58 protein-coding genes and 2 pseudogenes (1 of these 60 running past the window's edge) are annotated in these 57,671 nt (G+C 44.7%); 42 read left to right on the forward strand and 18 right to left on the reverse strand.

The window, feature by feature from the left end:
- Positions 1-313: 313 nt before the first annotated feature.
- Both FFM75_RS08880 and FFM75_RS08885 read right to left on the reverse strand, forming a co-directional pair.
- Positions 314-2,752 (reverse strand): glycyl radical protein, encoded by a 2,439-nt coding sequence (locus FFM75_RS08880; RefSeq protein WP_137628818.1) that lies wholly within the window; start codon positions 2,750-2,752, stop codon positions 314-316.
- 252 nt (positions 2,753-3,004) lie between these two features.
- Positions 3,005-3,763 carry a DeoR/GlpR family DNA-binding transcription regulator gene (locus tag FFM75_RS08885; RefSeq protein WP_137628819.1) on the reverse strand — a complete coding sequence of 253 codons (759 nt, stop codon included), beginning with the start codon at positions 3,761-3,763 and terminating at the stop codon, positions 3,005-3,007.
- A gap of 145 nt (positions 3,764-3,908) precedes the next feature.
- Here FFM75_RS08885 and FFM75_RS08890 point away from each other — a divergent pair, with 145 nt between their 5' ends.
- The 6 genes from FFM75_RS08890 to FFM75_RS08915 all read left to right on the forward strand — a co-directional run bounded on the left by FFM75_RS08890 (position 3,909) and on the right by FFM75_RS08915 (position 9,387).
- Entirely contained in the window at positions 3,909-4,715 is an 807-nt protein-coding gene (locus FFM75_RS08890) for a glycyl-radical enzyme activating protein (RefSeq protein WP_137628820.1), read from the forward strand.
- 17 nt (positions 4,716-4,732) lie between these two features.
- Complete coding sequence (locus FFM75_RS08895) at positions 4,733-5,458, forward strand: VIT1/CCC1 transporter family protein (RefSeq protein ID WP_137628821.1); 726 nt, start codon at positions 4,733-4,735, stop codon at positions 5,456-5,458.
- 68 nt (positions 5,459-5,526) lie between these two features.
- A complete protein-coding gene (locus FFM75_RS08900) occupies positions 5,527-6,069 on the forward strand; it encodes a GNAT family N-acetyltransferase (protein WP_223876645.1) in 543 nt (180 codons plus the stop codon).
- A 161-nt stretch (positions 6,070-6,230) separates the two neighbouring features.
- On the forward strand, positions 6,231-7,739 hold the full coding sequence (locus FFM75_RS08905; protein ID WP_137628822.1) for an MFS transporter: 1,509 nt from the start codon (positions 6,231-6,233) through the stop codon (positions 7,737-7,739).
- 75 nt (positions 7,740-7,814) lie between these two features.
- On the forward strand, positions 7,815-8,357 hold the full coding sequence (locus FFM75_RS08910; protein ID WP_137628823.1) for a GNAT family N-acetyltransferase: 543 nt from the start codon (positions 7,815-7,817) through the stop codon (positions 8,355-8,357).
- A gap of 88 nt (positions 8,358-8,445) precedes the next feature.
- Complete coding sequence (locus FFM75_RS08915) at positions 8,446-9,387, forward strand: DNA/RNA non-specific endonuclease (protein WP_171001468.1); 942 nt, start codon at positions 8,446-8,448, stop codon at positions 9,385-9,387.
- 58 nt (positions 9,388-9,445) lie between these two features.
- Here the strand turns inward: FFM75_RS08915 and FFM75_RS08920 are convergent, their stop codons facing one another.
- A complete protein-coding gene (locus tag FFM75_RS08920; RefSeq protein ID WP_137628824.1) occupies positions 9,446-9,910 on the reverse strand; it encodes a VOC family protein in 465 nt (154 codons plus the stop codon).
- A gap of 498 nt (positions 9,911-10,408) precedes the next feature.
- Positions 10,409-10,672 (reverse strand): hypothetical protein, encoded by a 264-nt coding sequence (locus FFM75_RS08925; protein WP_137628825.1) that lies wholly within the window; start codon positions 10,670-10,672, stop codon positions 10,409-10,411.
- Positions 10,673-10,849: 177 nt separating this feature from the next.
- On the opposite strand from FFM75_RS08925, the gene FFM75_RS08930 reads away from it, so the two are divergent.
- From FFM75_RS08930 to FFM75_RS08970, 10 genes are all read left to right on the forward strand, one after another.
- Positions 10,850-11,179 carry an ArsR/SmtB family transcription factor gene (locus FFM75_RS08930; RefSeq protein ID WP_137628826.1) on the forward strand — a complete coding sequence of 110 codons (330 nt, stop codon included), beginning with the start codon at positions 10,850-10,852 and terminating at the stop codon, positions 11,177-11,179.
- A 160-nt stretch (positions 11,180-11,339) separates the two neighbouring features.
- Positions 11,340-11,825 (forward strand): TetR/AcrR family transcriptional regulator, encoded by a 486-nt coding sequence (locus FFM75_RS08935; protein ID WP_223876646.1) that lies wholly within the window; start codon positions 11,340-11,342, stop codon positions 11,823-11,825.
- A gap of 36 nt (positions 11,826-11,861) precedes the next feature.
- Entirely contained in the window at positions 11,862-15,050 is a 3,189-nt protein-coding gene (locus tag FFM75_RS08940; RefSeq protein WP_137628905.1) for a YhgE/Pip domain-containing protein, read from the forward strand.
- A gap of 144 nt (positions 15,051-15,194) precedes the next feature.
- Positions 15,195-16,946 carry an ABC transporter ATP-binding protein gene (locus FFM75_RS08945; protein ID WP_137628827.1) on the forward strand — a complete coding sequence of 584 codons (1,752 nt, stop codon included), beginning with the start codon at positions 15,195-15,197 and terminating at the stop codon, positions 16,944-16,946.
- Positions 16,946-18,736, forward strand: a complete 1,791-nt coding sequence (locus FFM75_RS08950) for an ABC transporter ATP-binding protein (RefSeq protein ID WP_137628828.1) — start codon at positions 16,946-16,948, stop codon at positions 18,734-18,736. Before FFM75_RS08945 ends, FFM75_RS08950 begins: the two co-directional genes overlap by 1 nt.
- A 39-nt stretch (positions 18,737-18,775) precedes the next feature.
- Positions 18,776-18,913, forward strand: coding sequence for a hypothetical protein (locus FFM75_RS13960; protein WP_171001469.1), 138 nt, complete (start codon positions 18,776-18,778; stop codon positions 18,911-18,913).
- 170 nt (positions 18,914-19,083) lie between these two features.
- Positions 19,084-19,950 (forward strand): DUF3737 family protein, encoded by an 867-nt coding sequence (locus tag FFM75_RS08955; RefSeq protein WP_137628829.1) that lies wholly within the window; start codon positions 19,084-19,086, stop codon positions 19,948-19,950.
- A complete protein-coding gene (locus FFM75_RS08960; RefSeq protein WP_137628830.1) occupies positions 19,940-21,106 on the forward strand; it encodes a MalY/PatB family protein in 1,167 nt (388 codons plus the stop codon). The genes FFM75_RS08955 and FFM75_RS08960 overlap by 11 nt, the downstream gene beginning before the upstream one ends.
- A 392-nt stretch (positions 21,107-21,498) precedes the next feature.
- A complete protein-coding gene (locus tag FFM75_RS08965) occupies positions 21,499-22,092 on the forward strand; it encodes an NADPH-dependent F420 reductase (protein ID WP_137628831.1) in 594 nt (197 codons plus the stop codon).
- A 13-nt stretch (positions 22,093-22,105) separates the two neighbouring features.
- Positions 22,106-23,107 (forward strand): zinc-binding dehydrogenase, encoded by a 1,002-nt coding sequence (locus FFM75_RS08970; RefSeq protein WP_137628832.1) that lies wholly within the window; start codon positions 22,106-22,108, stop codon positions 23,105-23,107.
- Positions 23,108-23,188: 81 nt separating this feature from the next.
- Here the strand turns inward: FFM75_RS08970 and FFM75_RS08975 are convergent, their stop codons facing one another.
- Positions 23,189-24,049 carry an alpha/beta hydrolase gene (locus tag FFM75_RS08975; protein ID WP_137628833.1) on the reverse strand — a complete coding sequence of 287 codons (861 nt, stop codon included), beginning with the start codon at positions 24,047-24,049 and terminating at the stop codon, positions 23,189-23,191.
- 86 nt (positions 24,050-24,135) lie between these two features.
- Here FFM75_RS08975 and FFM75_RS08980 point away from each other — a divergent pair, with 86 nt between their 5' ends.
- From FFM75_RS08980 to FFM75_RS09015, 8 genes are all read left to right on the forward strand, one after another.
- The gene (locus FFM75_RS08980) at positions 24,136-24,717 is read left to right on the forward strand and encodes a sugar O-acetyltransferase (RefSeq protein WP_137628834.1); all 582 of its coding nucleotides are present in this window, start codon (positions 24,136-24,138) and stop codon (positions 24,715-24,717) included.
- Between the two features lie 65 nt (positions 24,718-24,782).
- The gene (locus FFM75_RS08985) at positions 24,783-25,226 is read left to right on the forward strand and encodes a universal stress protein (RefSeq protein ID WP_137628835.1); all 444 of its coding nucleotides are present in this window, start codon (positions 24,783-24,785) and stop codon (positions 25,224-25,226) included.
- 104 nt (positions 25,227-25,330) lie between these two features.
- Positions 25,331-25,963: a histidine phosphatase family protein gene (locus FFM75_RS08990; protein WP_137628836.1), complete on the forward strand. Its 633-nt coding sequence runs from the start codon at positions 25,331-25,333 to the stop codon at positions 25,961-25,963.
- A 79-nt stretch (positions 25,964-26,042) separates the two neighbouring features.
- Positions 26,043-27,158: a family 20 glycosylhydrolase gene (locus tag FFM75_RS08995; protein ID WP_137628837.1), complete on the forward strand. Its 1,116-nt coding sequence runs from the start codon at positions 26,043-26,045 to the stop codon at positions 27,156-27,158.
- Between the two features lie 114 nt (positions 27,159-27,272).
- Positions 27,273-27,578, forward strand: a complete 306-nt coding sequence (locus tag FFM75_RS09000) for a hypothetical protein (RefSeq protein WP_137628838.1) — start codon at positions 27,273-27,275, stop codon at positions 27,576-27,578.
- A 21-nt stretch (positions 27,579-27,599) separates the two neighbouring features.
- Positions 27,600-27,857, forward strand: coding sequence for a hypothetical protein (locus FFM75_RS09005; RefSeq protein ID WP_137628839.1), 258 nt, complete (start codon positions 27,600-27,602; stop codon positions 27,855-27,857).
- A 65-nt stretch (positions 27,858-27,922) separates the two neighbouring features.
- Positions 27,923-28,396: a hypothetical protein gene (locus FFM75_RS09010; RefSeq protein WP_137628840.1), complete on the forward strand. Its 474-nt coding sequence runs from the start codon at positions 27,923-27,925 to the stop codon at positions 28,394-28,396.
- Positions 28,383-28,583: a hypothetical protein gene (locus FFM75_RS09015; protein WP_137628841.1), complete on the forward strand. Its 201-nt coding sequence runs from the start codon at positions 28,383-28,385 to the stop codon at positions 28,581-28,583. The genes FFM75_RS09010 and FFM75_RS09015 overlap by 14 nt, the downstream gene beginning before the upstream one ends.
- Before the next feature lie 66 nt (positions 28,584-28,649).
- On the opposite strand, the pseudogene FFM75_RS09020 reads toward FFM75_RS09015, so the two are convergent.
- From FFM75_RS09020 to lepB, 3 genes and pseudogenes are all read right to left on the reverse strand, one after another.
- Positions 28,650-28,751: pseudogene (locus tag FFM75_RS09020) on the reverse strand (helix-turn-helix domain-containing protein); the annotation flags it as partial.
- Between the two features lie 6 nt (positions 28,752-28,757).
- Positions 28,758-28,853 (reverse strand): annotated as a pseudogene (locus tag FFM75_RS14065) (type II toxin-antitoxin system RelE/ParE family toxin); the annotation flags it as partial.
- Positions 28,854-28,902: 49 nt separating this feature from the next.
- Entirely contained in the window at positions 28,903-29,520 is a 618-nt protein-coding gene (gene lepB / locus FFM75_RS09025) for a signal peptidase I (RefSeq protein ID WP_137628842.1), read from the reverse strand.
- Between the two features lie 233 nt (positions 29,521-29,753).
- Between lepB and FFM75_RS09030 the strand changes: the two genes are divergently transcribed.
- From FFM75_RS09030 to FFM75_RS09045, 4 genes are all read left to right on the forward strand, one after another.
- Entirely contained in the window at positions 29,754-30,374 is a 621-nt protein-coding gene (locus FFM75_RS09030; protein WP_137628843.1) for a sugar O-acetyltransferase, read from the forward strand.
- Positions 30,375-30,514: 140 nt separating this feature from the next.
- Positions 30,515-31,216, forward strand: a complete 702-nt coding sequence (locus tag FFM75_RS09035) for an ABC transporter ATP-binding protein (protein WP_137628844.1) — start codon at positions 30,515-30,517, stop codon at positions 31,214-31,216.
- Positions 31,210-33,801, forward strand: coding sequence for an ABC transporter permease (locus tag FFM75_RS09040; protein ID WP_137628845.1), 2,592 nt, complete (start codon positions 31,210-31,212; stop codon positions 33,799-33,801). The genes FFM75_RS09035 and FFM75_RS09040 overlap by 7 nt, the downstream gene beginning before the upstream one ends.
- A 101-nt stretch (positions 33,802-33,902) precedes the next feature.
- Positions 33,903-35,138, forward strand: a complete 1,236-nt coding sequence (locus tag FFM75_RS09045) for an ArgE/DapE family deacylase (protein WP_171001470.1) — start codon at positions 33,903-33,905, stop codon at positions 35,136-35,138.
- A 98-nt stretch (positions 35,139-35,236) separates the two neighbouring features.
- On the opposite strand, the gene FFM75_RS09050 is transcribed toward FFM75_RS09045, so the two are convergent.
- Entirely contained in the window at positions 35,237-35,671 is a 435-nt protein-coding gene (locus tag FFM75_RS09050; protein ID WP_137628846.1) for a MerR family transcriptional regulator, read from the reverse strand.
- A 155-nt stretch (positions 35,672-35,826) separates the two neighbouring features.
- Between FFM75_RS09050 and FFM75_RS09055 the strand changes: the two genes are divergently transcribed.
- The 3 genes from FFM75_RS09055 to FFM75_RS09065 are packed head-to-tail and all read left to right on the forward strand — an operon-like array spanning position 35,827 to position 37,335.
- Positions 35,827-36,231 (forward strand): cupin domain-containing protein, encoded by a 405-nt coding sequence (locus tag FFM75_RS09055; protein ID WP_137628847.1) that lies wholly within the window; start codon positions 35,827-35,829, stop codon positions 36,229-36,231.
- A gap of 12 nt (positions 36,232-36,243) precedes the next feature.
- Positions 36,244-36,573 carry a carboxymuconolactone decarboxylase family protein gene (locus tag FFM75_RS09060; protein WP_137628848.1) on the forward strand — a complete coding sequence of 110 codons (330 nt, stop codon included), beginning with the start codon at positions 36,244-36,246 and terminating at the stop codon, positions 36,571-36,573.
- 18 nt (positions 36,574-36,591) lie between these two features.
- Positions 36,592-37,335 carry an SDR family oxidoreductase gene (locus tag FFM75_RS09065; RefSeq protein ID WP_137628849.1) on the forward strand — a complete coding sequence of 248 codons (744 nt, stop codon included), beginning with the start codon at positions 36,592-36,594 and terminating at the stop codon, positions 37,333-37,335.
- A 288-nt stretch (positions 37,336-37,623) separates the two neighbouring features.
- Here the strand turns inward: FFM75_RS09065 and FFM75_RS09070 are convergent, their stop codons facing one another.
- On the reverse strand, positions 37,624-39,021 hold the full coding sequence (locus FFM75_RS09070; protein WP_137628850.1) for an MDR family MFS transporter: 1,398 nt from the start codon (positions 39,019-39,021) through the stop codon (positions 37,624-37,626).
- Between the two features lie 108 nt (positions 39,022-39,129).
- Between FFM75_RS09070 and FFM75_RS09075 the strand changes: the two genes are divergently transcribed.
- Positions 39,130-39,777 carry a TetR/AcrR family transcriptional regulator gene (locus tag FFM75_RS09075; protein ID WP_137628851.1) on the forward strand — a complete coding sequence of 216 codons (648 nt, stop codon included), beginning with the start codon at positions 39,130-39,132 and terminating at the stop codon, positions 39,775-39,777.
- Positions 39,778-39,849: 72 nt separating this feature from the next.
- A complete protein-coding gene (locus tag FFM75_RS14140) occupies positions 39,850-39,975 on the forward strand; it encodes a hypothetical protein (RefSeq protein WP_263390552.1) in 126 nt (41 codons plus the stop codon).
- Between the two features lie 98 nt (positions 39,976-40,073).
- Here FFM75_RS14140 and FFM75_RS09080 read toward each other — a convergent pair whose 3' ends face one another.
- The 3 genes from FFM75_RS09080 to FFM75_RS09090 form a co-directional block, all read right to left on the reverse strand.
- A complete protein-coding gene (locus FFM75_RS09080) occupies positions 40,074-41,294 on the reverse strand; it encodes an ABC transporter permease (RefSeq protein WP_137628852.1) in 1,221 nt (406 codons plus the stop codon).
- Entirely contained in the window at positions 41,287-42,186 is a 900-nt protein-coding gene (locus FFM75_RS09085) for an ABC transporter ATP-binding protein (protein WP_137628853.1), read from the reverse strand. The genes FFM75_RS09080 and FFM75_RS09085 overlap by 8 nt, the downstream gene beginning before the upstream one ends.
- Before the next feature lie 62 nt (positions 42,187-42,248).
- Positions 42,249-42,749 carry a methylated-DNA--[protein]-cysteine S-methyltransferase gene (locus tag FFM75_RS09090; RefSeq protein ID WP_137628854.1) on the reverse strand — a complete coding sequence of 167 codons (501 nt, stop codon included), beginning with the start codon at positions 42,747-42,749 and terminating at the stop codon, positions 42,249-42,251.
- A gap of 140 nt (positions 42,750-42,889) precedes the next feature.
- Between FFM75_RS09090 and FFM75_RS09095 the strand changes: the two genes are divergently transcribed.
- A complete protein-coding gene (locus FFM75_RS09095) occupies positions 42,890-43,444 on the forward strand; it encodes a bifunctional transcriptional activator/DNA repair enzyme AdaA (RefSeq protein ID WP_137628855.1) in 555 nt (184 codons plus the stop codon).
- Positions 43,445-43,846: 402 nt separating this feature from the next.
- Here FFM75_RS09095 and apf read toward each other — a convergent pair whose 3' ends face one another.
- Positions 43,847-44,476 carry an aggregation-promoting factor gene (apf, locus tag FFM75_RS09100; protein WP_137628856.1) on the reverse strand — a complete coding sequence of 210 codons (630 nt, stop codon included), beginning with the start codon at positions 44,474-44,476 and terminating at the stop codon, positions 43,847-43,849.
- A gap of 324 nt (positions 44,477-44,800) precedes the next feature.
- Between apf and asp1 (FFM75_RS09105) the strand changes: the two genes are divergently transcribed.
- From asp1 (FFM75_RS09105) to FFM75_RS09115, 3 genes are all read left to right on the forward strand, one after another.
- Complete coding sequence (asp1, locus tag FFM75_RS09105) at positions 44,801-46,384, forward strand: accessory Sec system glycosyltransferase Asp1 (RefSeq protein ID WP_223876649.1); 1,584 nt, start codon at positions 44,801-44,803, stop codon at positions 46,382-46,384.
- A gap of 5 nt (positions 46,385-46,389) precedes the next feature.
- Positions 46,390-47,904, forward strand: coding sequence for an accessory Sec system glycosyltransferase Asp1 (gene asp1, locus FFM75_RS09110; protein WP_137628858.1), 1,515 nt, complete (start codon positions 46,390-46,392; stop codon positions 47,902-47,904).
- Positions 47,905-48,192: 288 nt separating this feature from the next.
- Positions 48,193-48,750: an aggregation-promoting factor C-terminal-like domain-containing protein gene (locus FFM75_RS09115; protein WP_137628859.1), complete on the forward strand. Its 558-nt coding sequence runs from the start codon at positions 48,193-48,195 to the stop codon at positions 48,748-48,750.
- Between the two features lie 338 nt (positions 48,751-49,088).
- Here FFM75_RS09115 and FFM75_RS09120 read toward each other — a convergent pair whose 3' ends face one another.
- Positions 49,089-49,913: a LysR family transcriptional regulator gene (locus FFM75_RS09120; RefSeq protein WP_137628860.1), complete on the reverse strand. Its 825-nt coding sequence runs from the start codon at positions 49,911-49,913 to the stop codon at positions 49,089-49,091.
- 124 nt (positions 49,914-50,037) lie between these two features.
- On the opposite strand from FFM75_RS09120, the gene FFM75_RS09125 reads away from it, so the two are divergent.
- Both FFM75_RS09125 and FFM75_RS09130 read left to right on the forward strand, forming a co-directional pair.
- Positions 50,038-51,042 carry a YeiH family protein gene (locus FFM75_RS09125; protein ID WP_379831702.1) on the forward strand — a complete coding sequence of 335 codons (1,005 nt, stop codon included), beginning with the start codon at positions 50,038-50,040 and terminating at the stop codon, positions 51,040-51,042.
- A 376-nt stretch (positions 51,043-51,418) separates the two neighbouring features.
- Positions 51,419-52,771 carry a hypothetical protein gene (locus tag FFM75_RS09130; RefSeq protein WP_137628862.1) on the forward strand — a complete coding sequence of 451 codons (1,353 nt, stop codon included), beginning with the start codon at positions 51,419-51,421 and terminating at the stop codon, positions 52,769-52,771.
- A gap of 258 nt (positions 52,772-53,029) precedes the next feature.
- On the opposite strand, the gene FFM75_RS09135 is transcribed toward FFM75_RS09130, so the two are convergent.
- Both FFM75_RS09135 and FFM75_RS09140 read right to left on the reverse strand, forming a co-directional pair.
- The gene (locus tag FFM75_RS09135; protein WP_137628863.1) at positions 53,030-53,539 is read right to left on the reverse strand and encodes a DUF4811 domain-containing protein; all 510 of its coding nucleotides are present in this window, start codon (positions 53,537-53,539) and stop codon (positions 53,030-53,032) included.
- Positions 53,536-55,017 carry an MDR family MFS transporter gene (locus FFM75_RS09140; protein ID WP_137628864.1) on the reverse strand — a complete coding sequence of 494 codons (1,482 nt, stop codon included), beginning with the start codon at positions 55,015-55,017 and terminating at the stop codon, positions 53,536-53,538. The genes FFM75_RS09135 and FFM75_RS09140 overlap by 4 nt, the downstream gene beginning before the upstream one ends.
- A gap of 155 nt (positions 55,018-55,172) precedes the next feature.
- Here FFM75_RS09140 and FFM75_RS09145 point away from each other — a divergent pair, with 155 nt between their 5' ends.
- The 3 genes from FFM75_RS09145 (at position 55,173) to FFM75_RS09155 (ending at position 57,467) form a co-directional block, all read left to right on the forward strand.
- Positions 55,173-55,832, forward strand: a complete 660-nt coding sequence (locus tag FFM75_RS09145; RefSeq protein ID WP_137628865.1) for an HAD family hydrolase — start codon at positions 55,173-55,175, stop codon at positions 55,830-55,832.
- Between the two features lie 120 nt (positions 55,833-55,952).
- Positions 55,953-57,146 carry an MFS transporter gene (locus FFM75_RS09150; RefSeq protein WP_137628908.1) on the forward strand — a complete coding sequence of 398 codons (1,194 nt, stop codon included), beginning with the start codon at positions 55,953-55,955 and terminating at the stop codon, positions 57,144-57,146.
- 90 nt (positions 57,147-57,236) lie between these two features.
- A complete protein-coding gene (locus tag FFM75_RS09155; RefSeq protein ID WP_137628866.1) occupies positions 57,237-57,467 on the forward strand; it encodes a hypothetical protein in 231 nt (76 codons plus the stop codon).
- A gap of 44 nt (positions 57,468-57,511) precedes the next feature.
- On the opposite strand, the gene FFM75_RS09160 is transcribed toward FFM75_RS09155, so the two are convergent.
- A protein-coding gene (locus FFM75_RS09160; protein WP_137628867.1) for an AEC family transporter crosses the window boundary here: on the reverse strand, positions 57,512-57,671 show its end. Its footprint extends 767 nt past the window's final position; the window shows 160 of its 927 coding nt (coding positions 768-927); its start codon lies off the right edge, out of view; the stop codon is at positions 57,512-57,514.

Consider the following 57,671-nt stretch of genomic DNA (forward strand, 5'->3'; position numbering starts at 1 on the left):
AGGTGTTGTCATCGGAATGCCTCGATTCGTTTTTCCTCAGATTATACCTGAATTTTTAGTTTTCAGACAGTCCCTAGTTGTAATTTTTTTAATCCATTTTTGATTGATTGCGATTTGAATGCCTTTCTGCTCGATTAATGAGATTCGAGCTAATAATTTAGCAGCATTTTTGTCCGGTAGCGCATTAAGAAATTTGAAGAAAGTTCGTTGATCGAAAAAATCCATTAGAACGCATTGAAATTTTTACATTCTTATGGTCACAAGTTAAAAACCGCCCTGAAATTTGCCAGGGCGGTTTTTATGCAGTCTCATGTTAAAGTGATTGTTCAGTTCGTTCAATAATATCGTCTTGAGTTTCTTTAGATAAGCCGACAAAGAATGCTGAGTAACCAGCAACCCGGACGATTAAGTCGCGGTGTTTGTCGGGATGATTTTGAGCATCGACTAAGGTATCACGTGACACGATGTTGTATTGGACGTGATAGCCATGGAGTCGATTGAAGAAGGTCCGTAAGAGTGCGACTAATTTCATACAACTTTCATCACTCCGTAAGATCTGCGGTGACATTTTTTGATTCAAAAGGACGCCACCAGTGATATCTTCGGTGTGTAACTTCGACACAGACTTGAAGACGGCCGTTGGACCATCAGCATCCATGGCATGTTCTGGAGAACAGCCTTCAGCTAATGGAGTCCGGGCATGGCGGCCATCAGGGGTGGCTAACGTACTATGTCCTTGCCCAACGTTGGCAGAAATTGACGATGTGCCGGCATACCGTAAGCCACCGATTGGGCCGCGACCATAACGGGTATTTTTGTATTTAGCGATTTCGTCAATGTATGGTTGGTAAGCCTCAACAATCAAATCATCGACGTAATCATCATCATTGCCGTATTTAGGGGCATCGTCCACAAGCATCTGGCGAATGGCTTCACCATCTTCACCCGCAAAGTCCGATTGGAGCGCATCCCAAAGTTGTTGGGTGGTGAGCTTCTTTTCTTCAAAGACTAACTTCTTAACGGCGGCTAAGGAGTCCGCTAAGTTAGCAATTCCAACTTGTAGCCCACTAATAAAGTCGTAAACGGCACCACCTTCTTTGATCGTCTTACCACGGCCGATACAGTCATCAGTTAAGACGGAGCATAAGATGTCAGGGTAATTCTGTTCCAAAGCCAGGTCGCAACTGTTTTCGATAATGACACTTTGGCGCGTCATTTCACGTAAGGCTTTGTCCCAAGCGGCCATCAATTGATCATAAGATGTCATGTCGGTGAACTTACCGTAATCGGGTAATAACCGTTTGCCCGATTCAGGATCAATCCCGCCGTTCATCACGATAAGTAAGACCCGTGGGAAGTTGATAAAGCTCATCCCAGTACACCGGTAGCCCCATTTGCCAGGAATGGCTGTTTCTACACAGCCAATCGCACTGTAATTGTAGGCGTCTTCTTTTTTGACACCGCGTCGGATGAAGGATGGAATGATAACTTCGTCGTTGTTAAAGGCGGGCATCCCTAAGCCTTGTTTAATGACTTCGACACATTCACGCATGAATTTGTCGCTTAAGCCTTTGTGATACCGCACCGTTAAGTTTGGTTGTGGTAAGTGCGCTTGGGCAATCGCCCGTAAAATCAAATATGACATTGGATTGACGGCATCTCGACCATCAGGCGTTTGCCCACCAATCGTAATGTTTTGGTAAAGTGGACTCCCAGCTGAGAATTCCGTATGTTGCCATGAGCGCACTTTATTGATGGTCAACGTCTTGAGGCAAAGGTTGGTCAACAATTCAGTCGCTTGGTCAGCATCGATTTCACCAGTCGTTAAGTCACGTTCATAAAATGGGTCCAGGTATTGGTCTAAACGGCCATAAGAAACGGAATGCCCGTTAGATTCAATTTGCAAGGTCAAATGGACTAACCAGACGGCTTGGATTGCTTCATAGAAGGTATCCGCTGGTTCGTAAGGTACCTTGTTTAAAATGTGGGCCATTTTTTCTAACTGCGCTTTACGGGTTGGATTCGTCGCACTAGCCGCTTGCTTGGCCGCTAAATCCGCATAGCGTTGGGCAAAGTGATGAATCGCATCAATAACAATTAAACCAGCTTTATAGAAGTAGTATTTCTTTTGACTTGAGAAGTCGGTCAAATCAAGGTCAGCTAAGGCGGCTTTGATGCGATCTTCGTACCATTTCAACCCTTTATTGACCACGTTTTTGTAGTCAACCGCGATATGACCGTCACCAGAGGTGATATTGCCATCAGCACCGATTACGCCTAAGTCATAAAAGATTCGACTAGCTTCGGGGAATGACTTGTAACCACGGTCTTCCAACGTATTATGTTGCCAGAAGGGGGCAATATCACGGAGTTCTTTTTTAGATTCTTCAGTAATATAGAAGACATCGCCAGGGCGCTTTTCAAAGGTATCGAGTTCATCAATGACCCAGTTCATCGAATATTCAGGGAAGACTGGTGCCCAACGGTTTTGTCGTGCTTGGTTCCCGGCTAAGAGGGTATCGTCTTCAATGAAGATACTCATCTTGGCGAGGACGTTTTCGAGCATTTTAGCTCGTAAAATATCGACTTGTTCATCTTGATGGGCTTGGTATGTTTCAGTGGTTAAGATGGCCCGTTCGGGGTCAACATAAGGCTTCGCATCAATAATACTATCCCGAAAACGATCCATCATCGGCGTTAACTTGCCAAAGTGGTTTTCGGTGGTTTTATTTTGAGTAAGTGTTGCTGTCATAATTACGTTCCTCCTGTTGTTCGAAACCAATTTATCTTTCTTACGTAATTATCATAACATGCTACCTGGTTTGGTCAAGCGTTTTTAAGAGGGAAGTTAGTTGAATCATAAAGTAAAGTCAAAATGCACGAATGTGCAATCCAACTGTAATTGTCGTTGACAGGGAAGTTTTTGAACTGCTGGGCATTAGCGTTAGTTAGAGATCATATTAAACCCAAAATAGCGTCAAAAAAAGCTTAGAACCAATCGGCTCTAAGCATCGGTGTGAACTAGTTCTAAGTGCACTTGTTCTTGGCGTAACAACTCGCGAACGTTAGCCGCGACTTGGTCGTCGGTAATAACGGTGTCAACTTGATTAAAGGCTAACTGCCGCACGGTACTCTTGGCGTTGAATTTACGAGAATCCGTTAAGATAATTGTATTTTCGGCGTTTGCGACCATTGCTTGCACGGTATCGGCCCGCATGATGTCGTTACTATAAAAGCCAAATTGGGCATCAAAACCATCAGTGCCTAGGAATAACTTGTTCGTATGAAAGTTTGCGAGCATCGCTTTAGTTAATGGCCCCACCGCAACTTGGGAATCGGCTTGGTATTCACCGCCTAAAACGTTGACGTTGATATTGGGGTAGTTGCGAATGTAATTGGCAATAAAAAAAGAAATCGTAATGATCGTAACGTGTTTATCAGCTTGTGCCAGCTCTTCGGCCATCAAAGCACAAGTCGAACCAGATTCAATCATAATCGTTTCATTGTCTTGCACTTTTGCTGCGGCGACTTTAGCAATTTGTCGCTTAGTATCGTAGTTCTGCGCTAAGCGGAACTTGAGGTCGTTAGGATTATTAATGATGGCAAACCCGTGTTGACGTTGTAATAAGCCCCGGTCTTCAAGTTGGGTTAAATCTTTACGAATGGTTACTTTCGAAACTTGCAGTAAGTCAGCTAGTTCATTCACTTCGATTTTTTTGCGTTGATTTACGATTTGGAGGAGTTGTTCATTTCGTTTGTTCATTACGGTCACCGTCCTGTCTGCATTATTATAGCACGCCGCTGGGTTTAATCGATAGATAGCAGCTTTCTTTCGAAAGAAAAAGCATTTACGTTTGATATTAAATGCGTTAGGATATAGGCAAAAGCAAACAAAGGAGTGACTCAGCATGGCTGCAGCAACTGCGACGACGGCACCGCTAAAGGGGCTGGTCTTCAATATTCAAAAGTTCAGTATCAATGATGGTCCCGGCATTCGGACCGTGGTTTTCTTTAAAGGTTGTCCGCTTCGATGCAAGTGGTGTTCAAATCCGGAATCACAATCCGGGATCCAAGAGTCGATGTACGATGAACAAACCGCGAAGGAAACCATCGTTGGCGATTATATGACGGTTGATGAGATTATGAAAGTGGTGTTGCAAGACCGCGACTTTTATGAAGAATCTGGTGGCGGGGTCACCTTTTCTGGTGGCGAAGTGTTATTTCAAGCCCCATTTGCCATTGAATTAGCCAAGGCAATTAAAGCGGAAGGGATTCACTTGGCTTGTGAGACCACGGGGTACACGACGCCTAAATTATTCAAGCAATTCATGACTTATATGGACTTTATGTACTATGACTGTAAGCAATGGGATCGCAATCAACACCGAGTTGGCACCGGTGCTGACAACACCGTGATTTTAAAAAATCTTGAAGCCGCCGTGCAAGCGCATAAGACAATGATGGTTCGGATCCCAGTGATCCCTGGCTTTAATTACACCTTAGATGATGCCGATCATTTTGGCGACCTCTTCGTGAAATTAGGGGTGCCAGAAGTTGAATTATTGCCGTTCCATCAGTTTGGGTTGAAGAAGTATCAAGATTTGGGCCGGGAATATGAATTAAAAGACGTGAAACAACTACAAGCAGATGATTTAGTAGACTATAAAAAGATGATTGAAAAGCACGGTGTCAAAGTGCGGATCAATGGTTGGTAGACTGGGAGCGAACAAAGATGGATTTTTCATTAAGAACGGCGTTTAAACATACGATTTTAGCCGATCGGTTAAACATTATTCGGGCGGGAATCCTGGGTGCTAATGATGGAATCATTTCAGTTTCGGGCATCGTATTAGGCGCCATGGGGGCCAGCTTTTCAAGTTCCTATTTGCTCGTTTCTGGGGTTGCTGGGATGTTAGCCGGGGCTTGTTCCATGGCGGGCGGTGAATACATCTCCGTTAGCGCCCAACATGATATTCAACGCAATACCGTCAAAAAAGTCTTGCACGAGACTGAAACGACCCCGACAATGTCACGGCAACATTTGATCAACAGTTACCAAAAACGGGGGTTGAGTGTTAAAACGGCAACCATCGTGGCTGATGAACTGATGGCTAATGTCAAAGTTGAGGCGCAAGTTGATGAAGAAGTTGCCAACACGTATCAAATCAAAGTCGGGCATTATTTAAACCCATGGCATGCGGCGGCAACGTCATTTCTATCATTTATCACCGGCGCCTTGATTCCACTAATGGCAATGACACTGGTCCCTAATCCATATAAAGTATTGGGCACTTTGATTGCGATGATTATTGCCTTGGGCATGAATGGCGTCGTCAGCTCCCACTCACAAACGATGTCGACGAAGCGGACGATTATTCGGAATATTGCGGTGGGATTGTTAACGACGGTGATAACGTTTGCACTTGGTGAGTTGTTTCATACGACGATTGGTGGTTAGAACTAAATCATTGAAAAGTTACTGAAAATCACTATACTGGTGAAATTAACAGTAATTTGGAGATGACCATGTTGCAACTAATTAAGACTGACCGGCTCATTATCCGGCCATTTCAGATGACCGATCACGATGCCTTACAAGCGATGCTTTTAGACCCACAAGTCGTGGCTTATTTGCGGTATCGGGCGTTAAAGACGCCCACTGAATTTGATGACAGTTTTAAAACCCACTTTTTAGCGGATACGACGACAACCTTTGCTCTGGAAAACCGTGCGACTCATGCGTTAGTCGGTTTTTATGAATTTCATCCGGAACAAACGACTGGTATTTTGACGTATGCGTTAACTCCCGCGGCTTGGGGGCATGGTTACATTGCCGAAGCGGGGGCAGCCTTGATGGCGTACGGCTTTGAGACGTTAGGGTTTGAAGAGATTCAAGCGCATTATGCCGATGCTAATCCTAATTCGGGCCGCGTGATGGCTAAGATGGGGATGCATGACATGGGTGAGCTTGAAACCTTTACGCTAGATAATGGCACCACGATTCGGGTGATGGCCTACAACTTAATGAAAAACGACTGGCAAGCGGCTCAACCGTCGCAAGCCATGTAAGCTGTAACTGCTTTAGGTCATGTTGACTGAAGCAGTTTTTTTGTGCGCAGTTCTTTCTGAAACCCCTCGCGCTCTTTCTGAAATTAGTGTAATCTTAAAGGTATAGTTAAATGCTTATTTTGCAATTATTTTTATGAAGTGTGTTTGAGAGGGGTTTCGGTGTGTCGAAAAAAGTTGTCATGATTGTGACGATTGCGTTGTTATTATCAAATGCCATGAATGGCTTGGATAGTACGATTATTAGTACGGCTTTACCCGCAATTATTAGTGACTTACATGGGTTACAACTCATGGGTTGGATTGTGGCGGTGTTCTTATTAGGTGGGGCAGTAACGACCCCTTTGTGGAGTAAGTTAGGTGAGCGAATCGGCAATAAGCAAGCTTATCAGATTTCGACCAGTATCTTTGTGGTCGGCGCGTTGCTAGAAGGATTAGCGCCTAACATTATCTTTTTGATCGTTGCCCGGACGATCATGGGGATTGGGAGTGGCGGGATGACCGCGATTCCGTATATTATTTATGCGGAAATTTATCAAGACCCCGTTAAGCGTGGGAAGATCTTTGGTTATGTGACCGCAAGTTTTAGTACGGCGGCAATCATCGGGCCTTTGGTCGGTGGTTTTATTGTGGATAACTTCGGTTGGCATTGGGTCTTTTACATCAATGTCCCGATTGGGTTAGCGTCCATCTTGATTATTCAAGCGTTATATCAGGCGCCTAAACTGACTACGACTAAAACGGCGACCGATTACTTAGGGGCCTTGTTACTTTCCAGTGGTTTAGTCAGTCTATTAGTCGGCATTGAAATGATTGGTAAGTTACCAATCATTGGGGTGGTAGCGATCTTAGGGCTATCAGTCGCCCTGTTAGGCGGCTTAATGGTGGCTGAACAACGGGCAGTTGATCCAATTATTCCGAGTCGGCTGTTTAAGAATCGGTATTTATTAGCGTCATTTATCATGTTTTTCTTGATCTACGGGTTCTTTGTTGGCTTTAATGTCTATGTCCCAATGTGGGCACAAGGCTTATTAGGGACAACGGCCGTTATTGGTGGGGTGACCCAGATTCCGGGGTCAATCACGAACTTCTTAGGGGCACAATGGAGTTCAAATTTAGAACGCAAATGGTCAACGCGGACGGTGGTCATGATTGGCTTTGCGGGCATGTTGATTGCTTGTGGCTTGTTGGCGATTGCTGGGTTGAAGACCAGTTACTGGTTCTTACTGTTAGCTGGGGCCTTTCAAGGTTGTGGGATTGGGATTTGTTTTACGGTCTTACAAGTGAGTGTCCAACAACAAGCTGATCATCGTGATGTGCCGATTGCGACGTCGTTTAGTTTGCTAGTGCGGATGCTTGGTCAGACGTTCATGTCGTCGATTTACAGTGTGGTGTTGAACCAGTCGCTAACGACCGGGGTGGCGCAATCACATGGTAAGATCACGATGAATATGTTAAATGAACTGAGTGATGCGACGAGTGCCCAGCAGTTACCAGCAAGTTTGGTGCCCGCAATGCGGTCGATTTTACATGCCGGCTTGCACCATATTATGGGACTAGCGCTAGTCTTATTAGTGATTGGGATCGCAGTCAATATTTTGATGTTCCGGAAGCCCCGGGTACATCATCATTTGCGTCTGAAGTCAGTCAAAATGACTCAACATTTAAGTTAATGATTTAAGGCGGTTTTAGTTGTTGCTAAGACCGCCTTTTACTATACTAAAACAGATAGTTTGGAGGGGTTGCGTATGGCAACGATTAAGATTCGACCGGTAACGGCCGCAGAATTACCACAAGTATGGCAAATTGGGTTTAGTCATCCAGATGCCGAATGGCTCAAATGGAATGGCCCGTATTTTCATGATGACTTACCTAGTGAAGCGGTGTTTACCCATTTAGTGGGGCCACATGACTGGCTGATTGAACCGCGAAACTGGGTGATTACGGCGGATGACCAAATCGTGGGCAGTGTGAATTATCATTTTGTCGATGATGACTTAAAGCGTTGGTTAGAAGTGGGCATCTTGATTTTTGATGATCACCATTGGGGGCAACATATTGGCCAACAAGCCTTGCCATTGTGGTTAGATCATTTATTCAGTGAGGTCACGGATTTGCCCCATATTGGGTTAACGACGTGGTCAGGCAATCAACGAATGATGCGTTTGGCGACCAAAATTGGGTTGCAACTAGAAGGTCGGATTCCGCAAGTCCGTTATTGGCAAGATCACTACTATGATTCAGTTAAATACGGAATTTTGCGGGATGACTGGTTAGCCAAACGCCAATAAAGATTGGCTCAAAAAACATTTGTTCCCCTGGCGAAAGTACGGTATGATAAGTATTGTAAACTTTATACAGATGGGGCGGAGTAAATTGATGAGACGATGGCGTTTAGGCACCGTATTAAGTATTTTAGGGTTGGCTGTGTTACTGGGTGGTTGTAGTAGTCTGGATTCGCTAACGGATTCTGCTAGTTCAACCGATAATGCTTCAAGTAGCACTGCGACGAGTGACAATGTTAAGGGCACGTATGCGACATTAGCCAAACAGACGTACCAGTCTGGTGGGGCTGCTGCGATTAAAGTGAATAATGGGAAAAGCACGTTAAAGGCAAGTCTATGGAAACATGCCAAGATTGACTATGGTAATTTGGATAGCTTGAATCGGACGACAACGGATACAGCTTATTTGAGCAAAGCCAATTTGGGCCGTTCTGAAGGGCGCACGGCCCAGACTTGGAGTCCGACGGGGTGGCATAATCAACCAATCAAGGTCAATGGCAAGCGCGTTTATCCCCAAAATCGGGGGCATTTGATTGCGTATACCTTATCTTTTAACTTGACGAATACTGGGACTTACAAGGCTGGTGAAGCTGGTTCTTTGGATAACCCAAAGAACTTAGCGACTCAGACCGCTTATTCAAACCAAAAGACCATGCAGATTTATGAAAATCAAGTGCGGACTGCCTTGGAACAAGGCAAGAAAGTCATTTACCGGGTGACGACTGTCTTTCGGGGCAATGAATTGATGCCACGTGGTTACTGGTCACAAGCCGTTTCAACCGATGGTAGTGTTAATTTCAACGTGTATATTTGGAATGTTGAACCTGGGGTGAGTTTTGACTATGCCACGGGTCGTGGTAAAGCCGATGCCAGTATGCAAGTTGCCGGTGCGGACAAGGTGACGAGCAGTAACAGTACGGGCACTAGCACCAGTAGTTATTCACGCAAGCCAACGACAAGTAAACAAGTTGAAAAAGAACTATATAAATATGGCTATAAGTACGCCAAGAAAGCCTACAACAAGGCGACTAAATAAGTATTACAACGCAAAAAACGTTGGTCATCGTCAAGATGGCCAACGTTTTTTTGTAGGGCTATTTTTGATGGTCAGCGGCGATTGACCAAGGTGAGGTATGTAGCATCCAAGTGATGCCAAACTTGTCAATGAATTGGCCCATCTTGCCGCCCCAGAATTGTTCAGCAAACGGCATGGTGATCTTAACGTCATCGCTAGTGACTAAGTGTTGGTAGAATGCTTCGGCTGCTTGGGCGCTATCAGCATCTTCGCTATTGAGATCAAGCATCAACGAAATCTGGTCGGATGGTTGCGGGGTACCACGAAACGCGTCCGAACATTCGATTTTCGTGCCTAAAATGGTGAAGCCACCGTGCATCGTCATATTGTTGAGGTCCGCGTCAGCTGGTAACCCGAATTGCTGCGCTTGTTCCGGTTGTGGGCTTAACCGATAAACGTCAGTTGCGCCAAAGACCCGTTGGTAATAGTCGATGGCTGTCTTGGCATTTTCAAAGGCTAAATATGGGTATAGTTGTGATTGCATATCTGTCACTCCTTAATGAGTCATTTAGTTGTCAAAAGTATAGCATTAAGCGATTACATTGCCACTTAATCGGACTTATTGTTTAATTGCGAGACAATCCTTGAAAACTGTCGGATTTCACGACAAATTGGTCTAATCATCGCTGGCTTTTCTAATAACGGTGCTTATACTATTAGGTGTAGCGTTACTTAACCGCCGTTGATAGCAATTTTTTTCTCTTATTATATTGACAAGTAGCGCTACCCAAACCGTGCGACCTGAATTACGGGCAATCCTTCCCAGAAAGTCCTGTGATTTTTCCATAACGATGGTCTAGTTCCCAGCTAGGGCATTGCGACAAGTCGTTGGATTGCAATTACCCTTTGAGTACCTAACTATTCTGCAAGTTAGGTGCTTTTTTGTTGGCAAAAATGGGGTAGACAAAAAATGAGATCACCGGATTTCGGTAATCTCATGCAACTTAAAATGTGACGTGACTTATGACTGAATGTGTAGCGGTTAAATAAATAGTAGCATCGCTGCTGCGACTAGTGTTAATAAGTCAACAAGAATAAAACTGGCAGCTTTGGTGTGCCGACTAACGCGGTAAGTATCATAACCGGTCACAGCTAAAATCAGCCCTAACAGGGCAACACTTGAGTAGGTTAAGACGAGGTCATTTTGATGAACGGTATAAGGCAATAGTAAGAGTTGAATGATTAGCCAACAACTTGTGATGAGTAATAACCGAATTAAAATGGCATGTTGATTGAGTGGTTTCATGGCGGTCGCCTCCCTGTATTAATGCAATTGTAAACGGTTTCTTTAACGAGCAGAAGGCCAGTTCTAGTGAAGTGTAGCAAAATCCGACAGTTTTAAATAAGTGTTGCAATCAATGATGAAAAGGATTACCATTGATTCATTCCAATATTAGAATATAAGAATGAAGGAGGCTATGCAATGAATCGCAACGAAGCTGCGTTACAAGAATTCCGGGAAACGATTCCGATTTTTGAAGTTCTTGCCGATGAACGGCGGCAACAAATTATGATTGAGTTAACGCAACATACGGATGGGTTAACCGTTGGGGAGTTAACCAGGATTATGCAGATTTCTCAACCAGCTGTCTCGCATCAATTGAAGACACTAAAGGATCATCATTTTGTGACGGTCGAACGCCAAGGAACCCGTAATTTTTATCATGTTACGTTTGATGGACCACTAACGAAAGTTGAACATTTGATTCATACGTTACGTGAAGATTTGAAGCAAAAACCATATTTACATTAGGGGACTAAAAGCGTTGCTACGGGAGCAGCGTTGTTTTAGGTCTAATTCATTCTAATATTCGAATGTAAGAATCATTAGATTAAAAGGGGTGGTTACAATTTCAATTCGCACGGAGCTGGATCTACAGCGCGCCATGTACCAGCTATTGGAAGGGCGTTCGATGTCACAAATCACGGTTGAACAGATTTGTACACGAGCACTCATTCATCGCAGTAGTTTTTATCGGTATTATACGGATAAATTCGACTTACTCGCGCAAATGGTGATGCGCGCAATTGAAGACTTATTGGCGGCGGAACAAGCGAATGCTGCTGGCTCAGGTGTGATGGCACGCTTTATCGGAACGCACACGCAGATTTTACGTCACTTGCTGGTGACCAATACTGAGGGTGACAATAATCGCTCACAGCAAGTCATTAATGAGTGTTTTTTAACGATTGCCCAGACCGGTGCAACCGATCGGGTCTTTGTGATGATGCGCAAGTCGGTCCAACCGGACTTAACGGCATATCTGGTAAGTGGGGCCATTGCAAGTATCGTGCAGTGGTTAAGTAGTGAGAATTTAGACGGGGCCGCGTTAGCAACGCAAAAGGCGATTCAGTCAACGTTGGCCAGTTTTTTCTCACTTGAGCAGCATTCAGTTTGATTTTATTTTGGTGAAGGAAGGTTCCATGTTTTGAAGATGATTAGCGGGGAATGGCGATCAATTCGTCATAATAAAATTCTTTGGATTTCAGTGTCAGTTATGATTCTGATTCCATTTCTATACAGTGTCTTCTTCCTGACTTCGGTCTGGGATCCGTACGGGGATACAAAAAATTTACCGGTAGCAGTCGTAAATAATGACAAGCCGGTCAACTACCAAGGCAAGCGGTTTGCCGTTGGGGAAGAACTAGTTAAAAACTTAAAGAAAAACGACCAGTTAGGTTGGCGCTTTGTTTCAGCGGATAAAGCCGAACAGGGTATGGCCAATCATAAGTATTACACGGTCGTCACGATTCCAAGCAATTTTTCTAAGCACGCCACCACGGTGACGAGCAAGCATCCACAACGGATGAAATTACATTATTCAACAAATGCGTCGTTAAACTACATCGCTAAAGTGATTAGTGACGCTGGGGCGACTCAGTTGAACCAAAATATTCGTGCATCCGTGACCAAAGCGTATGCGCTAGCGATGTTTAAGCAAGTTAAAACTGCCGGTAAGGGCTTTGATAAAGCAGCTAAAGGGGCCCGGCAGTTGAAAGACGGGACCGTCGTACTGCAATCCGGGTTGAAGACGTACACGACCGGGGTACACACGTTGAAAAACGGGACGACAGAATTAAATACCAAGGTTAAGGCGATGCCAGCTGGGATTAATAAGTTGGCTGACGGAACCAGTGCGTTGAAGACTGGTTTAGATACCTTAAATGGCAGTACTGGCGAATTAGCTAGTGGTGTTAGCAAGTTGGTTGATGGTTCTGGTCAAGTGACTAGTGGACTAGGGACACTTAATAGTAAAACTGGTGAACTTGCCAGTGGGGTTGTTAAGTTAGCTGATGGTTCAAAGGCCGTTAAAGTCGGCGTGGTTACTTACACCAATGGTGTTTATACGCTATCTAGTGGTTTGCGGACCTTGAATAGTAAGACCGGGGCGTTATCAAGTGGTGTCACTGCTTTAACAACTGGGTCTAAAACGTTAACGAGTGGCTTATCCACATATACTGCTGGTGTCGATGAAGTTAATAGCAACTTAAAAACATTGAGTAGTGGTGCTCAACAAGTTAACAGTGGTTTGACTGAATTACAAAGTAAAAGTGGTGCCTTAACTAATGGCGCCAATGACCTAGTTACCGGGACAACTGCGTTAACGAGTTACTTTGGTCAACTTGAACAAGGTAGTAGTGAATTATCAACACAATTAGGTAATTTACACAGTACGATGACTAGCGAAGAAAACCAGGCCAAAATGACACAATTAACGGCTGGTATGGCAGCAATGGCCAAGCAGTTAGAAGCAATTCAAACAAAGCTAGCAGCAGCCGGTCAAACAAGTAGTAGTACTGCCAAGGTAAACCAAATTGTCGCTGATATGCAAACGCATGCGGATCAATTAGCTAATGGTACAGCCACTAGTACGACAACTAATAATAGCAGTGATGTGACTAGTGAAATTAATGCTAAAATCGATGCCGTTGCTAAGAGTAGTGATTTAAGTGCGGCACAAGTTTCAGCATTAAAGGCGTCATTAGCTAGTGTTGGCAAGAGTAGTAATACAACAACTAAGTCAACTAATCAAGTTGATACAACTGCGGCTACCGCTTTGAAGTCAGATGCAGCTAATTTGAAAGCTGCTGTAGCTGCCGCTCAACCAGCCACAACAACTACTGGTAGTTTGACCGATAGTTTTGCACAACTTCAAACTGGTGTTAATGAATTAGTTGGTCAAGTGAGTGAAATGGCAACTGCCGTTCAAGCTTTACAAGCTGGTTCAAATAAACTGACTGGTTCAATGACGGATATTCAAAACAAAATCATAACGCCTTTGGCTGCTGGAACCAATAGTTTACAAAGTCAGGTACCAGCATTGGTTACAGGTGTTGGGGCATTGGTTGATGGTAGCAGTCAAGTTGCAAGTGGGAGTACTCAATTGGCTGCTGGAACGAGTAAATTATCCGCTAATTCAAGTGCTTTGAACAGCGGTGCAAGCCAATTATCAACTGGATTGACCACGTTGAATAGTCAGGTGCCAGCGTTAACAAAAGGTATTAGTGCCTTGAGTAATGGTGGTAAACAGTTAACAAATAATTCTGCTAAATTAGTTGATGGTGCCTCACAAGTTGCTGCAGGCAATGCACAATTGAATCAACAAGTACCAACTTTAGTTTCAGGTGTTTCACAGTTGTTTAACGGTTCACAACAAGTCACTGGTGGGTTACAAACGTTAAATGGGAAAGTGCCCGCTTTGACTACTGGTGTCCAACAACTAGACACTGGTGCAACACAGTTAAACACTGGGATGCAAACCTTAAAAGGTAGCACTGGTCAATTAGTCTCAGGTGTCCAACAACTTTCAGATGGTGCTGACAAGCTCGATGCCAACTCACCGAAGTTATTAAGTGGGACTAAGAAGCTTAAAAATGGGAATGGTACGTTAGCGAAATCACTGCAAAGTGGTGCGGATACGGTTAATGCCACCCCATTGAAGAATGCCAATGCACAGATGTTTGCTACCCCATCTAAATTGACGCATTCTAACTACAGTTATGTACCAAACTACGGCCATGCGTTAGCGCCATATGTCTTGTCGTTAGCCTTGTATGTTGGGGCGATCGTCTTTAACTTTGCTTATCCAATCCGTCGTATCTCTGATGATGATGGGACTGCCACGGAATGGTTCTTAAGCAAGTTAGCGGTTGGTTTACCAGTCGCAGTCTTGATGGCGATTATTGAATGTATCGCATTATTGATCGTTGGCTTGAAACCAATCAGTATGGCTGGTTACTTTACGACTGCCATTATTATGGCGATTGCGTCGATGCTGATAGTCATGTTCTTGTCGATGTTATTTGATAATCCTGGTCGGTTCGTGGCAATGGTTATCTTGATGTTACAACTTGGTGGTTCTGGTGGGACCTTCCCAATGGAAATTACCAATCACTTCTTTAACGTCATCCATCCATACTTGCCGTTAACTTACTCGATCTTAGCTTTCCGGGAATCATTGACCGGTGGCTGGGGAACTGGGACATTCGTCTCGTCAATTATGGTCTTGATCTTGTTTGCCGTTGTCTCCTTAGTCCTCTTATGGGCTTCAATGGTTTACTTGAAGAAGAAGAACTTACAAGAACCATCAGATGCACCGATTCAAATGAAAGCCGGTAAATAGGGCTTAATTTAAAGCACGTCGTTGACTTAATTGTCAGCGGCGTGTTTTTTGTGTTCAGACAAAATAACGAATTTAGCTGATTAACTGTGGTAATATTAATGTTTGTTTCATTAAAATTTAATTAAAATTTTGGAGGTGTCACTGGTGGGGATTTTCTTAAAACTTGGCTGGTATTTTCGGCGTGAATGGAAATTGTATTCAGCGGGGGTCATCGGACTGATTCTGACGGCGCTGATTGGCATTGTACCGCCACGAATTATTGGGGATGTCGTCGATGGCATTAACCAGCATACGTTGACTGCCAAAACCTTGACCGTTTATTTGGTCATTGTGGCGGCCGCGGCAGTCGGCCAATATTTGACTCGGTATATTTGGCGTAACGCGATTTGGGGTGGCGCCGCTGGGTTAGAGCGGACCTTACGCGAACGCCTCTTTTGGCACTTTATGCAAATGGATGCGACTTTTTATCAAACGTATCGGACGGGTGACTTAATGGCGCATGCGACCAATGATTTGACTGCCGTAGAGCGGGTGGCTGGTGGCGGGATTTTGCAATTTGCTGATTCCATTATTACCGGTGGGACAACGTTAATTGCCATGATGATGTTGATTGATTGGCGTTTGACCTTGATTGCCGTTGTCCCATTTCCATTGTTGGCCGTGGTGTCTTGGTATTTAGGCCAGAAAATTCATGTGGCCTTTCGGGCGTCACAAGCCGCTTTTTCGCGGTTGAACAATAAGGCTCAAGAAAGTATCAGTGGGATTAAAGTGATTAAAGCGTTAGGCCAAGAAAAAGCCGATGTCGCCGATTTTAACGCCCAAATCGACCAAACGATTAAAATCAACCGGCGGGTCAACCGATTGGACTCATTATTTGACCCAGCGATAACATTAATTATTGCGATTTCATATGCGGCGACGATTGTCTTAGGCGGGTTATATGTCACGCATCATGTGATTACGATCGGTAATTTAGTGTCGTTTATCACGTATCTCGGCATGATGGTCTGGCCGATGTTTGCGGTCGGGATGCTGTTTAACACGATGGAACGGGGCAATGCCTCTTATGACCGCGTGATGGATTTATTGACGCAAAAGAGTGCCATTATTGATCAGCGGCATGGCTTAGCCCAGCGGCCGACTGGTGATATTCAGTATCAAATCACGCAGTTTAATTACCCTAACGATGCTGGGACGAGTTTGAAAAATGTCACCTTTGACTTAAAAGCTGGTCAAACACTTGGCATCGTTGGTCGAGTTGGTGCCGGTAAATCAACGATCATGCGGTTGATTTTACGTGAATTCGATCAGTACGATGGCCATATTTTATATGGGGGTCATGATATTAAGCAATATGCGCTGGATAGTTATTTGCCAGCGATTGGATATGTGCCCCAAGAGAGCTTCTTGTTTTCAAACACGATTCGCGACAATATTCGCTTTGCGGACCCCCATGCCAGTCAAGCAACCGTTGAAGCAGTCGCAGCCAAAAGTGATTTGAGTGGTCAAATTGCAACGATGCCGGCCGGTTATGACACCCAAGTTGGGGAACAAGGGATTTCATTATCAGGTGGTCAGCGGCAACGGTTGGCGATTGCCCGGGCTTTGTTGATCAATCCAGAATTATTGATTTTAGATGATGCCTTATCAGCGGTCGATGCTGAAACTGAAGCCGAAATTTTAGCAAATCTAAAAGCGGAACGGGCCGATAAAACCACCATTATCGCCGCGCATCGCTTGAGTTCGGTGATGAATGCGGATGAAATCATTGTTATGGATGGTGGAAAAATCGTTGAACGTGGCACGCATGCCGAATTGATGCAGCAACATGGTTGGTATCAACGAATGTTTGAACGCCAGCGACTCGAAACTAAAGTGGAAGGGGCGGTGCAATAATGGCAGCACGACAATCAGTTTGGGCGCGGTCGATGCCGGTTAAAGAACAACTAACCGTGTTACGCCGCTTGTTGCCCTATGCGAAGCCTTTTAAATGGTTTTTTGTGGCGACGATTTTATTATCTGGTTTGATTAGTTTAGTGAACATTTATTTACCACGGATCTTACAAACCTTTATTGATCATTATTTGAAAACGGGGCACGCAACGGTGCCAATGATGTGGTATTTTGCCGGGCTATATTTCTTTGGCATGATTGTGCGCGCCATCATGCAGTTTGGGCAAAATTACACGAGTACGATGGGCGCTGAATATATGTTAGAAAATGTTCGTCGGCAGATGTTTGCCAAATTACATCGCATGGGCATGCGGTACTTTGACCAAGTTCCAGGCGGCTCGATCCTATCGCGGTTGACCAATGATACGATGTCATTTGCCAATTTCTGGGCGCTATTCAATACGTTGTTTACGGCCTTTTTTGCGGTGATTTCTTCATTTATTGCCATGTACTTGACCGATGCGACGATCGCCTTGTGGTTGTTAGTCTTTATGCCGTTTCTTAGTGTCGCGATTTGGTATTACCAACGCTATAGTTCTCGGGTGTATCGGCGGATGCGTGAGCGATTAAGCGATTTAAATACCAAGCTTAGTGAAGCGATTACGGGAATTAGTGTGATTCAACAATTCCGGCAAGAACATCGTATCAACACTGAATTTGATCAGACGAATGACGCGTATTTTAAGACGCGTCAAGCGATGATTCGAACCAATGCACTATTATTAAGTCCCATCATTAATTTGTTTTATGCGTTAGGCACAGTGATGGTCTTAGGCATCTTTGGGGTGCGTGGGTTGAATGGGTATGTCGCTGCGGGGGTCGTCTATGCGTTTATCACGTATCTGGACAATTTCTATAACCCAATGACGCAAATGATGGATAATTTATCAGACTTTCAAGACGGGGTCGTAGCTGGTTCGCGGGTGCTACGGGTCATGGATGATCCGACCGTAGCCCCAGTGCAACACGCTGATCCAACCGCTAAAATCACGCGTGGTAAGATTGAATTTCGACACGTGACGTTTGCTTATGATGGGCAGCACCCAGTATTAAACGACGTGTCATTTGTCGCTGAACCAGGCCAGACGGTGGCGTTAGTCGGTCAGACTGGGAGTGGTAAAACATCGACGATCAATGTGTTAATGCGGTTTTACGACTTTCAATCGGGGGATGTGTTGATCGATGATCGAGATATTCGGGCGTATCCAGCCGCGGAATTGCGGCAAAAGTTGGGTTTAGTCCTGCAAGAGCCATTCATGTTTTATGGGGATATCAACTCTAATATTCGGATGTTTAACGATCAGATTTCAGATGAACAAGTGCAAGCTGCGGCTAAATTTGTTAAAGCCGATGAGTTTATCAATGACTTACCACAAAACTATCAATCCCGCGTCATTGAACGTGGGGCGAGTTATTCAGCGGGGCAACGGCAATTGATTTCGTTTGCTCGTACGATCGTCACTGATCCTAAAATTTTGATCTTAGATGAAGCAACCGCCAATGTGGATACTGAAACTGAAACGATGATCCAAACAGGGCTGAATCGGATTCAGGCTAACCGGACGACGATTGCGATTGCTCACCGGTTATCCACGATTCAAAATGCAGATTTAATCTTAGTTTTAAACCAAGGTCGCATCGTCGAACGTGGGACGAATGCTGAATTGATGCAACAACGTGGCTATTATTACGATATGATTCAGTTGCAAAATGCCGCCCATCCAGATGTTTAATGTGGTAAGCTAGAGCTAAATTAAGTCGAGGTGATTGTCATGCGGTCAAAGCATTTTGCGTTACCATTCATGTTATTATCAGTCATCACTCATGTCCTCGGTTTTATCCTCTGGCGCCATCAACGCCAAACGGTTAAAGTCCCAGATAAGTTGAAAATCAAAGTGAAATTAAAGTAAGGGTTATTGATCAGTTACCAGTGATGGTGACTGATTTTTTTGTGGGCATCATCATGCGGTTAAATTTAAGAAAAAAAGTTTGATGGATGACTTGCCTTCGACCAACTCGAAGGGATTATGCTAATCGCAGATACCTAATCCGTATCGATTGGAAAGAAGGACATTTAATCTTGAAAACAATTAATCAACAAGTTTTAACTGGCGAACGGGCACTATTCAAAGCCCACGACCTGCAACTTAATAATACGACCTTTACGGATGGCGAATCGCCATTAAAGGAAAGTCACGACTTAGTTTTAGATCAACCCATCTTTAAGTGGAAATACCCACTTTGGTACAGCAAACACATTACGGTGAACCACGGGTTGTTTGAAACGATGTCGCGTTCTGGTATTTGGTATACCCACGATATCACCATCAATAACAGTACGTTACAAGCACCCAAGTTATTTCGGCGGGCGAGTCAAATTAAGCTGAACCACGTGCATTTTGCTGATGCCGAAGAAACGTTATGGCAATGCCAAGATATTGAACTAAACGATGTCCAAGCAGCGGGTGATTATTTTGGGATGAACAGTGAAAATATTAAGATCCAAGAGTTTAATCTGGTCGGTAATTATGCATTTGATGGGGCCAAGAATGTTGAAATCCATCATGCGACTTTGATGACCAAAGATGCCTTGTGGAATTGCGAAAACGTCACGGTTTATGATTCACAAATTATTGGCGAATACTTAGGCTGGAACTCGAAAAATATTCGTTTTGTCAACTGTACGATTGAAAGTGACCAAGGGCTCTGCTATATGGACAATGTGACTTTGGAAAATTGTACGTTGCTTAATACTGATTTAGCCTTTGAATATTGTCGGCATATCGATGCAGACATCACATCAACGGTCGATAGCATTAAGAACCCAATTAGTGGTAAGATTCATGCAGCCGGGGTCGGTCAAGTGATCTTTGATGATCCCGCAATTGATCGCCAACAAACAGTGATCAAAATCGATCATGAAAATGAGGTGCGTCATGCCGTATGATTTTGAAACGGTTTTAAACCGCCGTCACACGAATTCAGTTAAGTGGGATGTGCAAGCTAATGAATTGCCAATGTGGGTCGCAGATATGGACTTTCAAACGGCCCCAGCCATTACCGCTGCACTGAAACAGCGCGCGGCTTTTGGGGTGTTTGGCTATGAAGAAGTCCCCACGGCTTATTATGAAGCGGTGGCAAATTGGTGGGCAACGCAACACCACTTTCGACCACAACTTGACTGGTTATTATTTTGCACAGGGGTTGTGCCGGCAATTTCGTCGCTGGTCCGTAAATTAACATCGCCTGGGGATAACGTTTTAGTTCAAGCCCCAGTTTATAACATGTTTTATCATTCGATTGAAAACAATGGTCGGCATACGCTAAGTAGTGACTTAGTTGATCATGAAGGACATTATCAAATCGATTTTGATGACTTAGCTGCTAAGATGGCTGAGCCATTAACGACCGCGATGATTTTATGCAATCCGCAAAATCCGATTGGCATTGTCTGGTCACGTGATGAGTTGCAGCGGATTGGTGAACTGGCGTTACAACATCATGTCGTCGTGATTGCCGATGAGATCCACTGTGATTTAACCTTGAATGGCCACGACTATACGCCGTTTGCATCGTTAACCCCAGCCGTCGCGGCCAATAGTGTGAGCTGTGTTTCTCCAAGTAAAACCTTTAATGTCGCTGCGTTACATGCAGCCACACTGATTATCCCGGATGCTAACTTGCGGGCTTTGGTTAGTCGCGCCATCAATAATGATGAATTAGCTGAACCTAATTCGTTCGCGATTCCTGGGAGTCTGGCGGCTTATCAACAAGGTGCCGATTGGGTCCAAGCCTTACGGGAAAAGATTGCGGCTAATCAGCGCCAGGTGCAGGCCTTTATTCAGCGAGAACTGCCACAAGTTCACGTGATCGAAGCCCAGGCGACTTATCTGATCTGGCTGGATGTGAGTCAAGTGACGACGGATTCGGCGGCTTTGGCACAATTTATTCGAACGAAAACCGGCTTGTTTTTATCAGCTGGGGATGTCTATCGGGGTGATGGTGCACAATACTTGCGCTTAAATATTGCTTGTCCAACCAGCACGTTGACCGATGGGCTAGCGCGCTTAAAAACAGGTATCTTAGCGGCACAAGTGCAATAAGATAACTGACTTAGATAAATGAATGAAGCGCACGGAAATTATCGCTTTCGGTCAGGAGTCATTCCAGTCGCTGTGACGACCGATCCGAGCCGGAAGAGCGGTCTCGAACTTCACTTTTAAGTTCGGCCTAAACCGCCGAACTAACGTCACTTTCACGGCGACTTACATGACTGCTGACCTACTGCTAAAATTGATGTCCGATTCAAATTAAAAGCGGTCGCCGAAAAGGTGGCCGTTTTTTGTTTCAGATTCAGGTGCACATGATTAATAGAAGCGTGTATTAATCTGAAATCATCGCTTTGTTGGTTTTAACACCAAGCTTAGAATTTCCAATTCAAAATCACTTCTATTAGAATAAACATAACAACTATATTTTGAAGGTGGTGTTGACAATGGTAATTGGCATTGTTGGTGCAGGGACTGTTGGCACTGTTTTGGCCCAAACCTTTGCCCGTGGTGGGCATCAAGTTTTGCTTAGTCGGCATGCGGGGGCCGCGAGTTTAGCAACACGCCGGCAAGAATTTGACCCAAATGTGCGCTTTGTTGAAGTCAGTGAGGCGTTGCAGCAAGCGATAGTCGTGATTGCTGTGCCGTTTGAACAGGCGCCGCAAGTCTTAAAGCAAGTTGATGATTATCAACAACGCGTCGTAATCGATGTGACGAATCAATTTACTGCTGACTTTAAGAAGATTAAGACGGCACCGTTAACGGGGAGTGAAGTGATTGCTGCTGCCGCGACTAACGCCCGGGTGATCAAGGCGTTCAACACCTTGCCACCAGAATTTATGGATGGTCATGTGATGGGGCCGGGGCGGCGCGTCTTATTCTATGCTGGTGATGACGTTGCTGCCAAAAAGGACTTTGCAGCCTTAGTGCGGCCGTTGAACTTTCGGCCAGTTAATCTGGGCAAACTCCGACATGGTGGCAGTGTCATGCAAGTTGGTGGTGGTTTAGGCAATACCCATTTTGTACAGTTAGACGAATAGTGGAGGGATTAGTGTGCGTGCATGGATCGTACCCAATTCAATGCAACTTGGATTGGCAAATTTACAGTTAGTGGATGTGGCAATGCCATATCCTAATGACGACGAATTACAAGTGAAAGTTCACGCGGTCGGTTTGAATCCGGTGGACTATAAAGTGATTGCGAGTGGCGTTGCTGATTGGCAAACGCCCCATGTCATTGGTATTGATGTGGCTGGTGAAGTTACCCGACTCGGTAAAGCCATTACTGATTTCAAAGTTGGCGACCGCGTCTTTTATCATGGTGATTTAAGACGCAATGGTGGTTTAGCTGAATATACCACGACGCTGGCGGCGAGTGTCGCGCATTTACCACGTGCTTTAAGTTATGAACAGGGGGCGGCCATTTTATGCGCCAACTTAACGGCTTATCAAGCATTGTATCGTAAGGTCAATTTGACCAATGTACACAGTATTTTAATTCATGCCGGTGGCGGTGCGGTCGGTTTAGCGGCGTTACAGCTAGCTAAGCAATTGGGACTGCAGACAATTACCACGGTATCGGCTCGCAAACGTGACTTAGTGACTGCGATTGGGGCCGATACGATAATTGATTATCAACATGAAGATGTGACCGCTGCGGTATTAGATGCCACCGATGGTCGTGGCGTCGATGTTAGTCTGAATACGATTGGCGGTGCGGAATTAGCGGCCGATACGGATCGGATGGCTTACAATGGCCAGATTGTGGCCATTGGCGATGGTTATCCTGACCACGTTGAGCTTGATGAACGCGCACTGAGCTTAATTCGTTCTGGCTTAGGTGGTGTTTATCGTTCCAATGACCACTATCAAATTCATGATTTAGCCGTGATGGCAACTGCTATGGCACAACTAGTCATTGACGGCGACGTCGAGCCGATGATTGGCATGGTCCAGCCGTTTGAAGATGCGCAAGTGGCCCTAAAAGCCTTACAAGCTGGGACTAGTCGCGGTAAGACAGTCATTCGAGTTGTGGGTAAACAACATACAGCTTAACGTTAATCGTATAAAAACAAACCCGTATCACGGCTCAAAAGCGACGTGATACGGGTTTGTTCTAGTTATGATTTAAGGCCATTAAAGTTGTTGAATGGCACGGACCATATCCAAAAATGAAGCCTGATACTCACCAGTCAATGAAACGGTAAACCCGTGCACTGAATTCAAATAGCGATGCATGGTCACAGGAGTCTGAGCCGCAATTAAATGCTGACCGAAACGTTCAGCTTCAGCGGCCAACGTGTCGTGGTCCGCCGTATGGATTACGGTCGGTGGAAAGCCAACTAAGGCATCAGTATCGGCTAAAACCGGTGACACGTAGGGATTCCCTAGCGGTACCTTTGCCCGGTAAAATTGATTAAATAACTTGGCCTGTGCCGGTGAAATTACGGCGCCGGTTGGATAAGTATTATCATCGGGGTCGGTATCCAAATCCAAGGCCGGGTAATCAAGAATCGCCAGATTGGCAACCGCTTGTTGCCGCGCTAGCGCCCGCATTTGCGTGCCGATGACCAAGTTACCACCAGCACTGTGCCCGATTAAGACTAACCGTTGTGTTGGCGCCTGACTATAGTCGCGGTAGTGGGCTTGGACGTGTTGGACCAATTGATCACAGGCATCTAAAGCTGCTGGAAATGGGTGCTCCGGCGCTAACGGATAGTCGAAATCTAAAACGGTATAGTGGGTGGCGTTACTAATGCGTTTGCAAAAGTAAGTATCATGGTCGTTATGTAAGTGGACAAAGCCACTGCCGTGAAAGTCGATAATAATCCCTGCTGAGGGGACGAAGTTAGGTTCGTGGATATAAAGTTTGGCGGTCAAATCATCGGCCACCGTTAGTTCTTCAGTACGAGTTTGTTCCGACGCCCATTGCGCCGCGTCGATTGGCGTTTCGCGGGCGCGTTGAGCTTGACGTTCTTCAGTTGCAGTTTTTGTCATTGGATAAGACCTCCTTGCCGATCATCATACAGCAACTTTGGTCAGTGTGGTATGCTTAATATATCTTATAACAAAGGAAGTTCAGCATGGAAATCGATAATGACCCAGCGTATCAACAAATGATCAACGGCGAACTCTACATGGAATCGCCAATCTTACAAGAACGGCGCCGTTATGTTCGGCGTGAGATTATGAAGTACAATCAGATTGCAGACAATGACGAACGGAATAACGGCATGAAAAGTTTACTACGTTCTGTCGGCGATCGCTTCTTCGTCGAACCAACGTTTGAATTTAGCTATGGCGTCAATATCACGATTGGTAATCACTTTTATGCCAATCATGGGGTGACGATTTGTGATGAAGGCGTTGTTAAGATTGGTAATGATTGTAAGTTCGGTCCAAAGGTTGGCTTATATACCCCAGTCCATCCGTTAGATCCAACCGTTCGGCGGACGGAAGCAGAACGGACGGCGCCAATCACGATTGGTAACGACGTTTGGATCGGTGGTAGCGCGATGATTTTACCAGGAGTGACGTTAGGTAATAATGTCGTCGTTGGTGCTGGGTCAGTTGTAACGCATTCATTTCCGGATAATGTGGTGGTGGTTGGGAATCCAGCCCGGGTCTTAAAGACCAATGAACCAAGTGCACCGGTTGACAAATAAACCGATTTCATTGAGAATTAAGGGGTAGCGAGTTCAAAATATGCACAATGAGGAGCGCAAAGTTTATGTCAGAAATGAGTCCCAAGGAATTTAAACATATCTTGGTGGGGGTCGATGACTCAGAAGACGCCCAGTTAGCCTTCCGTTACGCCATTAATCGGGCGAAAACAGATGGGGCGAAGTTAACAATTGTGTCGATTCTTGAACAAGATAATATGAACGTTTACGAAGCCATGAGCAAAGATTTTGTGCATGGACAACGTGCCGACTTGGAACAACACGTGCAACAATATGCCAAGTTAGCAAAACAATTCGGAATTACCGACGTAGCGACGGTGGTCGATGAAGGTGATCCTGGTGAAACCATTGTGAAAGACATTATCCCAGCAATCAAACCAGACCTGTTAGTCATTGGGTCGATTTCTAAGCATGGGGTTCGGCGTTACTTTGGGTCACAAGCGGCTTACATGGCCAAACACGCACCAATTTCAGTTTTAGTCATTCGTTAGTTAATGAAAGTCATATAAAAGCGGGTATTCCAGCGGGGATGCCCGCTTTTATGCTATAGTGGAAAGACTAATTAGAAAATGACAGTTAAAGAAGGTTAAAACTCATGAAAACACTCACACTATATTTGGTGGTTACGGGCGCAACTTATTTTGATCAGTTGGATCGGTTTCAAGGTTGGAGTGGCACGCCGTTGACCCCAGCAGGATTAGAAGCAAGTCAAGCGGTTGGTCAACAGCTGGCCGCCGTAAAATTTGATACGGCTTTTGCCAGTGATACGAGTCGCGGCGCACAAACGGGCCGGGCGATTTTGGCTAACCAAGCGTCTACGACTGAATTACAATTAAAGCCAGCTTTACGGGGGCCATTCTTTGGTGGCTTTGAAGGCTTAGAACAATCGGCCGTTTGGTCGGGGTTTGCGACTAAGCTTGGTTATCCCACGGTCAAAGACTTTGAGGCGGACCAGACCCCAGCCGAACTGCAGAGTTTGTTACACGATCATGATATCGACGGGTTAGCTGAAAGCGGTGCTGAATTTTGGCAACGCTATACGGCTGGCTTAGCCCAAATTACAGCGACGACACCAGACCAAGGTAAAGCGTTAGTCGTTATTGATGCAACTGCACTGCGGGCGTTGATTTATGACTTAACCGGCGAACCCGCAACGCAACAACAATTGGCTGCTAGTACGATTACAATCGTGGACCAAGTCGATGGTCAACGGACGTTGCGCGTTTAATTCGCAAACACTTTACTTGGCAAGTTCGGGAAACTGGTGGACAATTAACTTCTAAAAGCAGGTTAAGGGGAGCGTACTTATGAAGCGAATTGGTCGGTGGTTGTTAATGGGGAGTTTGTTGCTTGGATTAGTCTTGGGGGTGTCGACCGCCCAAGCCGCAACGGCGCCTAAAGTTAAAGGGTTAATCTTAGATAATGCCCGGCAATATTATTCAGTGGCGTCTATCAAGCAGTTTATTGATGAAGTCCATGCTGGTGGTGGGACGTTTTTACAGTTACATCTAACGGATGATACCCGATTTGGGGTTGAAAGTGCCAAGCTGGGGCAAACGGTCAAGAAAGCCAAAAAGGTCGGAAACACGTACTATAACCGGCAAACAAAACTGGCATTTTTGAGTAAAAAGCAACTACGGTCGTTGATCGTTTATGGGCATCAGCGACAAGTTGAAGTGATTCCAGAGATTGATACCCCTGGTCACAGCACGGCCCTAATCAAGTTACTAAAGACGTCGAGTGCAGCGAACAAAAAGTTAGCCAAGCAGATTGCCGTCGAAAATGATGAATTGAATTTAAATAGTGCCAAGACCAAAACTTTTGTCAAATCATTATTAAGTGAATACGTCGGCTTACAATACGCAGGTAAGCATATTGCCATTGGCGGCGATGAGTATAGTTCATCAACGGCCGTTAGTCAGCCGAACACGGTGAGTTATACCAATTACTTAAATCGCTACCTAATTCAAAAGGGGCGGAAGACCGCGATGTGGAATGATGGGTTATTAAAAGCGGATTTGCCAAAACTTGATCATAATATTTTAGTCATGTACTGGAGTTATGATGGTCAAAATACGGATCCAACCATTATTGCGCAACATCGACAGATTCGAGCAACGTTGCCCGAGTTGAATACGGCGGGGTTCCAGACGATTAATGCCAACAGTTACTATCTTTACGTGGTCACGCGTGCCAAGACGTTTACAGCAAACAATGTGGCTTTTTGGCAACAAGACTTGTTGAAGAATTGGACTAGCAATGTTTGGGATGTCACGAATCACCAAGATTTGGCAACCAGCGATCTAAATATTGGGTCGGCGATTTCCATTTGGGGTGATGGCCTGAAAAGTTATTCACAGGCTAGTGTGATCAAACGGACCCAACCATTTTTAAAAACTTATTTTAGTGCACAAGTGCAATAGCAGTGGATAACTAGGCCGATGCTTCCAGCGGCCTAGTTTTTAGTCGGTTGCACTGGCGTTAAAAAATGCGATAATAACAATATAGTTAAATTTATAATTAGGAGTTTTTTGAATATGCAAGTTAATGTTGTAACGAGTGTTGTTGCGGGCCAAGAAACGGTCGCAACTAAGGATATCCAAGCGTTTATCGATGCCATTAGTGAACAAGTCGGCGACGACTATACGTTTACGTTAGATGCCGATTATGGGGCTAGCTTAGCTAACACCGATGATGCGGTTTACTTGGTTTATTTTGGGTCACAAGCCAACTTAACGGCGGCGCAAAAAGCGAAGATGATTATCTTTTATTCCGATGAAGATGTGCATAACTTGCAAATCGGTCGGTTTGTGGATATGTTGAAACAACTCAACAAGAAATAGTTATGAACAGGGGGTTAAGTGATGACGTTATTAACCTTGGGGATAATTGCCATTATCCTATTTGTTTTAGAAGAATTTGTCTTTTCAGCTAGTCGCTACTTTTGGATCGGTGGGATTGCACCCGTGTTGTGGACCGTCTTCTTAGCGTATTTGGTGATTATGCATGCCGCTACTTTGACGGTGACCGATTATACGTTAGCGATTATTGCCGTTATCGTGCCATATGTTTGTTGGGGCAATGGGTTTCAACGACGGGCAGCTAAACGGCAATCCCACTAGTTAGCATGACTTGTGGATAACTGGCGCTGTGGATAAGTCAGCTCATAATGAAAGGATGAATCAACGTGTGGCAAGCAAAAAACTTAATTAGTAGCTGGTTTTTTGGCGCAATTGCGGTCTTTATCATTATGTTCGGGACAGCGCGCCAAGAAGTGAACCGAATCGTGCTCGAATTTAATCCATTAGTTATTTATAGTATTATTTGTGCCCTGATTTTATTTCCAATTGTGCATTACCGCTGGCATCGGGTCTTTAAAGTGTGGCATACGAAGGCGAAAGAGACTCCTAGTGCACTACGACCGGATGATGATCAAATCATTCAAGATTCTGGTCGGCCATGGTCAGTAGCGGCTAAGCGTACCAAGCCGAAACCAACGCCAACCGTCTTGACACCACAAGTTGAACAAAAAGACAGTATGATGGATGATGTGATTAATTTCTTTAAAAACATTGTTGTGTCACTGTTCTTAGTGGCGTTTAGCCCATTGATTTGTTTATACTTTTGGTGGCACGACCGAAACGCGGGTGATCAAGATTAAGCAGCAACGGCAAGTCAGTGCGATTTTAGTGCCTGTCCTGATTGTGATTGCGGTGATGTTGATGGCATTGTTTCGTGGGAATCAAGCTGGGCAATTTGTGATTTTAGTTGTGGCTTTAATTCTAGTTGACCAAGCGCGGCCAGGGCGGTTGATCAATCACTGGTTAGTAAAGAAATTAAAAAAATAAGTTATCCACTGTGGATAAAAAATAGCTCGTTTCAAAGTTGATTTGACTTTGAAACGGGCTATTTGATTATACAATCGTAATCGTGAGGTGTTTTCCTAACGCATGAGCGATTTTGCTAAGGGTTATGATACTGGTGTTATCGCCGCGTTCAATACGTGCAATGATTGAATATCATTTTAAGCGGTCTTTTCGAGGTAACGTGTTGATAAAATCTAAAAATTCATTATGTCCGTTGGGACGTGTGTAGGTTTCAAAAACAGGCTTTTCCAAACAATAGCTCGAAAAAAATGCCTACCATTAAATGGTAGACATCCTGTAACTATGGTTGATAACTGTTGATATATTGATGCCGGTTTTGCCAAGGCCAAGCTTTGACGACCCCAATCATCTTGCTCTTTGGTACGAAGCCCCAGTAACGCCCATCGTTTGAGACGCTACGGTGGTCACCTAAGACAAAGTAATACCCCTTAGGGACTTTGTTGTTCGTTGGTTTGACCTTCCAACCTTGGTCATGGGCCAAGCTGGTCAAGGTCCAACCAGTGACTTTACTATGACTGTTAGCCATGTAAGACCCCGTGGTTTGTTGGAACGTATTCTTCAAATAAGTTTGCTTGATGAGTTTACCGTTGACGTATAACTTACCGGAATTGGTGTATTTAACGGTGTCCCCAGGCATCCCAATGACCCGCTTAACGTAGACCGCATCTTTAGACGTTTGATCAGGATCGACGCCAAAGGCATTGAAGACGACCACGGAACCTGCTTTAGGCTTGCTAGTTTTGAACGCAACGACGCGTTCGTTGTTTTGCAAGTTTGGTTGCATCGACGTCCCGTCGACCCGGACCATTGTAAACCAGAATTGACGAATAAGCAGCGCCAACCCTAACCCAATCACGATTGGTAAGACCCAACTCATGATATTTTTAAATGTTTTCACTTTAATTGACTCCCTTAATCTGTGTGTATAAACCTTATTATATACGAATGAACGCAATTGTAGGAGTTAAATCACCTAAAAATTACTGGTTTTACCGGATACTTAAAGAAAACCATTGTGTTTACTGGAACGGTCCAATTTTTAAATTAAGCTTAAAAGTGCTTGAAATCGCTACCACAGTGTGGTTAACTGTATCAGTGATGATTTTTTAAGTGAGTCGGAGGAACCAATTTATGAAAACCGAAAAAGAACGGATGTTAGCGGGCGATTTGTACATTGCTAATGACCGCCAATTGGCACAAGAAATGCGCCATGGTCGTCGGTTAACGCGTATCTTTAACCAAACGACGGAAATCGATAATGATTTTCGTTCTGAAATTTTAAAACAACTCTTTAAACAAGTGGGGCCGAACCATTATATTGAACCCCCATTCCATATTGATTATGGGACGAATACGACGATTGGGAAGAACTTTTATGCCAATTATGATGCGATCTTTGTGGATTGCGCTGAAATCAAGATTGGTGATAATGTCTTCATGGGTCCTCGCGTTGGCTTGTATACCGCCGGCCATCCGATCGATGCCGTCATTCGCAGTGAACAACTCGAATATGCAAAGCCGATTACTATCGGAAATGACGTCTGGCTTGGCGGTAATGTGGTCGTCAATCCAGGAGTCACGATTGGAAACAATGTTGTCATTGGTTCTGGCTCAGTCGTGACTAAGGATATTCCTGATAATGTGGTGGCAGTTGGCAATCCATGTCATGTACTACGGCCAATTACTGAAGCAGACCATATCTTGTGGCAACGACAAAAAGAAGCTTACTTTGCCGATCAAGGTGAAGCTTAAGCAATGAATGGTTAGTCAATTTTTATTGGCTGACCATTTTTTTAATTCAAAAATTAAATCGGTTTCATTAACACGTGCTTTTTAGCCGCATTAACTGCTAAACTAAGGTTATTAGGGAATTCGAATCGGAGGGGTTTAGGATGGCATACATTGAGGTCATTAAGGAAACACGGGAGTTTCAAAACGGTAGTCAAACAACGGTGGCTAATCGCGCCTTATCATTTGAGGTTGCCCAAGGTGCGGTCGTGACGATTCTAGGGCCGAGTGGGGCTGGTAAATCAACGTTACTGAATATTTTAGGTGGTATGGATTCACCAACGAGTGGTCAAATCTTAATTGATGGGCATGATATTGCCCAATATTCGGCGAAACAGTTGACGACGTATCGGCGTCAAGATGTCGGTTTTGTGTTTCAGTTTTATAACTTAGTGCCGAATTTAACAGCGCGCGAAAATGTTGAATTAGCGTCTCAAATTACCCAAGATGCTCGCGATGTGGATGAAACGTTGCAATTAGTCGGTCTAACCGACCGAGCGGCGAATTTTCCCGCGCAACTTTCCGGTGGTGAACAGCAACGGGTTGCCATTGCACGGGCAGTTGCCAAGAATCCTAAATTATTATTATGTGATGAACCGACTGGCGCATTGGACTATCGGACTGGCAAGCAAGTCTTACAAGTGATTCAAGATGCGGCCAAGCAGACCCAAACGACAGTCATCATTGTGACCCATAACAGTGCGATTGCGAAAATGGGTGATCAAGTCATTCGCATCAATGACGCGCAAGTGCAGTCAGTCGAATACAATGATCACCCGACGCCGTTAGCCGAGATTGAATGGTAGGTGGCACGATGACAAAAGCATATTTTAAAGCAATCATGCGTGAGATATGGCGTTCTAAGGCGCGATTTTTTTCAATCTTATTGATCATCTTTTTAGGCGTGGCTTTTTACACCGGGATTCGGGCGACGGGGCCAGATATGTTACAGGCAGCCGATGCCTATTTCGCCAAACAAAAGTTAGCGACCAATAGTGTGCAATCAACGCTGGGGTTGACTAAAAGTGATACGGCGGTTTTAAAGCGGCATCGTTCCCAAGTCACTTATCAAGCGGTCAAGTATTTAGATGTCAATCAGTTGAACAATAATCGGGTGGTGCGTGTCGCAGAATTACCGTCCAAGCAACAATTGAATCAGCTGCGTGTCGTCAAAGGGCGCTTACCCCAAAAAGCCGATGAGATTGTCTTGGACATGCAAGCCCAACGCTTGCAACCGAGTTTGAAGCTTGGCTCGACTTATCGCATTGTTAGTTCGAAAAGTTTAAATCAAAAGTTTCACCGGCGCACGTTTAAGGTCGTGGGTTTTGTCAATTCACCACGATATGTGGAGAATGTCAGCCGTGGGGTGACAACGGTTGGTAAAGGGACACTGGATTATCTGGCGTATGTCCGACCCAAAACGCTGACCTTGAAGGTGGCCACTCGACTAGACGTCCGGTTTAAAAATTTAGCCCATGTGACACCGTATTCGGCGAAGTATAAGCGGTTGAATAAACAGAATACGGCACAACTGAAACACTGGTTAAAGCCCCAAGCTAAAAGACGCCAACAAAGCTTGCAGCGTCAGGCTCGAGCACAGTTACAGCCATTAAGCCAACAAGTGACGGCCCTAAAGGCGCAAGTACCGGCGACAACGCCTGCTTTAGTGAAGCTGGAAGCCCAATTAAAGGCGGCGACCGTTAAAGTTAATGCGATTCAGAAGCCAACTTATTTGTATACGGATCGTTCAGATAACCCGGGTTATACCGAATATCATGAAAATACCCAACGCGTTGTGGCGTTATCCACGGTCTTTCCACTATTCTTTATTGCGATTGCGGCCTTGATTTGTTTAACCACGATGACGCGGATGGTCGAAGAATTACGGTTGCAAATGGGGACGCTCAAAGCGCTAGGGTATTCGAACACGGCTGTTGGTAGTGAGTTTATGATTTATGGTGGTTTAGCGGCTTTGATTGGGACCGGGTTAGGTGTTCTATTCGGCGTCAATTTCTTCCCCCAATTCATCGCCCAAGCCTATGGCAGTATGTATAATTTACCGGCAATCAGTGTCCAATATTTGTGGACGGATATTTTAGTCGCGTTGGTCATTGCACTAGTCTGCACATTAGGCACGGCATTGGTCGTGTTACGGGTGGATTTGCGTAGTTTGCCAACCCAATTACTCCAACCGAAAGCCCCCAAGGCCGGTCAAACGCTGTTACTAGAGCGTTGGCAGCACTTATGGCGGCGATTGAGTTTTAATCATAAGATCACCTTACGCAATTTGTTCCGTTACAAACAACGGCTGTTGATGACGGTGCTCGGAATCGCCGGTTGTATGGCGATGATGATTACCGGATTTGGGTTGAAGGATTCAATTGGTGATATTAGTAGTAAGCAATTCAATGAACTATGGCACTATGATGCAATCGTCACGCGGAGTGGCAATGAAACTAAGGCTGAGCAACGCACCATCAGCCAACCGAAGCTTTATCGACGTAGTCTCAGTTTGAAATCTAGCCAAGTCACTGTGAAAAAAGTTGGCGTGGCGGAACAAACCGTTACCTTGGGCGTGCCACAAAACCCAAAACGCTTAACCAAATTTGTGGTCTTGCGTCACCGGCAAACCCATGCCGCGTATCACTTAACAACGACTGGGGCGATTATCGATGAGAAGTTGGCTAAGTTATACGATGTGAAAGTTGGCGATATGCTGCCTATCAAGGTTACTGGGCAAACGACGAAACACGTTAAGGTCGCGGCGATTGCTGAAAATTATGTGAACCACTTTATTTATATGAGTCCAGCGTACTACCAGCAAGTCTTTGGCAAGCAGCCGATTTATAATGCCAACTTGGTGCAATTTACGAAAACGAATGAAAAACAAGAAAATGCCTATGCCAATACGTTGCTCAAACAAACCGGTATTTTGAATGTGACCTTGATGAGTACGGAAAAAAAGACTAACTTTAAGATGTTCGATAGTATGAATCTAGTCGTGCTGATTTTCGTGATTTCAGCCGGTGCCTTAGCGTTAGTGGTGCTCTATAACTTAACGAATATCAATGTGTCGGAACGAATTCGTGAGTTATCGACGATTAAAGTGCTTGGTTTTTATGATGGTGAGGTCACGATGTATATCTTCCGTGAAAACTTGATTTTGACCGGTTTGGGTATTATCTTAGGGTGTTTCTTAGGCAAGTGGCTACATGCCTATATCTTACAAACCGCGGAGACCAATGCATTGATGTTTTCACCAGGTATTCATCTGATGAGTTATGTCTATTCGGCCTTGCTAACGGTGGCATTTAGTTTAATCGTGATGGCGATGATGCACTGGAAACTGAAACGGGTCAACATGCTGGATGCGTTAAAGTCAGTTGACTAAAGCGTGTGAACTTGCACTTCGTGACTAAAAGTGCTGTAATCAAATTAGAAATAAATTGTGCTAGTCAGTTTAGCACGAGTGAAATCGATGGGGTGGAAAAAATGGAAGCAGCAGTTCAAGCATTAAGTGATATCGTTAAAATGAATACCGCTAATGACCATGAAGGGTTGGTCGCGGATTATTTAGCAAACTTATTAAAACAACACGGCATTGATGCCAAGCTCGTTGAATACGCACCAGGGCGCGTGAACTTGATTGCCGAAATCGGTGATGGCAATGGGCCAGTCGTCGCTTTTGATGGTCATAGTGATACGGTGGCCTTAGGTGACGAAAGTAAGTGGGCCGGCAGTGCGTTAAGCGCGGCAATTAAGGATAACCGTTTATTTGGGCGTGGCGTGACCGATATGAAAGCCGGGTTGATGGCTGGGGTATTTGCCTTCATTAACTTAAAAGAACAACAAGTGCCATTGCACGGGACCTTGCGTTTATTTGCAACGGTTGGTGAAGAAGATGGTCATCTAGGCGCCGAACAACTAACCGAATTAGGTTATGCTGATGGGATTCAAACGTTAATTGCCGGTGAACCTAGTGGTGCGGACAAGCGTTTATTGGGTCAACCACAAATTCAAGCGATGTTGGGCGTTGACGCGGATACCGCGGCTAAAATGGCGGCGGCTAATCCAACGACAGAACAACATTTTATTGAATTGGCACATAAAGGGTCATTGACTTATACTGTGCATTCAAAAGGGGTGGCGGCGCATAGTTCAATGCCAACAATTGGGAAGAACGCCATTGATGCCTTGATGACGTATTACCAACGGCAAGCGGCCTATTTTGCTAGTTTCAAAAATGTGACCAATCCAGTCTTAGGCCCAACGATTCCAGTGGTGACGTTGATCAGTGGTGGTGAACAAATCAACACGGTGCCAGCCAGTGCCGAATTATCAGCGAAGATTCGGACCATTCCAGAAATGCGTAATGACCGTATTATTGCCGGTTTACAGACGATTATTGATGAATGTAACGCTGACGGGGCTGACTTGACGTTAGATATTCAAGACAGCTTCTTCCCAGTGCATACCGCTGAAGATAGCAATTTAGTGCAATTGGCTAAGCGGGTCGGTGAAAAGGTCTTGAACCAACACTTACCATACTTTGGGGCACCTGGTGGTACCGATGCATCATCTTATATCGTGAAGAACCCTGATATGGAAGTCATCGTCTTTGGCCCCGGAAACATCACGGCACATCAAGTGAACGAATACGTTGATTTGGATATGTACCAACGCTTTATTACGATTTATGAAGAAATGTTTACTGAATTGTTGAAGTAATCGTTTAATTATTTTCGATTAGCTAGTTTAACCACAAAACACCCGCTACAGCGCATCGTCATTGATGCGTTGTAGCGAGTGTTTTATTGTCTTCTGGGTTATTCATGATGGCCAAAACGGTCTAAATAAGCCCTAAAACTCTCATGGTCAGTCGTGACGCCAGCTTCTTTTTCTTCGTACCAGTTGATCTTGTCATTTAGGATTTGTAAATGATGTTGTACTTCATTGAATTGGACTAAGAAGTCACGTTTGACTTGTTGCAGTAGTGCTAAACGTTCCGGAATCGTGGCATCACCTTGGGCGCGCCATTGCACATATTGTTTTAATTCACTAATACTCATACCGGTGCCCTTTAAATGTAGTAAGAACTTCACCCAGTTAATGTCGGCTTCTTCGTAGTATCGGCGGCCATTGTCATGGCGATGTGGTTCGATGAGTCCTTCATTTTCATAATAGCGTAGCGTGGGTGCGCTTAGACCGACGGCGTTGGCAAAGTCACCAATCGTATATTGTTTTTCGGTGGCAGTTGGCATAATCGTCATCCTTTCTTCAAGTTACTTTAAGATTGATAATACCACGAAAACTTATTTTAACAAGTTTAAACTTTATGGTTGACTTAAAGTGCACTTGAAGTTATATGATGAATCCATCGTTAAGTTAAGCAAGAAAATTAGGAGGATCTTTTAATATGACAAATGAAAATAAAAGCGGCATTTTTGGTTTAGGTGAAAAGAACGTGGCCTATCAACAATACTTTATCGGTCAAAGCTACTTACAAGGATTATCAGAACCTGGTGATGAAATCGATGTGAACGTCGCAAACGTGACTTTTGAACCAGGTTGCCGGAATAACTGGCACATTCATCATGATGGCTTTCAAATCTTATTAGTCACGAGTGGCGAAGGTTGGTACCAAGAAGCTGGCAAGCCCGCTCAGTTGTTACATGCTGGCGATCGTGTCACGATCCATGAAGGGGTTAAGCATTGGCATGGAGCGACTAAAGATAGTTGGTTCTCACATGTTGCGATTACCAAAGGTTCAAGCGAATGGCTCGAACCAGTTGATGATGCCGCATACGCAAAATTAGGCTAGGAGGAAATAGACATGGTTAAAAAACAAACCGCCGGTCGGGATAATTTAGGGGACTTTGCCCCTAAATTCGCGGCATTAAATGATGATGTCTTATTTGGTGAAGTTTGGTCACGCGAAGACAAGTTGAGCTTACATGATCGCAGTATGATCACGATTGCCAGCTTGATGACGAGTGGCAGTTTTCCACAATTAAAGGCCCATTTACAAATGGGTAAGCAAAATGGCTTAACTAAAGATGAAGTGGTTGAAGAAATTGCCCACTTGGCCTTTTATGCTGGTTGGGCTAAGGCCTGGTCTGCAATGGGCTTAGCGAAAGAAGTTTTCGGCGACGATGCCGACTAAATTAAGGAGAAAATTTAAATGACAGTTAAAAATAAAGTTATTGTGATTACTGGCGCGTCTTCTGGGATTGGCGAAGCGTCGGCGAAATTATTAGCTGAAAATGGCGCTAAAGTGGTATTAGGTGCCCGGCGAGCAGAACGATTAGCCGCAATCGTCAACGACATTGAAGCCGCCGGCGGTCAAGCCACGTATCAAGTGACTGATGTGACAAAACAAGCCGATGTTGACAGCTTAGTGCAATTGGCACAATCGACATTTGGTGGCTTAGACGTGATCTTCAATAATGCAGGCATTATGCCATCATCCCCAATCAGTGCGTTGCATACCGATGAATGGGATGCGATGATCGACATCAACTTAAAAGGGGTCTTGCATGGTGTGGCCGCAGTGATGCCAATCTTCACCGCTCAAAAGCATGGTCAAATTATTACGACGTCTTCGGTTGCTGGGATTAAAAGTTTCGCCGGCGCTGGGGTCTATGGGGCCACTAAGTTTGCGGTGCGGAATTTAATGGAAGTCATTCGTATGGAAAGCGCCCAAGAAGGGACGAATATTCGGACCGCTAGCTTATATCCAGCGGCTATTAACACTGAATTATTGCATACGATTACGGATGAAAAGACCAAGCAAGGCATGGATGCATTCTATCAACAAGTCGGCATTAGTCCCCAAGCGGTTGCCAATGTAGTCAACTTTGCGGTTGATCAGCCGGAAGATGTTAATGTGAATGAATTTACGATTTATCCTACGAAGCAAGTCTAGAGTGTGAGGTAAGCCGGGTTGGGGGTGAGCATTGCCTAGCTAAGATAATTACTCGGTGGGGTTCCGAGTAGTTATCTTAGCGTAGCAAGCGGAACCCCCAGGCTTGCCGAACACGTTTCGGCTCGCAAGGGTAGAACGGCCAGTGGTCTTCTGGGACGGTTGGCTAGCGTAGCTAAGCGGAGGAAACTGCCCGACTGAACACGTTTCGGCTCTCAAAGTAGAAAACCAAGCATCACCCAAAACAACCACGTTGAACTTAACCAAGTTCAACGTGGTTGTTTTTATTTCTCAAGCGGCTGGTTTATGGCTTAAGAACCAAGCCGGAATAATAGCGGCAATTGTCACGATAACGGTAACCACAAATGCGCCTTGATAAGCATTATTTAAGTGGGTGGCAGTCATGGTGACCCCATTTAATTGGGTTTGAATCCAAGTCGCTAGTAAGGCGGTCCCAAAGGCCCCACCAATATTTTGTAGCATCCGCGAAGCAGTCGTGGCTTCTGCAATCAATTCTGGTGGTACGCCGGTATATGAATCACTCATGATTGGAATCGTTAACCCACCTTGAGCGATGCCACGAATGAAGAGGACAACTAAAATTAACCAAGTTGGGGTTGTGGCGTCAAAGTAAGCAAATGGCAAGGTACCGATAATCGCAACAGCAATCGCAGCTAACACGACCCAACGAGCTCCGATTTTATCCGTCCATTTGCCAACTTGGCTACGCGTAATAAGTAATCCTAAGCCCTGGGCAATCAAGTAGATGCCAGACCAGATAACGCTTAGGCCCCGGATGTTTTGCAGATACAGTGGTAATAAGAACATGGCGCCATTGACGATTAAGCCGGAAAGTAACAACAAGACACTAGCCGCCGAAAAGCTAGGAAACTTAAAGAGTTTTAAGCTAACTAGGGCACGGTTAGGGCAACGCCAAGCATAAAGACAATAAGCAATGAGCAAACCTAAACCGAGCAATAGTGGCAGATATACGTTACTGGTCGTAAACTTACCGCTGGTACTTAATTTGGTAATACCTAAAATAAATGCGGTAAATAGGCCCCCTAATAAGCCAACACTTAACCAATCTAACGGCTTCTTGGATGGTGCTGGTTTAAAGGCTGGCATGAGCCACCATAATAAAATTAACGACAGGACACCAATTGGTACATTGATGTAAAAAATCCAGTGCCAGTTAAGTGTCTTGATAATGACACCGCCGATCGTCGGTCCCAGGATTGGTGCTAAAACGGCTGGTAAGCTGACGACTGACATTAAGCTGCCGAGGTTTTGCCCACCGGCGGCCTTAACGATCAAGGTTGTAATTAAAGAAATAATCACCCCAGCGGCGGCGCCTTGAATGATCCGACCAACGATCAATAAGTCGATGGTCGTGGCAACACCTGACACACAAGATCCCAAGACAAAGACGATAATGGCGCCGAGATAGAGACTTTTGCCGCTGAAACGTTCGGCTGCCCAACCGGCGATTGGCACGACGATACCAAGTGCTAAAATATAACTAGTGGTGACCCATTGGACTAGGTCGACGGTACTGCTTAAATCGTGCATAATAGTGTTGATAGCCACGTTGGTCATGGTGGTATCTAACATTGGTGCGAGGGCACCGATAACTAAGACGAGTGCAACTTTGACGAAGTTGGTCTTAGTGGTTGATTGACTTTCCATAATGAAACACCTCTTTAGATTTTGAAATAAGATACTAGGGTTTCTTATTCGATGAAACATACAATACACCGTTGACTTTAAATTTGCAAGGATGAAAGGGTGATTTTTTTGGTAGAACATCGTCATTCAGCGGCTAGCCAAGGTATTCAGCGAGATAAAACTCATGCCAAGGCAACCCGACGCCGAGGGCAAGCTTTGGAAGCCACTGTCCTAAAAGCAGCATGGGAAATCTTGAATGAAGTCGGTTATGAACAGTTAACAATGGCGGGGGTCGCCAAACGGGCCCAAGCGACGAAACCCGTGTTATATCGGCGTTGGCCGGATAAAGCGAGTCTAGTGACACAAGCTTTTATAACTTATGGGCCAAAGTTAAATCCAGATTTAACTGTTCCCGATACTGGGTCATTACGGGATGACTTGGTTGGCTTTTTTGACCAATTATTAGTGGTGTTTAATGCGTTAGGGACTGAAAAGATGCAAGGGTTGGTTGCTGATCGGCTAAAGTCGATTCCAGCTGATAAGTTGTTTGGGGTGGCGAATGATAATGCCATTATGCGGCCGAAGATTGAAACGATGTTAACTCAGGCTGAGTCGCGGGGCGACTTAAAGTTAGCTGATCAAACTGAGCGGACCTTGAATTTACCAACGGTCTTATTGATTAACGAAGTCTTGAGTCGCGGGGAATTGACTGCAGAAAGTGTCGCCGCGATGGTTGATGAGATTTTGGTGCCGGTATTTATGGGTAGCAAAGATTGATTTAGTGATTAACTGTTTTTTAATACGAAATAGTATTTTGGGCGTATAGAAGCGGGCCAACGGTGGGGCTTGATGCCTACTGTTAATGGTGAATCTTTTACACTAGTACCACGTATTAAAAATCCGAATGCTAGTTCCAAACCATCACAACCAATGACTGAAGAATGGCACAATGTTGATTCCGAAGCGGTTGAATGATGTCGCTTTTTCTTGATTTCAGGAGAACTAAATTGTATAAAAAAGGTCCCATCCACAGTCAAACAAAACTGTAGATGGGACCTTTAAGGTAGATACACTTATTTCAAACTTAAGCCGCGCTTCAAATTACCCCAGAACCCGAGTTCATCGGTTTGAAGCATTAGTCCACCGTAAATCTTACCGATGTACCACATACTACCAACGACGGTTGCCAGTAAAATCGCCAGTGAAATTAAAGCGGCTGGCATGGTAGCCGTGTTGTTGATCAACCGTAAAGGCATCAAATAAGACGAGAAGAAAGGTACGTAGGAGAAAATCTTGACGATGCCGCTGGTGGGACTGCCTTGAAAGGCCATTGCCATCACAAACGTTAATAAATTCAAGTAAATAACTGGTTGCGAGGCTTTGCCAGCATCTTCAACCCGGGTGACTAAAGCACCACAAAAGGCTGAAACGACCGTATAAAGTAAGACGGCTGCTAAAGCAAAAATCAGATTGATCGATAAGAGATTATGCAAGACCTTACCGATAACGGGCGCATTTTGTTGCCAAAGTTGTTGGGTCATTTTACTATGTTGGGCCAGTTGCACAACTAGGGAACCACCTAGTAAATAGACTAACAATTGCGTCACAATCATCAGTAAGACGCCGTAGACTTTGCCGTTAAAGTATTTACGAGGCGTCGTACTTGAGAAGATAACTTCCATGATCTTAGTCCCTTTTTCAGCTGCGATTTCTTGGGCGGTGATGGACGAATAAGTCGTTAAGATCAAGTAAACGAAGAATACCAGAATGTAAAATGAAATCGTCTTGGCCGCTTTATTAGAAGCGGTCTTTTGTTGTAACTGTTGCTTAAATTCCGGCTGTCGCGCCAACGCTTTGGTTTGTGACGTGGTTAGTTTGGCGTCTTGGACGTTCATTTGGGTTTGCACTGTGCTTAAGAAGCGCTGAATCTTCGCTTGGTCACCACTGTCGATTTCATTGGGCCCATGGAAGACGGCGCTAACTTGTTGATGGTTGACGACTTTTAAGACTAAATAACCATTGATATCACTTTTAGTTGTGGCTTGTTGGGCGGCCTTAACAGTTTTGTATTTTGTCGTGGTGGCCACGTCAGCGTCATCTAAAAAGCTTTGACGCAAGCTGTGATCTTGACTAATGACCGCAATGTCACTTTTATCTTTGCTAGGGGTGGCCACATAAGAAATTCCAAATGTTAAGCCAATAAAGAGAAATGGCATTAAAATCAACATCAAGAAACTCCAGGACTTCGTTTGGCGTAAATAGGTCTCACTCGTGACGATCCAAGTCTTATTCATGCGTGGCACCTCCAGCTTCAGTCCGGAAGATTTCATCGAGAGTCGGCGGTTGTTGACTGAACTCTTGGATGTAGTGGCCTTGCGTTACCGTGTCAAAAATTGCTGGCCCAGCGTTTGCGTCTGATAATTGTAATCGATAGTGATTGGGTCCGAGCGCTTTGACTTGGTCAACGCCTGGTAAGGCTGCTAACTGTTCGTCAGACCAGTCAGTGGTTAAGAACAACCGGGTCCGGCCAAATTGATTGCGGACGTCATCGACGGTGCCATGTAAGACAACTTCGCCATTGCGAAGCATCACTAGGGTGTCACAAATTTCTTCGACGTTACTCATATCATGACTCGAAAAAATAATGGCCGCACCGCGTTGTTTAGCGGCGACGATCGCTTGTTTTAGCAAATCCGCATTGACGGGATCTAAGCCACTAAATGGTTCATCTAAAATAATCAACTGTGGTTCATGGATCATCGTACAAATCAATTGGACCTTTTGTTGGTTCCCTTTGGATAACTTGTTGATTTTATCAGTTGGTTGACCTTTAACGGCAAACCGAGCCATCCAATCCGCAATTTTAGGCTTGGTGACTTTAGCTGGTTGATTTTTCAACCGAGCTAAATAGACGATTTGCTGCGTAATCGTGAGCTTGGACATCAGACTACGTTCTTCAGGTAAGTACCCGATTTTGTTGTAGTCATCCGCGCTTAACGCTTGACCGTTCCAGGTGATTTGACCGTCGAATTTTAGGAAGTTTAAAATGCTGTGAAAAGTGGTGGATTTACCGGCACCGTTTTGGCCGATCAAGCCCATGATTTCCCCGTCATGGACGTCAAATGAAACATCGTTTAGCGCGTGGACCGTGCCGAACGTTTTACTAATATGTGCTACCGAAAGCATGGTGTCGCCCCCAATGAATTATAGAATACTTCAATCATGGCAGAGAACTTAGGGGATTGCAATTAGTTTTCGTGAGTTTGTTCGAGTCTTAATAACCCACGTTTCATCGCTAAGCCGCCGCGGTAGCCGCCGAGCGTGCCATCTTTACGAACCACGCGATGACAGGGGACGACGATCAGTAAAGGGTTACGACCAACTGCTGAAGCGATTGCCCGCACCGCCTGGGGGCGATTTAAGGCGGTTGCTAAATCAGAATAGGTCCAAGTCTGGCCGTAAGGAATGGCTTGTAAGGCGTGCCAAACCGCTTGCTGAAAACTTGTGCCATGCGTCAGATCAAGGGCTAACGTGTCAAAGGCGTCTGAATGACCTGTTAAATAAGCCTGTACCGCTTGTTTAGCAGTGTGATTACCAGTTGAATCGATGGTCGCAGTGGCGGTTGGATAAAATTGGTGCCATTCATCGGCGTCACCATCGCGACTACCGACAAATGCTAGCCCGGCTGTGGTACTGCCAAGCCAATAAGTGTGTTGTTCGAATTGAAGCTGGGTTAAAGTGAGTTTCATCATGCGACCTCCGTGATTAAGTACGGCAAGTATAGCAGAAAGCTAGCTAAAAAAGTTTCAAAAACTTGCTTTCTAATCCGATAAAATACCCGTTTAGCCATAATGACCGGTATAATAGAGCGTGAAAAGGGGATGTCAGGATGGCAAAACTTACCGCTGCACAATGGCAAGCAATTCAACAAAATAGCCCACAAGCCGATGGTCAGTTCTTTTATGGTGTCACGAGTACGGGAATCTTTTGTCGCCCCAGTTGTCACTCGCGGTTACCGCGCCGTGACCATATTCAAAGCTTTAAAACAGCGACTGCTGCGATGGCGGCTGAGTTTCGGCCGTGCAAACGGTGTCGTCCAACTGGCTTAGCCGTAACGCCGGTTGAATGGGTCACTGAAATTGATACTATCATTGCCACGCATTATGGCGAAAAGTTGACACTAACAGAACTGGCGCAATTAGCCCATGGCGACCCCTATTATTTGCATCATGTCTATCGCCAACAAACGGGTCAAACCCCGTTGGCGGCGTTAAAGCAAGTTCGCTTACAACGTGCCCAACAACTTTTAGTCCAAGGTGAGTTGCCAATCAAGACGGTGGCTGAACGTTGCGGATTTCAAACGAGTGCTTACTTTAGTACTAGTTTTAAGCAAGCCTATGGGCAGACACCGCGGGAATATCGACAGAATTACCGTGATAGTTAGTATTAGGTTCACGGATTCTTTTAGAACGAAACACGCAAAAGAACTCAGAAAGAAATGGTACGACAATAATGAACATCGATGATTTAATCAAATAAAAACTAAAAAATCCTGAGTTTGCGGAAGCATATCGTGATGAGGGAGAACTTTTTGACACGGCGATTGCGTTATATAATGCCAGAGAAAGTGCCGGTCTAACGCAAGTATAATTAGCCGAACGCGTGAAAGTTAGCTTCGAATAGTCTAAATAATTGGTATGGTGACGTTATACAAACGAATCATACCGAATGAATTATCGTTTCAGTAGCTCTGATTAATGTCGAAAACTAATGTTTAGCTAAAAAGCGCCGCATCCAATTTTTCGGATGCGGCGCTTCGTTGTTATCAGCTGATTAATTTTAAATCTTAATACCAGCCGTTAGCTAACCAGTGTGCTTTGGCTGCGGCCCATGAGCCGTAACGAGAAGCGACGTAGCTATTAGCGACCTTTTCTTGGTTAGCGGCTGAGTAGTCGCCATTCAAGTAAGATTTACTTAATTGATATTTACCATAGTAATTACCGTTTGAAGCGGTATATGAGCCACCAGATTCCTTGCTAGCAATCCAAGCTTTCGCTGATGAATCTGAGCTAGAGGTTGAAGTCGTGGTTGTTGACGCGCTAGTTGAACTAGTCGTGTTCGTATTAGCCGTCGTTTGACTTGCAGTGCTACTTTGGCTAGTTGTATTGTTAGTTGTGGTTGCACTAGTATTAGCATTGCTTGTGGTGTTAGCGGTCGTTGAGTAGTTAGTGGTGGACGTTGAAGCAGTTGTGCTCGTCCCATTAACTGTCAACTGATCGCCAACGTAGATCAAGTTCACATTACTTAAGTTATTCGCGGTTTCAATCGCAGAAACGGTCGTGTTGTGAGTGGCAGCGATTGATGCTACCGTATCACCAGATTTAACGGTCACTGTATCAGCGTTAGCGGCAGTTGTACCGATTGCGAACAAACCAGCTGCGGCAACGGTCGATAATAGTAAACTTTTAATCTTCATATAAATTAATTCACTCCTGTATTTTGTCTTGGATAACTTACTTTTACGATAAATTGCTTGGCGCATTTGATTGCGTCAACCAAACAACAGAACCTAGTATAACGGGTGAATGTTGCAAGGCAATCAATGGGACGTTACGTTTTAACGGGGTGTTTGTAATAAAGTGGGATTATTGTAACGTATTGTAATATATGAGTGGGTTTATCAATTTAAATAATTAACATTATTAAACGCTATAATATAGAAGTAATTGACTATTGTATTAAACGCAAAATGCTAGAAAAAGCTTAAAGTCAACCGTCACGAGCATGCGTTGACAGTGAAATTTGCTATAATTCTAGGTATTCAGACGGAAATTTATGGAAAGGGCGGGATGTCATGTACTATTTTGTCAATACGAGTATCAATCCCAAAAAGTCGGGGATTGAACATGCCGAAATGAAACGATTGGCTTTATTTAATCAACAACAAGTGCCCGCTAAGATTGTGACGCGGTTCTTTTCATTGGCCTTACACCGGACGTTAAAAGCGGCTGGAATCGCTGAACATAACCAAATTAATTTATTCGATTTTATTCAACAATCCACGGATTTTAAGCCAGTGCGCTTAACGATTGCCGATTTGCATTTGTCGAGTGACTTGCAAGTCCAAGCTGAGGGCCAACATTATTTAGTTTCCAAAAATGGGCAATTATTAATGCGCGTCAATACCTTTGCCCCTGATTATCAGCAACTTAATAATGTTCAGCTTTATGACCAAAATGGCCAATTAGTTAAAACCGACTGGTACGACACCCGCGGTTTTAAAGGTTTAGAACAGTTTTATACCGCTGACGGACAGGTCGCGAGTGAACAAGTTTTTGACCCGGATGGCAACGTTGTTTATCAAACGTTCCATATGCCGAATCGGCAAAATGTGACGCAGAATTCGTTGTATCGCTTCATCAACTATCAGGGTCAAGACTGGTCGTTTGTTGGCGAACAAGCGATGACGACGTTCTTTTTAGATGAATTGAATCGCCAAACACCGAAGTCGGTTTTTGTGGTCGATCGGACGTATGAACTGGCTTATTCTGCGTTGCAGATGCGAACTAAAGCGTTTAAAGTGATGTACTTACATAGTAATCACGTTAATGATCCGAAGCAGCCCCAAACAGCAACGCTTAATTATAATTATGCTTATGCGTTAAATAACTTAGCGGCTTGGCAAGGCATCGTGGCGGCGACGCCCCAACAAGCCGCTGACTTTGAACAGCGCTTTGGGACGCAACCACCGGTCTATACGATTCCAGTTGGGGTCGTCTCAGCTGCAACGTTGGCTACACCACCAATTGCTTGGTCCGCGCGTATTCCGGGTAAGATTATCTTTGTGGCCCGGTTATCAGAAGAAAAGCAACAAGATCAAGTTATTCGGGCATTCCAACAAGTGCATGCGCAATTACCACAAACAACGTTGGACTTTTGGGGTTATGCGAATGGTGATACCGGCAAAAAGTTGCGCCGGTTAGTGCAAGACTTGCAGTTGGGTGATGTTGTGACGTTTAATGATTACACCCAAGATATTGCGACCGTTTATGATCATGCTCAGTTGGCGATGCTAACCTCACGCGCGGAAGGCTTTGCACTAGCGTTACTTGAAGGTCAATCGCATGGCGTGCCACAAATTGCGTATGATGTGAAGTATGGGCCCCAGGCGATTATTCAACCTGGCCGCGATGGTGAATTAGTGCCAGTTAATGATGTCGATGGCTTGGCGCAAGCGATGGTGAGTTTGTTAGGTGATCCTGATAAATTGCAGACTTACAGTCAAAATGCGTATGCTGATGCCAAACGTTACAGCGAAACGGCAGTTTGGGCGCAATGGCAACCGTTAATGACCGCGGCAACGGCCTTTTTTAAGGAGGGATAGGGGACATGTTTTATTTTGTCAATCAATATTTAATGGCCCTGAACTCAGGGGTTGAGCACGCGGAATTCAAGCGGTTACAACTTTTTGCCGATCAGGGCACGCCAGCGCAATTAGTGACCCGGCACTTTGATGGGCTGTTGCACCAAAATATGCGTCGGTTCAATTTGGCTGATACACAAGTCGTTAATTTGTTTGACTTTTTCCGGGATTCAGAAACAATTCCCAGTCGCGTGTTGAAGATAGAAGATTTGAATTGGCCGGCGGATTATAGTATTAAGCCGAATCCCAATGTCAGTGAAGTTTATGATGGCGACCGCTTAGTGGCAAAAGTTCATTTTGTCCCTAGTACCGTTGGACATGTTTATTTCGTTGAAATCTTTGATACGTTTGGTAACTTGGTTCAACGGACCGATTACGATGAACGGGGGTTTAAAGCGCGTGATGAATTCTTTTCACCAGCCCAAGAACCGATTAGCGATATTTTTTATCATTTGGATGGCCGGCGATTAGCGGAACAATATTATACGCATAACGCTAACGGTGCCAATGTGGTGACGCTCTGTAAGCTGATCAATTATCAAGGACAAGATTATTACTTCAATAGTGAGAACGATTGGTTCTGCTTCTTTTTAGATGCGTTGAATCAAGCTAATGGTGACAACAATACGTTTATCGCTGATCGGCCGTTAGCGACACAATGGCCCGTCATTAATATGAAGACCGCCGCTAAAAAATACTTGTGGTTACCGACGCCGCATGCTGTTGATCCGGCTGACCAAGTTTATTCGAATTTGAATAATGCGTATGTCTATGGGATTCACGAACATTTGACGCAATTAGATGGGCTGATTACGAGCACCGCCCAACAGCAACAAGAGTTGAGTCAGTGGTTAGGTGGGCAGTCGCCACGGCCGATTTATCATATTTCCGCTGCGGTCGTTGCTACGAAACAGGCCCAGCGGCCCCAAATTCGCCTACGAGACCGCCAAGCCCATCAAATTATTTATACTGGTCGATTGGACCAAGGCCGTCAAGTTGATCAGTTGATTACGGCGTTTCAACAAGTGAGTCAACAAGTACCCGACGCCACCTTAAAAATTTATGGTTATGGTGGGGCCCTCGATGCTCTCAAAGCGCAAGTAAAGCAATTAGGTTTGACCAAACAAGTGACATTTGCCGGTTATCAACCTGATTTGACCACGGTTTATGATCAAGCGGGCGCTTATGTGTACACGGGTGTAAGTGATGCCCAACCATTATCGTTGATTGAAGCGCTCAGCCATGGGGTGCCGGCGATTGCAACGGACATCAATTACGGTCCTAGTGAGGCGATTAAGTCGGGGACCAATGGTTACTTGGTTAAACCAGGTGCCATTGATCAGCTGGTTAACGCTTTAGTTAAAACTATCAGCAATCCGCGACGCCAACAAAAATTGAGTGATGGTGCCTATCGCTTGAGTACTAAATATAGTGAAGCAAATGTTTGGCAACAGTGGCAAGCTTTAATACAAGCCCATTAAGCTATCGCATTAATTAACACCTGTTTGATCGCGGCAACGTGATGAAGCAGGTGTTTTCTTTAACGTGAATGTTATATAAATTTATTTTTAATGACTAACTTTTACAATCGGGTTACAGCTCCTTTAACAACTGACGTCAATCGATATTTACCGATAATTTTATATTAGTATATTTATATCAAAAGCAATTCATAGTATTAAATGTTCGCTAACAAACATAGAATTAGGTGACTAAATTTGAAGTTCTCTCGCACGATAATCAAAGTTTTAGCGTTGGGGGCGCTAGGGGTGACAACGGCAGTTACTGTACCGACGGTGGCATCGGCAAGTTCTTATTCGGCGGCGCGTAGTCAAAGTGTCAAGTTAATTTGGCGCAAATCGATGGGCAAGCATACATATTACACGTTTAGTGGGGCGCGGTATTCGCATCATTTGGGCTACCGCTGGAATTACATGAAGCGCAATCCGAATACAACCTGGTACACCGACATGCATGAAAAGGTCCAAGTTAAAAGTACGGGGAAATACCGCATTTATTATCATGTGGTTTCAGGTAATGGCAAGCATGGCGGTTGGATCTGGCGCGGCTATTTAAAATCCGGTCATAATCCTTATTCGACTACGAGTGAAAATACGGCTAAAGCGTATATCGCCTTAAAAGAATCCGGCAATTCATATACAGCTGTCAATGGGCTTTATTACGGTAAGTATCAATTGACTAAGTCCTATCTCGGCGGCGACTTATCAGCGGCCAACCAAGAGTATGTCGCGAATATGTACGTGGCATCGCGGTATGGGACGTGGGTGAAGGCTAAGGCGTTTTGGGTCGGACATGGCTATTTTTAAGAGTGTGAGCGAAGACGGGTTGCTAATGAGCTTAGCGTAGCAAGCGGAGCTGGCAGTCTGAGTGAACACGTTTCGGCTCGGCAGCCAGGTAAACGCGTGTTTAGTTAACGAGCCGAGACGTGTTCAGGCGGGCAGCTTCTTCCGCTTAGCTACACTAGGTGACCATGGTGAAAGACCACACCATAATCTCCTAGCTAGGCTAATGCTCAGAAGCTATCACCCGCCTGAACACTATAAAAAATTGGCTAATGTCCGCGTCAAAACATTAGCCAAAATAAAAAGCAACAAGATAACTCTCTCACGAAAACGGCGACGCCAATTGGCATCGCCGTTTTCACTTAGCTTAATTTTTGAAGTTCAGTTGTAATAATCGTTTGGACGGCTTGCAGTGTCGGTTCAGTACCAGTTTTAGTTAATAAATAAAACTGGCGATGATAATTAGCGCTTAACGTTTCAGTAGGTACGGTATGGCTTAAAACATGCCGCGAAATAATCGATTGGCCGATGCCTTGGTCAAGTAAGTCAGCGATGATTTGATTGCTATGAATGACCATGGTTTGTGCCGGCTTGATATTGCGTGCTTTCAAATAGGCCTCGGTATAATGACGAACACCCGAATTGGGTTCGCGAATAAGCCATAGGGGACTCGTAAAATCCCCCGCATGGACTAATTCGTCTTGACCAAAAGCCACCCGGTTGATTTGATCAGTCACGATTGGCTTTTCAACGAGACCAAAATCCAGCTTATGTTGGGTCATTTGGGTGAGGATACTGGTTGAATTGGCTAACGTAATTTGAAATTGATACTGATCGCTATACGCCGCTAACTGTGTTAAAAGCGTTGGCAAGACTACACTCGCAGTTGTATGGGACGCACCTAAGCGGCAAATGGGCCGACTAGTTATTTGGTCTGTTTGCATCGCTAGTTTGGTTGCATCCCATTGTTCCAATAGCTTTTGGGCGTGACGATAGAGTTTCGTGCCACTACTAGTGGGCAAGATTTCTTGACGACCATTACGGGTGAACAACGTCGTATTAAGCTCGTTTTCCAGTTGCTTGATTTGTGTGGAGACGGTTGGTTGAGAAATGAATAGCTGTTCCGCCGCTTGCGAGAAGTTGCGCGTTTCATACACCGTTTTAAAGGTCTGTAAATGTTTAAGCATGCTGTCAATTCTTTCTATTAATATTCTAAATAGTTACTATTCTAAAGATTTATTTCTCAAATGTAAATCTGCCCGGTATACTTAGTCCTATCGAAGGCAGAGGAGTGAAATGTGAATGAAGACGATGCAGCGAAATTTATCTGGTTTGATTGCCAGTATTGTCATTGCCATTATTAGTCAGTTAGTTGCGTTGGTGATTCCAACGTTAGGGGCGGCAACGATTGCCATTTTAATTGGGATTGTCGCTGGTAATACATTTTTAAAACAACCAGGCTTAGCGTACGGGACTAAGTTTGCGGAAAGTAAGTTATTGGAATACTCAGTGATGTTACTAGGGGCGACAATGACGATTCAAACGATTGGCAAGATCGGCGTTTGGGGGATTGGCTTTATTTTGATCCAAATGTCGATCACGATCGTTGGCGCCTTATGGTTGGGCAAAAAGTTAGGCTTTGGTGAATCTAAACGATTATTGATGGCTGGCGGGAATGCAGTCTGTGGCTCATCTGCGATTGCGTCGATTGCGCCAGTAATTGAAGCTGACGAAGATGATAAAGGCATGATTATCACGTTAGTCAATCTAATGGGGACCGTGTTGATGCTGACTTTACCATGGCTTGGTATTGGCTTGTTTGGTGGCAACACGATTTTAAAAGGTGCTTTAATCGGGGGAACCTTACAGTCGGTTGGTCAAGTGGTGGCCGCGGCTAGTATGGTCAATCAAGCAACCGTACAATATGCAACGATTTTTAAAATTATGCGAATTATGATGTTAGTGGTCGTGGTCTTAATTTTTGGTCGCTTGCACAAGCGTCATTTGCAAGCCGAACTGGCTGAAGAAGCCCAAATTAGTGGTAACGGTAATGGGCATTGGTTGCCATGGTATGTCGCGGGCTTTTTGATTCTATGTGCCATTAACAGCTTGGTTAGTTTACCAACTTTTGTGAGCACAACGGCGCATACGATTAGTAGTTGGTTTGAAATCATTGCCTTGGCTGCGATTGGCTTACGACTAAACTTAGCAGGGTTCTTAAAGGCCGGAAAAAAGCTTGCCCTGTATGGGTTAGGGGTTGGGACGATCCAAGTCGTCAGTGCGTTGATTTTAATTACTTTATTGCTTAAGGGTTAGTTAGTTAAACATCACTAAAAGTTAATTGAAGCACTTAACTAGTTGCGCTAAAATCAGGCCGTCAGACATCGTCTGGCGGCCTGATTGAGTTAAAAGTTCGTGCGAAAAGTGACAAGCATCGCTGTGAAAACGGTTCAAAAACGACTTTCAAACTTCACCGGGTTATACATGGAAAATGGGGGGACTGATTCGCTAAGGTGAACGAAATTCAAGCGGGACGGGCGTTTTAATAATTACCAATTCTTAAATTTTTTGAGCTTTAAAGGTTTACACTCTCGGAAATATGCTATATACTGAAAGCACGTTGAGGTTATATCGTCAAACGAAATAGTCTGGCGTTAGTGTCACACATATATTTTATGGAGGGGTTTAGATTATGCAATCTACTTTAGCTAAATCAGTATTTGTTGGATTAGCCGCATTATCATTTGCTTCAGTTGCTCAATTGAACGCAAACGCTGCTACTAAGTCAGCAACTACTAAATCAAACGTTACGTTAACTACAGACGCAACAACTCGTAACGTCGTTCCTACTGGCTCAAATGCCATTTATTCTTATCCTAAGACTGTTAAGAAGTCTGCTCGCACTGTTGCTTCAAAGGCAACTGTTGCTAAGTTAGCTTCTTCAAAGAGCTCAAAGGATTACTTCCGTGCTTACCGTGTATTAACTACTAGCAAAGGCTCAGTATATTACAAGGTTGTTTCATTTGATGGTTCCGTTCGCGGTTACATCTACGGTGGTAAGAGTGCTACTGCATTTGCTGGTGGTTTGAAGTCTGCTTCAACTACTACTGCATCAACTTTAACTGATGCTGAAAAGAACACTAACTATTACTTCGCTAAGCCAGGTACTACTAATGTAACGTGGAATGCTCCACAATACACTCAATACCAAGCTAAGAAGATGGTTAAGTCAACTGCTGATTTTGGCGGCGACGCTTTGAAGATCACTGCAGCACAAACTAAGACTCGTGAAGGCTCACGTTATGTTTATGTTGAAGATGCTACTCATCCTTCATTAAGTGGTTGGATTTATGCTAAGGCATTGTCAACTACTAAGGCTGTTACTTACAATAACAAGACTGACGTTAATGTTAACTACATCGACGCTGCTACTGGTAAGACAGTTAAGTTTGGTTTCGTAACTGTTGACTCAGCATCAACTGCTACAGCTACTCCTGTAACTGTTAACGATGCTTTGTATACTGCTATTAATGGTGGTGTACCAACTGGTTACTCATACAGCTCAAAAGACAACAACAATGCTTTGTCATCAGTTAAAACTGGCGACACTGTAACTGCTTATGTATATGCTACTACTACTTCTAAGTTAGCATTCTACGCAGCTCCAGAAAGCTCATCATCAATCGAAGCTGGTGCTACTGTACCTGGTACTTCAGTAACTTATACTAAGTTAACTGCTGCTAACACCACTTTCCCTAAGCTTGATAGCAAATTGTATGACTTCTTGACTGGTCGTAAGACTGAACAATTACAAGGTTCAGCTGTTCAAACTTTTGCTGAAACAAACCTTAAGACTTTGACTGGTAACCAAGTTGTTTACAAGAACGGTGTTAAGGGTTACAACGTTTACACTCTTGATACTTCAAAGGCCTTTGGTAACGTAGCATTTGGTACTACTTATAACGTACCTTACACTACTACTTGGACTAAGGGTGACTTACCAACATCTGCTGCTGCTGGTAACACTGACTACCTTGCAGACTAATTCTGTAAAATAGTTTAAAAGTGTCGAACTTCGGTTCGGCGCTTTTTTTATGTCAATATTTAATTTAATATAGTTACTATACCGAGTAAAAGTTACTGAATTCCGCTCAAGTTGTGATCATGTCAGTTGATTTTTATGAAAATAACTTGAACTTACTTTCATAATCGTTCACATTTACGTCATAAAATAACCGGCCCTAACCGTGAATCCTGCGTGGATTCAATGGTTAGGGCCGGTTTAAGTTTTCATAAAGCTAAACTATTTTGTTGTCGTCATCGTCACGGTATGCCAATCTTTAGGCAATGTGAACGTATAATGGCGTTTCGCTAACTTGCCATCTGGTTGACCAAGACTAAAGAAGACTTTCGCCCAATGACCTCGATACCGCCAACGCGTGGTGGTTGTTTTAACGGTGGCGGTGGTGCCGGTTTTTAAACTGGCAGTGGTGGTTAAGGTCGCCGACGTGTGTTGCACGGTTTTAGGTTGCAATGTGGTGCGATAAACAGCGACTTTTTCTGTACCGGTCCCGAGCTTTTTAACACCTAGTGCCGCGGCCTTACTTTTTAATGGTAATAAGGTTTCAGTTTTGGTCGTGGTGACTTGATGTAAGCCCCAGTGGTAATTGTCATTTAAAACAATGGCAATTAAGCACCCAGCAATGACGATAAAACTAATGGCATTGCCAATACTGCGTTTCGGACCAGTGGGTACAAAAATCATTAGCCAAGAAAAGATGAAGACAAAGACGATCAATAAAATTAAAATCATTTGTCGGCCTCCTGTTCAACCCGCACCGAATGGTGGGCTTTTAAGAAGAAGGTCAAGACAAAACCAAAGGCACAAAAGATTAACGAAACGATAAAGGCCATATGGTACCCGGTTAAAGTGGCGCTCGTCGCCGCTTCCTTATATTGGAGTGGTGATTTAGCTAACAAACTGTGACCAGGCATTTGCCATTTCGCAACACTAGAGTAGACACTGATCAAGACGGCAGTGCCCATTGAGGCGGCCACTTGGCGCAACGTATTGTTAGCGGCAGTCCCATGTGAGATTAGACTAAATGGTAATGAGTTGATCCCAGTTGTGGTGACTGGCATGGTGACCATTGTTAACCCAAACATCCGAATGGCATAAACCACGATGATCCAAAGAATTGGCGTCGTGGCACTAATGGATAGGAAGAAGGCGGTCCCCATTGTCAATAAGAGCATCCCCGTCATGGCTAATCGCCGGGCACCGATATGGTCGAAGATGCGACCGGTAATGGGGCTCATGATCCCCATCATGATGGCCCCAGGCAATAAAATTAATCCTGAATCCATCGCTGAACGTCCGAGTACCGTTTGAATGTACATTGGTAAGATCATTTCAACCCCCATCATCGCCATATAGGCGAGGGCGGTTAAAATCGAAGATAAGGTGAACGCCGGAATCGCAAAGACCCGGAGTTCCAATAATGGCTTGTCCATGTGTAATTGGCGCCAAACAAATAGCGCAATAAAAATCAGACCAATGACTAAGGTTGCTAAGACGACTGGATCGCCCCAACCAGCTTCCCCAACTGAAGAGAAACCGTAAAGCATACTCCCAAAGCCAATCGTTGAGATCAAGACTGACCACCAATCAATTGGTTGTTTAGAAGTTGGCAAGACTTTCCGCAAGGTGAACAACGAGACGATAATCACCAGCCAGTTGATCGGCATGATGAACAAGAAGAGCGCTCGCCAGTTGTAATTATCGATGATCCAACCAGATAAAGTTGGGCCAATCGCTGGCGCTAACCCAATCACGATGCCGGCAGTCCCCATGGCAGCGCCCCGTTTTTCTGGTGGGTATACCGAAGACATGATCGTTTGAAAGACTGGGGCGGAAATCCCGACCCCCATCGCTTGAATCATTCGCGCCACTAGCAACATTGGGAAGCTAACGGAGAGATAGGATAAAATCGTCCCAATCCCAAAAATCACCATCGCTGCCAAATATAAAATCTTGGAGTTGATACGGGTCAGCATCCAGGCACTAATCGGGATCATGATTCCCATAATCAGCATAAAGCCAGTCGTTAACCATTGAACGGCAGTTGCAGAAATATGGAAGTAAGTCATCAAAGTTGGAAAGGCCGTCGTCAACAACGTTTGGGTAATGAACGTACTAAACGTTCCGACGAGTAAGGTGAGGACTAACCAAGAACGATGATACGGCTTGCCGTCAGCATCGCGCGGCAACGCCGAATTATTAGTCGGCATAATTGATATCCGTCCTTTCAATATTAAGTTTTTTATAATGCACGCAACTTATTAGTATACCACTATGCGCATGGTCGGCCCATTATTTGGACCGGGATTAGCGGTGGTAGCCTGTGTTAAAATAAATAAGTAAACTAATATTGGGGGCAGTTTCAATGACTAAAATATTAACTTTCGATTGTTACGGGACCTTGATCAATACCGATCCATTGTATCAATGGCTTGAAAATCTGGCGCAAGCGGTGAATTTAGACCCAACGGCAGTGCGAGCCGCTTACAGTGAATATGAGGATGATCCAGTCAGTGTGTCACCGTATTTAGATTATGCGATGTTGATTCGTGAAAATCTGAAACATTTAGATGGGATGTTCGACCAAGACCACTGGTTTGAACGGCATTATGTTGAATGCCTGAATGTGCATGACCACTTATTGCCATTTCCAGAAGTCGTGTCGACGTTACAAGCTTGGCACCAACAAGGCATTCAACTGGTGATTATGTCCAATTCCTCTTGGGACTTGATGCCTGCTAATTTGGCAGCCTTAAAAGTACCGTTTGATGGCGTGTTGACGGCTGAAGATGTCCACGCGTATAAACCAGACTTAACATTCTTTCAGGCTGCTGAACAACGCTTTGGCTTAACCGCGACGAATCATTGGCATATTGCGCGTGGTTATGGCAGCGACGTGGTCCCGGCAGCTCAACTCGGTTGGCCAATGATCTGGGTCAATCGCAACAGTGTGACCCCGAATGGTACAGCACAACCGACCCATATGGTTGCAGACTTGACGGCGACCAAGGCGCTAATCGGATAGTGGGGTTAGCTGTCAATCGGGTGGCCGACCAGTTAAAGCGTTGGTTGATCGTCCGGGTGGAATCACCGTTCTAATCTCAATTATGAATTGCAGCTTTGGTAATTGAGAAAGGAAATTATGTTGAAAACAAAGTCTTTGAATCGTAACACAGTGTTATTAATGGCGATTTCAGCAGCCATTGTGGTTGCGAATATTAATTATATCCAACCGATTGAGGCTGAAATCGCGCAGCAGTTTAACTTAGCCAACGCGGTGGTTGGGGCAGTTGCGATGTTAACGCAACTCGGTTATGCGTTTGGGTTATTGTTGATCGTGCCAATGGGCGATATGATGAATCGTCGGCAGTTGATCATGCGGTTGTTGGTCTTAGCCGTTATCTCAGCATTACTAGCTTATGTGGCACCAAACATTTGGATCTATGCCATCGCCAGTCTCTTGATTGGGGTGACGTCCGTTGCGCCCCAAGTGATTATTCCGTATGCCGGTTTTCTAGCACCATCGGGACAACGGGGGCGCGTACTCGGCAATGTCTTGAGTGGCTTATTAGTCGGGGTGTTATTGTCACGAACCGTCAGTGGGGTTTTAGCGAGCTATTTACCTTGGCAAACGGTGTACTTGATTGCGGCGGTGATGATTGCCGGTTTGTGGGTTGTCTTATATCGCAAGTTGCCGCGGGACCCACGACCAACTCCAACGGTTACTTATCGCGACATGATTAAAACTGTTCCGCAGCTCGTTAAACAGTATCCAGTTTTGCGGGCTTCAGCGGTCAATGGGTTTGTCCTATTTGGCGTGTCGAATATCTTTTGGGCGACGTTAGTCTTTTATTTGCAACATCAATACGGCTGGGGCAGTCGCGAAGCTGGGTTACTCGCTTTGTTAGGCGTAACAGGGGTATTAGCGGCGCCACTGATTGGCCGGTTAGCCGATTATTTCAAGCCGCGCACGATTATCGGGCTGGGCTTAGTATTGTCGACACTCGCCTATGTGATCTTTGGGTTGTGGGCTGCCCATATTTGGGGCTTGATCTTAGGTATCATTGTGTTGGATCTTGGCACCCAGTTTGGGCAAGTCGCTAATCAGACCCAAATTCAAAGTATCGACCCTAAAGCCAGCAGTCGCTTTAACTCAGTCTTTATGTTTGGCTACTTTTTAGGTGGTGCTCTGGGGTCATTTTTCGGTAACTTATTGTGGGGCATGGCTGGCTGGTCAGGGGTTTGTGGCCTCGCCATCGTGGTCTTAGTCGGGGGTTTTTATGCGCATTTTGTTCATTATCCGCATGTACTCAAAAAACAAGTCACCCAGTTAAGGTAATGCCCCAACGAGCAGGTAATTCTAAAGCGGAATTACCTGCTTTTTTAGCGCTGACATGCTAAGCTAAAAGCACATTGGGGAGGCGTTGAGATGGATGCTAAAGTTATTGAAGTTGATGGGGCCCTCGGTTTGGTGTTACCACCAGCCGTCGTCGAAGCTTTAGAACTGCAGGTCGGTCAGTTGATTCAAGTGACAAGCGATACGACCAATACGTTGAAATTGCAAGATCATGATATCTCACCAGAATTTATGCGTGGCGTTGAAGCCGCCGTCGAACAATATCACGATGCCTTAACGTTGTTACAGATGCACGGCGATTGAGCGCAAGTAAAAAGTCGTTGACCAATTTAAGGTCAACGACTTTTTTAGTGCAGGTTAACTAAAGCAAAGACTAATGGAATTGTCGCCACACTTAGGATCGTCGAGATACTCATCAGTGCGACAGCCGGGCCAGGCTCGCCGTGGACTTTTAGCGTGAATAAGACGACGATGCCAGCGACCGGACAAGCGGCCATTAAGACGGTC

Origin of the sequence: Lactiplantibacillus daowaiensis, assembly GCF_005405085.1 — a bacterium.
Taxonomy (GTDB): domain Bacteria; phylum Bacillota; class Bacilli; order Lactobacillales; family Lactobacillaceae; genus Lactiplantibacillus; species Lactiplantibacillus daowaiensis.

Coding starts and splice junctions, on each gene's coding strand:
- FFM75_RS08880 (WP_137628818.1), bottom strand. CDS start 2,752: ATGACAGCAACACTTACTCAAAATAAAACCACCGAAAACCACTTTGGC.
- FFM75_RS08885 (WP_137628819.1), bottom strand. CDS start 3,763: ATGAACAAACGAAATGAACAACTCCTCCAAATCGTAAATCAACGCAAA.
- FFM75_RS08890 (WP_137628820.1), top strand. CDS start 3,909: ATGGCTGCAGCAACTGCGACGACGGCACCGCTAAAGGGGCTGGTCTTC.
- FFM75_RS08895 (WP_137628821.1), top strand. CDS start 4,733: ATGGATTTTTCATTAAGAACGGCGTTTAAACATACGATTTTAGCCGAT.
- FFM75_RS08900 (WP_223876645.1), top strand. CDS start 5,527: ATGTTGCAACTAATTAAGACTGACCGGCTCATTATCCGGCCATTTCAG.
- FFM75_RS08910 (WP_137628823.1), top strand. CDS start 7,815: ATGGCAACGATTAAGATTCGACCGGTAACGGCCGCAGAATTACCACAA.
- FFM75_RS08915 (WP_171001468.1), top strand. CDS start 8,446: ATGAGACGATGGCGTTTAGGCACCGTATTAAGTATTTTAGGGTTGGCT.
- FFM75_RS08920 (WP_137628824.1), bottom strand. CDS start 9,910: ATGCAATCACAACTATACCCATATTTAGCCTTTGAAAATGCCAAGACA.
- FFM75_RS08925 (WP_137628825.1), bottom strand. CDS start 10,672: ATGAAACCACTCAATCAACATGCCATTTTAATTCGGTTATTACTCATC.
- FFM75_RS08930 (WP_137628826.1), top strand. CDS start 10,850: ATGAATCGCAACGAAGCTGCGTTACAAGAATTCCGGGAAACGATTCCG.
- FFM75_RS08935 (WP_223876646.1), top strand. CDS start 11,340: ATGTCACAAATCACGGTTGAACAGATTTGTACACGAGCACTCATTCAT.
- FFM75_RS08940 (WP_137628905.1), top strand. CDS start 11,862: ATGATTAGCGGGGAATGGCGATCAATTCGTCATAATAAAATTCTTTGG.
- FFM75_RS08950 (WP_137628828.1), top strand. CDS start 16,946: ATGGCAGCACGACAATCAGTTTGGGCGCGGTCGATGCCGGTTAAAGAA.
- FFM75_RS13960 (WP_171001469.1), top strand. CDS start 18,776: ATGCGGTCAAAGCATTTTGCGTTACCATTCATGTTATTATCAGTCATC.
- FFM75_RS08960 (WP_137628830.1), top strand. CDS start 19,940: ATGCCGTATGATTTTGAAACGGTTTTAAACCGCCGTCACACGAATTCA.
- FFM75_RS08965 (WP_137628831.1), top strand. CDS start 21,499: ATGGTAATTGGCATTGTTGGTGCAGGGACTGTTGGCACTGTTTTGGCC.
- FFM75_RS08975 (WP_137628833.1), bottom strand. CDS start 24,049: ATGACAAAAACTGCAACTGAAGAACGTCAAGCTCAACGCGCCCGCGAA.
- FFM75_RS08980 (WP_137628834.1), top strand. CDS start 24,136: ATGGAAATCGATAATGACCCAGCGTATCAACAAATGATCAACGGCGAA.
- FFM75_RS08985 (WP_137628835.1), top strand. CDS start 24,783: ATGTCAGAAATGAGTCCCAAGGAATTTAAACATATCTTGGTGGGGGTC.
- FFM75_RS08990 (WP_137628836.1), top strand. CDS start 25,331: ATGAAAACACTCACACTATATTTGGTGGTTACGGGCGCAACTTATTTT.
- FFM75_RS08995 (WP_137628837.1), top strand. CDS start 26,043: ATGAAGCGAATTGGTCGGTGGTTGTTAATGGGGAGTTTGTTGCTTGGA.
- FFM75_RS09000 (WP_137628838.1), top strand. CDS start 27,273: ATGCAAGTTAATGTTGTAACGAGTGTTGTTGCGGGCCAAGAAACGGTC.
- FFM75_RS09005 (WP_137628839.1), top strand. CDS start 27,600: ATGACGTTATTAACCTTGGGGATAATTGCCATTATCCTATTTGTTTTA.
- FFM75_RS09030 (WP_137628843.1), top strand. CDS start 29,754: ATGAAAACCGAAAAAGAACGGATGTTAGCGGGCGATTTGTACATTGCT.
- FFM75_RS09035 (WP_137628844.1), top strand. CDS start 30,515: ATGGCATACATTGAGGTCATTAAGGAAACACGGGAGTTTCAAAACGGT.
- FFM75_RS09040 (WP_137628845.1), top strand. CDS start 31,210: ATGGTAGGTGGCACGATGACAAAAGCATATTTTAAAGCAATCATGCGT.
- FFM75_RS09045 (WP_171001470.1), top strand. CDS start 33,903: ATGGAAGCAGCAGTTCAAGCATTAAGTGATATCGTTAAAATGAATACC.
- FFM75_RS09050 (WP_137628846.1), bottom strand. CDS start 35,671: ATGCCAACTGCCACCGAAAAACAATATACGATTGGTGACTTTGCCAAC.
- FFM75_RS09055 (WP_137628847.1), top strand. CDS start 35,827: ATGACAAATGAAAATAAAAGCGGCATTTTTGGTTTAGGTGAAAAGAAC.
- FFM75_RS09060 (WP_137628848.1), top strand. CDS start 36,244: ATGGTTAAAAAACAAACCGCCGGTCGGGATAATTTAGGGGACTTTGCC.
- FFM75_RS09065 (WP_137628849.1), top strand. CDS start 36,592: ATGACAGTTAAAAATAAAGTTATTGTGATTACTGGCGCGTCTTCTGGG.
- FFM75_RS09070 (WP_137628850.1), bottom strand. CDS start 39,021: ATGGAAAGTCAATCAACCACTAAGACCAACTTCGTCAAAGTTGCACTC.
- FFM75_RS14140 (WP_263390552.1), top strand. CDS start 39,850: ATGCCTACTGTTAATGGTGAATCTTTTACACTAGTACCACGTATTAAA.
- FFM75_RS09080 (WP_137628852.1), bottom strand. CDS start 41,294: ATGAATAAGACTTGGATCGTCACGAGTGAGACCTATTTACGCCAAACG.
- FFM75_RS09085 (WP_137628853.1), bottom strand. CDS start 42,186: ATGCTTTCGGTAGCACATATTAGTAAAACGTTCGGCACGGTCCACGCG.
- FFM75_RS09090 (WP_137628854.1), bottom strand. CDS start 42,749: ATGAAACTCACTTTAACCCAGCTTCAATTCGAACAACACACTTATTGG.
- FFM75_RS09095 (WP_137628855.1), top strand. CDS start 42,890: ATGGCAAAACTTACCGCTGCACAATGGCAAGCAATTCAACAAAATAGC.
- apf (WP_137628856.1), bottom strand. CDS start 44,476: ATGAAGATTAAAAGTTTACTATTATCGACCGTTGCCGCAGCTGGTTTG.
- asp1 (WP_137628858.1), top strand. CDS start 46,390: ATGTTTTATTTTGTCAATCAATATTTAATGGCCCTGAACTCAGGGGTT.
- FFM75_RS09120 (WP_137628860.1), bottom strand. CDS start 49,913: ATGCTTAAACATTTACAGACCTTTAAAACGGTGTATGAAACGCGCAAC.
- FFM75_RS09125 (WP_379831702.1), top strand. CDS start 50,038: ATGCAGCGAAATTTATCTGGTTTGATTGCCAGTATTGTCATTGCCATT.
- FFM75_RS09130 (WP_137628862.1), top strand. CDS start 51,419: ATGCAATCTACTTTAGCTAAATCAGTATTTGTTGGATTAGCCGCATTA.
- FFM75_RS09135 (WP_137628863.1), bottom strand. CDS start 53,539: ATGATTTTAATTTTATTGATCGTCTTTGTCTTCATCTTTTCTTGGCTA.
- FFM75_RS09140 (WP_137628864.1), bottom strand. CDS start 55,017: ATGCCGACTAATAATTCGGCGTTGCCGCGCGATGCTGACGGCAAGCCG.
- FFM75_RS09145 (WP_137628865.1), top strand. CDS start 55,173: ATGACTAAAATATTAACTTTCGATTGTTACGGGACCTTGATCAATACC.
- FFM75_RS09155 (WP_137628866.1), top strand. CDS start 57,237: ATGGATGCTAAAGTTATTGAAGTTGATGGGGCCCTCGGTTTGGTGTTA.